The organism is Pseudomonas zhanjiangensis (genome assembly GCF_041027545.1).
Taxonomy (GTDB): Bacteria; Pseudomonadota; Gammaproteobacteria; order Pseudomonadales; family Pseudomonadaceae; genus Aquipseudomonas; species Aquipseudomonas zhanjiangensis.
This window is the reverse complement of sequence record NZ_JBFTEG010000017.1, coordinates 1-57,671: the sequence shown is the minus strand read 5'-3', so window position 1 is coordinate 57,671 and position 57,671 is coordinate 1. Positions and strand designations below refer to the sequence as shown.

Genomic DNA, 57,671 nt, shown 5'->3' with positions numbered 1-57,671 from the left:
GTTGAGCACGAAGGCGTCGTCGTCCACCTCCAGCACGCTGCTGGCATCCATGCCATAGGTCAGGCCGTGGTAGATCTCGTCGACCACCAGGTGCCCGCCCCGCTCCTTCAGGGCGCGGGACAGGGCGGCCAGCTCGTCGCGGTGCAGCACGGTGCCGGTGGGGTTGGCGGGCGAGGCGACCAGGGCGCCGACGCTGTCCTTGTCCCAGTGCCGGGCGACCAGCTCGGGGGTCAGCTGGTAGCGCGCCTCGGGCCCCACCGGCACCAGCTGGGCGGCGCCCTCGATCAGGCGCAGGAAGTGACGGTTGCAGGGGTAGCCGGGATCGGCCAGCAGCCAATGCTTGCCCGGGTCGACCAGCAGGCTGCTGGTCAGCAACAGGGCGCCGGAGCCTCCCGGGGTAATCAAAATCCGCTCAGGGTCTATGCTCAATCGATAGCGTTGCGCGTAGAAGCCGGCTATTGCCTCGCGCAGCGCCGGAATGCCGCGTGCCGCCGTGTAGCGGGTATGCCCGGCCGCCAGGGCGGCCTGGCCGGCGGCGACTATGGGCGCGGCGGTGGTGAAGTCCGGTTCGCCGATTTCCAGGTGGATCACGTCGAAGCCTTCGGCCTGCAACTGATTAGCCCGGGCCAGCAGCGCCATGACGTGGAAAGGTTCGATGGCGCGGCTGCGCGCACTGTAGGACTGGGCCATGGAGCTGCCTTGATAGAGGTTGAAGCGGGGATTCTAACCAAGGGCTCAGTGAAACGGCAGCAACCACGACAACCGGGAGTGGCGCGGGTTGAATTGATCTGGTAAGTTCGCCCGCTTGCAGACGCAGGGCCGTTTTTATAACCGGCAATGGATATCATCCTGCGCAGTGGATTAGAGAAAGTGAGAGGCGGTCATCCATGCCCACCAAAGCAAAAGCAAAGAGCAGCCAACTGATTCGTGGCTTCGAACCCTACAAAGAATCCAAGGGTGAGGAGTACATGGGTGAGCCGATGCGCGCTCACTTCACCGGCATCCTCAACAAATGGAAGCTGGAACTGATGCAGGAAGTCGACCGTACCGTGCATCACATGCAGGACGAGGCGGCCAACTTCCCCGATCCCGCCGACCGCGCCAGCCAGGAAGAAGAGTTCAGCCTGGAGCTGCGTGCCCGTGATCGCGAGCGCAAGCTGATCAAGAAGATCGACGAAACCCTGCAGCTGATCGAAGACAACGACTACGGCTGGTGCGACTCCTGCGGCGTCGAGATCGGTATCCGTCGTCTCGAAGCGCGCCCCACCGCGACCCTGTGCATCGACTGCAAGACTCTGGCGGAAATCAAGGAAAAGCAGATCGGTTCCTGATCTGACCACGGGGCGCGCAAGCGCCCCGTTCTGTTTCTGCCCTCGATCGAGGCCGCCCCCATGGGCGCGGATTCAGCCGCGATACGCCGTATATCCTCCCCCATGAACGCTCCCGCCTATATCGGTCGTTTCGCCCCCACCCCCAGCGGTTACCTGCACTTCGGCTCGCTGGTCGCGGCACTGGCCGCCTACCTGGACGCCCGCGCGGTGGGCGGCCACTGGCTGCTGCGCATGGAAGACCTCGACCCGCCACGCGAAGTACCCGGCGCCCAGGACGCCATCCTCAGGACCCTGGAGAGCTACGGCCTGCACTGGGACGGCCCACTGGTGCGCCAGAGCGAGCGCCACCCTGAGTACCAGGCGCTGGTCGAGCGCCTGCTGGAGCAGGGGCTGGCCTATGCCTGCACCTGCTCGCGCAAACAACTGGAAGGCTATGGGGGTGTCTACCCGGGATTCTGCCGCGACGCCGGTCACGCCCCGAGGGACGCCGCGATCCGCCTGCGCGTGCCGCAATTGAGCTACGGCTTCGTCGACCGGGTGCAGGGCGAGTACCACCAGCACCTGGGCCGCGAAGTTGGCGACTTCATCATCCGTCGCCGCGACGGGCTCTATGCCTACCAGCTGGCGGTAGTGCTCGACGATGCCTGGCAAGGCGTGACCGATGTGGTGCGCGGCGCCGACCTGCTCGACTCCACCCCGCGCCAGCTGTACCTGCAGCAGCTGCTCGGCTACCCCCAGCCGCGCTACCTGCACGTGCCGCTGATCATCCAGCCCGACGGCCACAAGCTGGGCAAATCCTACCGCTCGCCACCGCTGCCGGCCGACCAGGCCGCGCCGCTGCTGGTGCGCGCCCTGCACGCACTCGGCCAGCGGGTACCGGCCGAACTGGAACAGGCCCGCCCGAGCGAGCTGCTGGCCTGGGCGAGCCGGCACTGGGACGCCGCGCGCATCCCGCGCCGCCGCACCCTGGCCGAAGCCCAGCTGCGCTAGAGGCTCGGTTGCCGCCCAGGGCCGAAGAGCGCGGGCGCCTCGGCACGGGCACGTTCCGCCTCCTCCACCAGCCATGACCAGAAGGCCTCGGCCTGGGGCGACAGGTACTGATGGGCCGGGCAGGCCAGATAGAACGCCTCGCTGGTGGCGATGCGCTGCTCGAACGGGGCGAGCAGACGCCCGCTGGCGATCATGCCTGCCACCAGTGAGGTGCGCCCCAGCGCCAGGCCATGGCCGAGGGTGGCCATCTCCAGGGCGGTGATCAGGGTATCGAACTGCATGCCCTGAGACGGATCGACGTGGTGGAAGCCGGTCTGCTTGAGCCAGTAACCCCAGCCCTCCTCGTAGCCGATCACATGCAGCAGGGTGTGGTCGACCAGGGCCTCGGGTGACGCCGGCGGCGCCTCGCCGTTGTTGAGCAGCGGGCTGCACACCGGAAACAGCTCGTCCCAGGTCAACCGGCTGGACTTGTAGCCCTCCCAGACGCCCTGCCCGTAGCGGATCTCCATGTCCGCCTCCTTGCCGCGTTCATCGAGCCAGATATTGCTGGTGAAACGCAGACCGACATCCGGGTGGCGCTGGCGAAAACGCGCCAGGCGTGGGGCCAGCCAGGTGGTGAAGAACACCAGGTTGACGCGCACGGTGAGCAGGCGCTTGCGCCCCTGGCCGAACAGTTCGTCGGTGGCCGCAGCCAGACGTTCGACGGCCTCGTGCACCACCGGCATGTAGGCCTGGCCGGCCTCGGTCAGTTCCAGCCCGCGCGGCAGGCGCTTGAACAGGCTGACGCCGAGCTGCGACTCGAGGCCCTTGACCTGCTGGCTGATCGCCGCCTGGGTCAGGTTCAGCTCGGTGGCCGCCTGGGTGAAGTTCAGGTGGCGGGCCGAGGCCTCGAATGAGCGCAGCCAGTTCAGGGGGGGAAGTCGTTTCTTCATCGTTAGCGCCCGCTATCAGTCCCTGACGACCTCCGTGTCGGTGATCAGCCGCCCCAACTCCCCGGCCGCCTCGCGTAGCAGCGGAGTATATGCCAGCAGTTCGTCCAGGCTCTTGCCTATGAGCGGCGCATGGCTGAACAGACAGGCGAACAAGCGACCATCGCCGGCGCGGATCGGCACCGCGCAGGCCACCAGGCCGTCGACGAACTCCTCGTCGTCGATACCCAGCTCGTTTTCCCGGGTTCTCTGCAACGCTTCTTCCAGCGCGGCAGCGCTGGTCAGGGTATTGCGCGCAAAACGCTGCAACGGCAGGTTGTTGATGATGCGCTGGCGCCGCTCCCTGGGCAGCGACGCGAGGTAGAGCTTGCCGCTGGCGGTGCACCAAATCGGCGTATGGCTGCCGACCGGCAGGTGCACCTGCAAGGGCCGGTCGCTCTGCACCCGGTCGTAATAGATCATTTCGCTGCCATTGGGGATGGCAATGCCGCAGGTCTCGCCGATTCGCGCCACCAGACGTTTCAGGATGGCCTGGCGCGGCGCCTTGAAGCGGCCGCTGTAGAGCACGCCCAGGGCGATGTCGTGCATGCGGTCGCCCGGCACCAGCAAACCGCGCATATTGATCTGCAGGTAGCCGTCGCCTTCGAGCTGGCTCAACAGGCGATGAATGCTCGGCTTGGGGATATCCAGCTGGTAGGCGAGGTCGGCCGGCGACATCGGCCGCTCGGCCTTGGCCACGGCCTCGATGATCTCCAGCACCCGGCTGATCGAGGAGCCTTTCTCGCGGATGGTCGTCGTCATGGATGCAGTTCCCCCGGTCAAGCAAGCGGTTGCAGGGCATCAACGACGGCGGCCACGCCCCCTTGCGTGGGCGTGGTCTCCGGCCTGCGCAAGGCGCAGGCTGCCCGAGTGGGCGAGCGCTTACTTCATGGTCGGCATGGAGAAGGAAACACCCTCGCGCACCCCGGCCGACGGCCAGCGCTGGGTGATGGTCTTGCGCTTGGTGTAGAAGCGCACAGCGTCCGGGCCGTAGGCATGCAGGTCACCGAACAGCGAGCGCTTCCAGCCGCCGAAGCTGTGGTAGGCCACCGGCACCGGCAGCGGCACGTTGATGCCGACCATGCCGACCTTGATGTGGTCGGAGAAGTAGCGCGCCGCCTCGCCATCGCGGGTGAAGATGCAGGTGCCGTTGCCGTATTCGTGGGCATCGATCAGCTCCATGGCCTGCTGCATGCTGTCAACACGCACCACCTGCAGCACCGGGCCGAAGATCTCTTCCTTGTAGCTGAGCATCTCCGGGTGCACGTTGTCGATCAGGGTGCCACCGACGAAGAAGCCGTTCTCGTGTCCTTCGACCTGCGGGTGGCGGCCGTCGACCACCACCCTGGCGCCCTGCTCCTCGGCGCTGTCGATGTAGCCGACCACCTTCTGCTGATGGGCCCTGGTGATCACTGGGCCGAAGTCGTTGCTCTTGTCCGAGTAGGCGCCAACCTTCAGCGACTGCATGGCGGTCTGCATCTTCTCGATCAGCGCATCGGCGGCCGCGTCACCCACCGCCACCGCCACCGACAGCGCCATGCAGCGCTCGCCGGAGGAACCGAAGGCGGCGCCGAGCAGCTGGTTGACCGCGTTGTCCATGTCCGCGTCGGGCATCACGATCGCGTGGTTCTTCGCGCCGCCCAGGGCCTGGCAGCGCTTGCCGTTGGCGTTGGCCGTCCTGTAGATGTACTCGGCGATCGGCGTCGAGCCGACGAAGCTGACGGCCTGGATGCGCTCGTCGCCGAGCAGCACGTCGACCGCCTCCTTGTCGCCGTTGACCACGTTCATCACCCCGTCGGGAAGGCCGGCTTCCTGCAGCAGCTGGGCGATGTACAGGGTCGAGCTGGGGTCGCGCTCGGATGGCTTGAGCACGAAGCAGTTGCCGCAGACGATGGCCATGGGGAACATCCACAGCGGCACCATCGCCGGGAAGTTGAACGGGGTGATGCCGGCGACCACCCCCAGCGGCTGGAACTCGCTCCAGGAATCGATGTTCGGGCCGACGTTCTTGCTGTGCTCGCCCTTGAGCAGCTCGGGGGCGCCGCAGGCGTATTCGACGTTCTCGATGCCGCGCTGCAGCTCGCCGAGGGCGTCATGGGCGATCTTGCCGTGTTCCTCGCCGATCATCTGGGCGATGCGTTCGGCGTTCTGCTCGAGCAGCTCCTTGAAGCGGAACATCACCCGCGCACGCTTAATCGGCGGGGTATTGCGCCATTCCGGGAAGGCCGCCTCGGCGGCGGCGATGGCCTGCTCGACGGTGGCCCTGGACGCCAGGGCCACCTGCTTGCTGACCTCGCCGGTGGAGGGGTTGTACACGTCCTGCAGGCGCGCCGCATCGCTGATGACTCGGCCGTTGATCAGGTGTCCTACTGTATTCATCGCAACAGTTCCTCATTGATGCTGTTTCGGGCGGCGGGCTGGCCGCCGACGGGGAGAAAAACCGGACTACCAGAGCTGCCTGTACAGCTCGATGATCTCTGCGGCGCTCGGCACGCGGGGGTTGTTGTTCGGCGAGCCGGAGACCAGGGCCTGCTCGGCCATGACCGGCAACTGGTCGAAGAACTGCTGGCGATCGATGCCGAACTGCTCCGGGCTGGGCACCTGCAGTTCGTCGTTGAGCGCGCGCAACTCGGCGAGCAGCTTGGCGTTGGCCAGTTCGACGCTGTCGCCGAGGCTGGCCACGCCGATGGCCCGGGCGCAGTCGGCATAGCGTTCGGCGGCGGCCGGGATGGAAAACTCGGTGACAGCCGGCAGCAGCATGGCGTTGGACAGCCCATGGGGGACGTGGAAGTGCGCGCCGATCGGCCGGCTCATGCCGTGCACCAGGGCCACCGAAGCGTTGGAGAAGGCCACCCCGGCCAGGGTCGAGCCGAGCATCATGGCCTCGCGGGCGGCCTTGTCCGCACCGTCGTGGTAGGCGCGGCGCAGGTTCGGGCCGAGCAGGCGCATGGCCGCCAGGGCCTGGCAGTCGCTGTAGAGGCTGGCCTTCTTGCTGACGTAGGCCTCCATGGCATGGGTCAGGGCATCGATGCCGGTGTCGGCGGTGATGCGCGGCGGCAGGCTGAGGGTCAGGCTGAAGTCGATCAGCGCCGCCACCGGCATGAAGCCGATGCCCACGCAGAGCATTTTCTCGTCGGTCTTCTCGTCGGCGATGATGGTCACCCGGGTGACTTCCGAGCCGGTGCCGGCGGTGGTCGGCACGGCGATGATCGGCAGGCCGGATTCGACGACGATGCGCGGGAAACGGTAGTCGCGCATCTCGCCGCCATGCCTGGCGAGGATGGCGATGGCCTTGGCGCTGTCGATCGGGCTGCCGCCGCCGAGGGCGATGATGCAGTCGTAGTCGCCGCTACGGGCCTTCTCCACGCCGGCCTGGATCGAGGCGACGGTCGGTTCGGGCACCGTCTCGTCGAACACCTCGGCCGGGATGTCGTGGGCCGCCAGGCGCTGCTGGATGGCGGCGGCATAGCCCAGCTTGACCATCATCTTGTCGGTGATGATCAGCGGCCGCTGGCAGCCCAGGTTGGTCATGACGAACGGAATGTCCTGACTGGCGTTCTCGCCAATCTGCAGGATGCGGGGAAGTATCACTTGAGTAGACATGGCGACTCCAGATGTTCACGGGTGAAGCCACCCGGGGCATGCCATCGGCATCCCCGGGCGATTGGCTGATGGGATGGCCGCGAAGCGCTGTTCGCGGCCAAGGACTCAGATGCCGCCGGCGACTACCGGTGGCTCGATGGCGCTGACCTGAGCCCTGGCGGCGACGACCTTGTCCTTGAGATCGACCTCGGCCACTTCCTCGCGCAGGGCCTTGAGGAAGCCGTAGCTGGCGATCAGCGCCACCACCGAGAACGGCAGGGCCGCCACGATCGAGGCCGTCTGCAGGGCCTTGAGCCCGCCGGCGAACAGCAGCACCGCGGCCACGGCACCGATGGCCATGCCCCAGAACACCCGGTAGCGGGCCGGCGGGTGCTCATCGCCCATGCAGATCAGGGTGCAGATCACCAGGGTCGCCGAGTCGGCCGAGGTGACGAAGTAGGTCACCAGCAGAACGGTGCAGATCACCGACATCAGGATCGTCAGCCACTGGCCCACACCCATCAGCTCGATGGTCTTGAACAGCGCCATGGTGATGTCGTCGTTGACCGCGGCGGTGATGCCGCCGCCGCCGAACAGCTCAATGAAGATCGCGCTGTTGCCGAACACGGTGATCCAGAAGGCGGCCAGTACGGTAGGGGCGATCAACACACCGAGGACGAACTCACGGATGGTGCGGCCCTTGGAGATGCGCGCGATGAACATGCCGCAGAACGGCGCCCAGGCGATCCACCAGCCCCAGTAGAAGATGGTCCACCAACCCTGCCACTGGCCCTTGGGGTCGGGGTCGACCCAGAAGCCCAGCTGCACCGCATTGGCCAGGTAGTCGCCCATATTGGAGGCGAACGCGCCGAGCAGGTAGGCCGTCGGCCCGAACACCACGAACAGCGCCAGGATCACCATGGTCAGCTGCATGTTCAGCTCGCTGAGCAGGCGGATGCCCCTGTTCACGCCACTGAGTACCGAGGCGGTGGCGATCACCGAGATCACCGCGATCAGGATCACCTGGTTGCTGATCGAGACCTCGATGCCCATCAGGTACTGCAGCCCGGCGTTCATCTGCTGCGCGCCCAGCCCCAGGGAAGTGGCGATACCGAACACGGTGCCAAATACCGCCAGCAGGTCGGCGGCATGCCCCAGGGGGCCATAGATGCGCTCGCCCAGCAGCGGATAGAGGCTGGAGCGAATCGACAGTGGCAGGCCCTTGCGGTAGGCGAAGTACGCCAGCATCAGGCCGAATACGGCGAACAGGCCCCAGCCGTGCAGCCCCCAATGGAAGATGGCGATACGCATGGCGACCTGCGCGGCCTCGGCGGTCATCTTCTGTTCTTCGCCGAAGAACGGCGTGCCCTGAAAGTGATAGATGGGCTCGGCGATGCTCCAGAACAGAATGCCGATGCCGATGCCCGCGCCAAACAACATGGAAAACCAGGAGAAGTTGCTGAACTCCGGCCTGTCGTCGTCCTGGCCCAGGCGTATGCTGCCGAATCGGCTGAAACTCAACCACACCGCGAAGAACAGGAAGAAACTCATCAGCGCGATGTAATACCAGGCCAGATTCGACGCGATCAATCCTTTCGCGGCGCTGTAGAGTCCACCTGCATACTCAGGATCAACCACGGTAAACAATACAAAGACAATAACCAGCACCGCCGCACCTATCGACATAATAGGATTGGCGCCAGCCAACATCCCGGCAGCGGGCACAGTTTTTATTCTGCTAGTCATTGTCCAGCCCCCTGTACCAGCACACTCGAGCAATTCTTTCTTATATTTATTTTCATCTTGCACCTCTCAGCTGTTGGTTAACCCTATGACCAGCAAGGGCTAAGTTGACCCTGTGAGCAACACCGGCGCGACAGCCTGCTGCGACGCCGCACCGATAACCGAAACAGGCGATTCCCATCGACCGTTCCAGGCGTACCGCGCAGCGGCGAAAACCACCGATATCGATACGAAAGCTATTGTTATGAATAAAAAAAACCATGAGAAGCAATAAAATACCGGCCTTTGACCCGCTATTTTTTATGGCTCCCTCGCTCCGCTCGACAGTGAGATAGCGCCATGCTCACCCTCCCCTACAGCGCTTTGGATGCGCGCCAAGGACTTGCACAGCCATAAGAAAAAACCCGTCTAAGGTCCATTTTTTATTGCTGGCTGCAACAGGCGTTCATTTCTACTATCGGCTTCACCGAGACAGGCAAGTCGCCTGCCGAAAGTGCCCACTATTTCGAGTGCAAATTGATATATGCGAGGTCAAGCGGGCTTAACTATTCGGACCACTCTTCGAAGCCAGCCATTCTTTTACAAGCAGACGCTTGCCGCACCTGGCCATGTTTGCCCGAATAAATGGATAGAGGCCGCGAGACAAATCAAGCGCCCGCAATAGTGGTTGGTGAGTACCGGCAGCAATGCCCTGAACAAACACAGATCAGCGCCACCTTGGCTGTTGTCGATCAGCCAGTTGGATCGCTCCTAGAGGGATAGAGTGGAATGAACAACAACAATCAATTGCCGTTGGCCGGTGTTCGCGTAATCGACTTCGGCCAGCAGATCGCCGGCCCTGCCGTGGCCATGACCCTGGCCGACCTGGGCGCCAGCGTGGTGCACATCGACCCGCCCGAGGGGCCGCAGTGGGACCACCCGGCCAATGCGGTGCTCAATCGCAACAAGAGCTGCCTGCGCCTGGACCTCAAGTCCGAAGCCGGGCGCGACCAGGCCCTGGCCCTGATCGACAAGGCCGATATCGTCATCGAGAGCTTCCGCCCCGGCGTCATGCAGGCGCTGGGCATCGACTTCGCCGCGCTGCGTGAAGCACGCCCGGAGCTGATCACCCTGTCCATTCCCGGCTTCGCCAGCAACGACACGCTGCGCCGCGAGTGGAAGGCCACCGAGGCCGTGGTCGCCGCCACCGCCGGCGCCTTCACCGACATGGGCTTCAACCGCGTGCTGCTGGGCCTGAACCCGAGCTTCTCGCCGCTGCCGCTGGGCTCGGCCTACGCCACCACCCTGGCCGCCGCTTCCGTGGCCCTGGCCCTGCAGGCCCGCGAGCGCACCGGCCGTGGCGATGCCATCGAGGTGCCGGTGATCTCCGCGCTGATGGAAGGTCTGTCGTACAACTCCTACGTCATCGAGGGCCTGCCCGAGCGCTACAAGACCATGCGCGAGAAGGAGATCGAGTACCGCAAGGCCAACGACATTCCCATGGACCTGAGCTACGAGGACCTGCAGGAATACCTGGACCCCTTCTATCGCACCTATAAATGCGCGGACGGGCGCATGTTCTATTGCGTCTGCCCCTCGCACCGCAACCACGCCAAGCGTGCCCTGACCGTGCTGGGCATCTACGACGAACTGGTCGCCGAGGGCCTGCCTGAGGTCAACGACCTGCATGCGCCGATCAGCGAATGGGACGGCGAGACCTCCATCGGCGTCTACCCGCTGCCGAAGAAGTGGGCCGACCATATCTCCGCCAAGATGAAGCAGGCCTTCCTGACCAAGACCTCCGAGGAGTGGGGCAAGATCTTCGGCGAGGGCCAGATCCCCGGCGCGCCGCACCGCACCACCCAGGAGTGGGTCAACCACGAGCACACCAATGCCGCCGGCCTGATCGTCGAGGTCGACGACCCCGAATACGGCCTGATGAAGCAGCCCGGCCCCTTCGCCTGGCTGGAAGAGTGCGCCGCGCAGATGGTCGCACCGCGCCCGCGCCAGAACGTCAGCTTCGAGCAGGCCCTGGCCGAGCTGAGCGAAGTGGCCGCCGCCGAGGTCGTCACCCGTCCGGTCGGCGCCGCCATCGCGCCAGCCTCCAAGGCCGGCTGGCTCGACGGCCTGCGCATCCTCGACCTGACCAACGTGATCGCCGGCCCGCACTCCACCGCCTTCCTCGCCCGCTTCGGCGCCGAGGTGATCAAGCTCGATCCGGTCAAGCCGCTGTACGACCCGCTGATCGGCACCCTGTTCACCTTCCAGACCGGCATGGGCAAGCGCAGCGCCCTGGTCGACATCCTCAGCCCCGAAGGCCGCGAGGTGTTCAACCGCCTGGTGCGCTCGGTGGACATGGTGGTGATCAACGCCCCCGAGCGTCAGCTCAAGGCCCTGGGCCTGGACCACGACAGCCTGCAGGCGGTCAACCCGGGCGTGCTGTTCTGCCGCCTGGACTGCCTCGGTGGCCCGCTGCCGGGGCCGAAAACCAACTACATCGGCTACGACGACATCATCCAGGCGCACAGCGGCATCATGAGCCGCTTCGGCGGCCCGGACACGCCGGAAGAGCACGCCCACCTCGGCACCCTGGACGTCAACTGCGGCTTCGCCGCCGGCCTGGGCATGGCGGTGTCGATCTACCACAAGCTCAAGACCGGCCAGGCGACCCGCTCGCGCACCTCGCTGTCGGCCATCACCAACCTGGCGCAGATCTCCTTCGCCTTCGACTACCAGGGGCGCGCGCCCTTCGACGAGCCGTCCGGCCGCGAGGTGCTGGGCCACAATGCCCTGTCGCACTTCTACCAGACCGCCGACGGCTGGCTGTACCTCGACGCCAAGCCAGCCGAACTGGCGAAGCTGGAGCAGGTCGAAGGTCTGGCCGGCATCGCCACGGCGGCCGACGTCGGCGCCTTCCTCAAGCAGGCGCTGCAGGCCGCACCGGCCGCCTACTGGGCCGAGCAACTGCAGGCCGCCGACATCGCCGCCGCGGTGCCCCAGTCGATCGAGTCGCTGCGTGAGCAGTACAGCCGCGAAGGCGACGGCAGCGTCGGCATCGACAAGGGCAGCTTCGCCTTCTCGATCCACCGCGACCACCCGAGCGGCCACTGCCTGACCCAGATCGACCATCTGGCGATCCGCCCGGCCGAGGCGGCCATCAAGGCGGTCAGCCTGCCGGAGCGCTGGGGCCACTCGACCCGCGAGGTGCTGGCCGATGCCGGCTACAGCGCGAGCGAGATCGAGTCGATGCTCGCGCGCAACATCGCCAGCCTGGGCTGGGCCAAGGAGTTCCTGCCCAGCTAAGCTCCACCTGGCGCGGGCGGGACAAAAGTCCCGTCCGCGGCGACTTTACCCGGCTCTGCCGCGCACCTGCGCGGCGGAGCCGTTTGGCCCGACCTGGGTTGCATCCTGTGGGGAGTGTCCATGCTGCAGCAGACTGTCCGTTCCGTTTGGCCGCTGTTCTTCGGCCTGGGCATCATCGGCCTGTGCATCGGCGCCCAGGGTTCGCTGCTGGGCATCCGCGCCGAACTGGAAGGCTTCGACACCCGCGCCACCGGCCTGCTGATGTCCGGCTACTACCTGGGCTTTTTGCTCGGTTCCCTGCGCGCGCCGGCGATCATCCAGCGGGTCGGCCATGTGCGCGCCTTCGCCGCGCTGACCGCCCTGGCCTCGATGACCATCCTGGTCCATTCCGTGCTCGTCGACCCCTGGGTCTGGGGGCTGATGCGCCTGCTCACCGGTTTCTCCGTGTCGGCCATCTACGTGGTGGCCGAGAGCTGGCTGAACCAGGCCGCCGACAACCGCACCCGCGGCCAGCTGCTGTCGCTGTACATGATCACCATGCTCGCCGGCCTGTCCGCCGGCCAGTTCCTGCTCACCCTGTCCGACCCGGCCGGCTTCGAGCTGTTCACCCTGATCTCCATCCTGATCAGCCTGGCGGCCATCCCCATCCTGATCACCGCCACGCCGATGCCGGCCTTCGAGAGTGCCCGGCCGGTGAGCATCGCCACCCTCTACCGCATCGCGCCGACCGGCCTGGTCGGCTCCTTCCTGATCAACGCCTGCTACGCCATGGTGCTGGGCATGGGCTCGGTGTACGCCAGCCGACTGGGCATGCGGGTCGAACAGATCTCGCTGTTCATGGCCCTGCTGGTGCTCGGTGGCATGCTCCTGCAATGGCCCCTGGGGCGGCTGTCGGACGGCCGCGACCGACGCACGGTGATCGCCGCCGCGGCCGGCGCCGCCTTGCTGTTCGCCCTGGCCAGCGCCCAGGTTGGTTTCGCCAGCAACCACAGCCACCTGCTCCTGGCGTTGCTGTTCGGCGGCAGCTGCTTCCCCCTGCTGGCGCTGTACCTGGCGCTGACCAACGACCAGCTGGAGGCCGACCAGGCCACCGGCGCCAGCAGCGCCCTGTTGCTGGTGGGCGGTGTGGGCGCCAGCATCGGCCCCTTCCTCGTGTCCCTGAGCATGGACCGCTGGGGCCCCGCGAGCTTCTTCTACAGCCTGGCGGCGATCGCCGGCCTGATGACCGCCCATGCGATCTACAAGCGCCTGACCGACCCCTTCCCGGTTTCCAGCGACCCCCCCAGCCCCTTCCAGATGCAGGCCCCCCTGGCGGTGGGTTCGGTGCTGATGGAGTCGCTGCCGACGGGCAGCGAGCCCGGCGAGCGTGGCGATCAGGCCGACGCACAAGCCTCCTCGCCCAGCACCTGAACCATCGACCCGGCCAAGCGCAAGCGGCTATCCTTGACGCCCTTATCCACCAACCCAGGAACCTCGGCATGCGCACCCAACTCGAAGAACTGATCGGCAAGATAAGCTCGGGCTGCATGCTGCCGGAGGAAGTGGCACGGATCGCCGACGAGGCCGCCCAGGCCTATGCCGACCCTCAGGCCTTCCTCGCCGCCAACCCGGACATCAACTACGACGACAGCTTCCCCATCCCGCTCGGCGAATGGGTGGTGGTCGGCAGCCTGCCGGACACCGTGCTGTTCCAGGCCGACAGCTACGACGCGCTGTTCCAGCAGATCCTCGACTCCTTCGGCCCCGAGGTCAGCTTCGTGCTCAAGCCCAAGCAGCTGGTAAAGGTCGAGCCGCTCAAGGCGCTCAACCGCATTCAAGTGCAGCTCTCCAGCCTGTCGCCGGAAACCCAGGGCTATGTGTTGCTGGACTTCAGCGAGCCGCTGGACGACGAACTGCAGGCCGTGCTGGTGTACCGCAGCGACCTGGAACGGGTGCTGGAGCTGGCGGTGGAAGTGGGCATCTACGCCGCGCCGGCCTACGAGGCGATGAAAGCCGCCCAGGCCGAGTAGAGGCGCAGCCATGGCATACGACGAAGGCCTGGCCGAAAGGCTGCGGGACGCCCTGCAAGGCCAGGCGGATATCAGCGAGAGGAAGATGTTCGGCGGCCTGGCCTTTCTGTCGCGCGGCCATATGGTCGTCGGCATTCTGGGTGATGTACTGATGGCCCGCGTGGGGCCGCAAGGCTATGCCCAGGCGCTGACCCTGCCCCATGTGCGCGAGATGGACTTCACCGGCAAGCCGATGCGCGGCTATGTGTTCGTCGACCCGCCGAGCTTCGAGCAGGACGCCGACCTGATCGCCTGGGTCGAGCGCTGCCTGGGCTGGGTGCAATCGCTGCCGGCCAAGCGCAGCCGATGACCCGGCGCACCTTCGCCACCCGGACATGACGCGAGGCACTGGCCCATCACTGCTGCGTTTCGCCCGCCACTGCGGCACTATCCACTGCGGCAGCATCCACTGCGGCAGCCTCCACTGCGGCAGCATCCACACACAGCCCCGTTGGCATCTCAAGGAAGGAAAAACGCCATGCGCCAGCACGTCACCCTCGGTTTGATCGGCGAATACGACGCCGGCGTCACCGCCCATCAAGCCATCCCCCCCGCCCTGGCCCTCGCCGCCCAGGCGTTGCAGATCACGGTGAATTTTCACTGGCTGGCCACCGACCAGATCGGCTCGCCCCAGGCGCTGGCGCGCTTCGACGGCCTCTGGTGCGTGCCGGCTACGCCCTACCGCAGCATGGACGGCGCCTTGCTCGCCATCCAGCATGCGCGCGAGACCGGCCTGCCGTTTCTCGGCACCTGCGGCGGCTTTCAGCACGCCGTCGTCGAATACGCGCGCAACGTGCTCGGCTGGAGCGACGCTGAACACGCGGAAACCGCGCCGCAGGCGGCACGTGCCGTCATTTCCGCGCTGCACTGCGCATTGCTCGAGGTCAGCGAGCCGCTGCGGCTGCTACCCGGCAGCCGGCTCGCCAGCGCCTATGGCAGCGACGCGATCAGCGAAGGCTATCGTTGCCGCTTCGGCCTCAACCCGGCGTTCCAGGCGGCGCTGACCGCCGGCCCATTGCGGGCGGCGGCGACGGACGCCAATGGCGAGGTGCGGGCGGTGGAACTCGACGACCATCCGTTCTTCGTCGGCACCCTGTTCCAGCCGGAGCGGCGCGCACTCGGCGGCGCAGCCGCGCCACTGGTGCAGGCCTTCGTCAGCGCCTGCGCCGGCTGAGTCGGCCGCCGCTAGAGCTTGCCGCGCAAGGCGCGCTCGAACAGGGCGCTGTACTCGCCGGCACTGAAGGCGGTCGGGTTGGTCCCGGCCGAGGGATCGACCTCGGCCATCTGCCCGACCTGTTCGATACGACTGTCATCGATGCCGATATCGGCGAGGCTATGGGGGATGCCGACCTCGCTGCGCAGCTGCAGCACCCAGTCGAGCACCCCGGCGAAGCCCGGCTTGGCCAGGCCGAGGTAGCGCGCCAGGCGCTCCATCTGCGGGCCGATGCGCGCCTGGTTGGCCTGCAGCACATAGGGCATCAGCACCGCGTTGAGCAGGCCGTGGTGGGCGTCGTAGAGCGCGCCCAGCGGGTGGGCCAGGGCGTGCATGGCGCCGAGTCCGCGTTGGAAGGCGGTGGCGCCCATGGTCGAGGCCACCAGCATCTGCAGGCGTGCCTCGACATCCGCGCCATGGCTTACCGCCCGCGGCAGGTACTGCTGGACCAGGCGCATGCCTTCCAGGGCGATGCCCTCGGCCATGGGGTGAAACAGCGGCGAGCAGTAGGCCTCCAGGCTGTGCGAGAGGGCATCCATGCCGGTGGCGGCAGTGACCTTGGCCGGCAGGCCGAGGGTCAGCTGCGGGTCGAGGATGACCAGCGCCGGCAGCATCCGCGCGTGGAAGATGATGCGCTTGATGTGTTCGACCTCGTCGGTGATCACCGAGGCGCGACCGACTTCCGAGCCGGTGCCGGCGGTGGTCGGCACCGCCACCACCGGGGCCATGCCGGCGACATTGACCCGGTTGCAGTTGTCGCCGACGTCCTCGAAGTCCCACAGCGGGCGGCTCTGGCCGACCATCAGGGCGATGGCCTTACCGGCATCCAGCGCCGAGCCGCCGCCGAAGGCGATCACCCCGTCGTGGCCGCCGGCCTTGAACGCGGCGACGCCGTCCATCACGTTCTGCCCGGTGGGGTTGCCCTTGATCGCCGAGAACAACCCGGCCTTGAGGCCGTCGTCGCGGCACTGCAGCAGCGCCTGATCGATCATCGACAGGGCCGCCAGGCCGGGGTCGGTGACCAGCAAGGGCGCGCTCATGCCCAAGGCGCGACAGGCCTCGGGCAGCTCGGTGATGCGCCCGGGACCGACGCGCACCGAGGTCGGGTAGTTCCAGTTCATGCGGTATTGATTCGGGTCCATGGCGCGCCTCACAGCGTGGTCTTGAAGTGGAAGGATTTCGGCCGGGTCAGGTGCTCGTAGCCGATGCTCGACAGGCTGCAGCCGCGTCCGGAGTGCTTCACCCCGGTCCAGGCCAGGGCCGGATCCAGGTAGTCGCAGCGATTGAGGAACACCGTGCCGGCCTCGACCCGGTCGGCCAGGGCCAGGGCGCCCTCGACATCGCGACTGAAGATAGCCGCGGTGAGGCCGAACGCGCTGTCGTTCATCAGGGCCAGGGCCTCCTCGTCGTCCTTGACCTTCTGGATGCCGACCACCGGGCCAAAGGACTCCTCGGTCATCACCCGCATGCCGTGGTAGACGTTGGTCAACACCTGCGGTGCCAGGTAGGCGGAGCCGGGACGGTCGAGGGGGAAATCGGCCGGGTCGATGTGGGCGATCGCGCCCTGGGCCACGGCCTCGTTGATCTGCCGGCGGACGAAATCCGCCGCCTCGCTGCGCACCAGCGGGCCGAGAGTGGTTTGCGGGTCGTCGGAACGCCCCAGCCGGTATTGCCTGACCAGCGCCACCGCCTGCTCGACGAAGGCGTCATACAGCGACTCGTGCACGTAGATGCGCTCGATGCCGCAGCAGGACTGCCCGGAATTGAAAAACGCACCGTCGATGCTGGTTTCCACCGCGTGGGCCAGATCGGCATCGGCACGCACGTAGGCCGGGTCCTTGCCGCCCAGTTCCAGGCCGACGCTGATGAAACGCCCGGCGGCCGCCCGCTCGACCATGGCGCCACCCGGCACCGAGCCGGTGAACGCCACGTGCTGGATAGTCGGTGCCTTGATCAGCTGCTCGGTGTCGGCGTGGCTGAGGTGCAGGTACTGGAACACCCCCTCGGGCAGGCCGGCCTCGGCGAACACCTCGACCATGCGCTCGGCACACAGCGGAGTCTGCGCCGAATGCTTGAGCAGCACCGGATTGCCGGCCAGCAGCGCCGGCACCACCGCGTTCACCGCGGTCAGGTAGGGATAGTTCCAGGGGGCCACGACCAGGGCCACGCCCAGCGGCTCGCGGCGGATGAAACGGATGAACCCAGGCTTGTCCGGCAGCTCGATGTCGGCCAGGGCGCGCTCGGCGATATCGGCCATGTGGCTGGCGCGCTCGACGAAGCCGCGGATCTCGCCGGCGCAATAGCGGATCGGCCGGCCCATCATCCAGCACAACTCCTCGGCGAGCTGCTCCTCCTTGGCGGCAAAGGCGGCGATGGCCAGCCGCGTGATGGCCGCGCGCTCGGCCACCGGGGTCTGTTTCCAGCCCGACTGGGCCTCTTCGGCCTTGGCCAGGGCGGCCTGGATCTCGGAGTTGGACGCCAGATGACGCTCGACGTACAGCGAGCCGTCGATCGGCGAAATGCACTGCAACTTGCTCATTGCCACGCTCCAGAACGGATCACGCGGACGCGCCCTGACCGCCTCGCGGGACGGCCGGGATGCGCCGCGTGTCAGATGATTTCGAAGTAGCGATCCAGTTCCCAATCGCTGACATGCCGGCGGTACTCACGTTCCTCCCATTCGCGGCTCGCGGCGAAATGCTCGACGAACGGGTCGCCGAACAGCTCACGTGCCGCCGTGGAGGCCTTCAGCCGCTGCGCCGCATCCCACAGGGTGCGTGGCAGGGCCAGCTCGGGCGGATGCTTCTGCGCGTAGGCGTTGCCCGACACCGGCTCGCTCGGCTCCCACTGCTGCATCACCCCGTACAGGCCGGAGCCGATCGCCACCGACAGGGCCAGGAAGGGGTTGCCGTCCGCGGCGCCGAGGCGATACTCCTGGCGCTGCGACTTGTCGCTGCCGGGAATCACCCGCAGCGCCGCGGTTCGGTTCTCCACGCCCCAGGTGGCGTCGGTCGGCGCCCAGAAACCGGGGATCAGGCGCCGGTAGCTGTTCAGGGTCGGCGCCACCATGCACAGAAACTCTGGCATCAGGCGCTGCTGGCCGGCGAGGAACTGGCGCTGGATCTGGCTCATGTTGTGCGGCTGGCTGGGGTCGTGGAACGCCGACTTGCCGCTCGCCCGGTCCCGTAGCGAAACGTGGATATGCCCGCTCTGCCCCGGGTACTTGCCCGACCATTTGGCCATGAAGGTGGCCATCAGGCCGTTGCGCTGGGCCAGTACCTTCATGAAGGTCTTGAACAGCGCTCCCTTGTCCGCCGCAGCTTCGGCATGATCGTAGGCGATGGCCGCCTCGAGTACGCCGGGACCGGTCTCGGTATGCAGGCCCTCGATGGGAAAATCCATTTGCTCGGCCACCTCGAGGATCTCGTGATACAGCTCGGCGTGCACCGAATTGCGGATCATCGAGTAGCCGAACCAGTCCGGGGTGAACGGCTTGAGGTTGCGAAAGCCCTTCTCCCTTGCCGACTCGGGGGTTTCCTCGAACATGAAGAACTCGTACTCCAGCGCGGCGAAGGGATCGAAGCCCATTGCCTGACAGCGCTCGACCACCCGCCGCAGGGTGCCGCGCGGACAGACCGCCTCGGCCTGCTCGGCGAACTCGCAGATGAACAGCAGCATGCCGTTCTCGAAGGGAATGTCGCGACAGGTGTGCGGCAGCACCCGCACCGGCGCGTCCGGATAGCCGGTGTGCCAGCCGGTATAGCTGGCGTTGTCGTAGAGCTGGTCCTTGACGTCCCAGCCCAGCACCACGTCGCAGAAGGCGAAGCCCGATTCGAGGGCCGAGAAAAACTTGCTGCGGCTCAGGTACTTGCCGCGCATCACCCCATCGTTGTCGAACACCCCGACCTTGACGTGACTGAGCCCGCGCTCCTCAACGATGCGCTTGGCGTCGACGCTGGTCTTTACATCCCGCGGATTGAGCATATTCACCCCTTCATCTTGTTATTGCCGACATCCCCTGTCGGCTGCCTACGCCCGACGCCCCTGCCTTGCAGCACAAGCACCTGCCCCAATGAACGCGCCGCGCCCGCCACCGCGGCTCGGCAGCCGGGGCCGCGGGCGTACTGAGCACCGTTTCAATAGCGGTAGGGAGGGCCGGCCTTTTCCATCAGGGCGTTGTACTTCTTGAAGATCTCCACCACCTTGGCGCTGCGCGGGCTGGCCTTGGCGATCTCGTCCCAGAACTTGCGCGCCTCGTTCTCCACCGTCTTCCACTCCGCATCGGGAATGGTGGTCAGCTCGAGCTTGCCGCCCTCGACCCGCAGCTGCGCCTCACCGCCCCAGTACCAGTGCTGGCGGTAGTAGTGGGAGCTGTCCATGCACAGCTTGAACAGGGTCTTGAGATGTTCCGGCACCTCGGCCCACTTCTCGGAGTTGGCGAAGTAGGAGCCGATCCAGGCCCCGGAGATGTTGTTGGTGAGAAAGTACTTGGTGACGTTGGCCCAGCCGACGGTGTAGTCCTCGGTGATGCCCGACCAGGTGATGCCGTCCAGTTCGCCGGTCTGTACCGCCACCTCGACGTCTTCCCAGGGCAGGGTCACCGGGATCACGCCGAAGCGGGCGAGGAACTTGCCGGCGGTGGGAAAGGTGAAGATGCGCTTGCCCTTGAGGTCGGCCAGGCTGCGAATCGGCTCGACGGTGGCGAAGTGGCAGGGGTCCCAGGCACCGGCCCCGAGCCAGGTGACACCCTCGACCTCGCCGTAGGCCTCCTCCCAGATCTGCCGCAGGCCGTATTTCTCGAACAGCACCGGCACATCCAGGCTGTAGCGGGTGGCGAAGGGGAAGTAGCCGCCGAACACCGACACGTCCACCGGTGCGGCGATGGAATCGTCGTCACTCTGCACCGCGTCTATGGTGCCGCGCTGCATGGCGCGGAACAGCTCGCCCGTGGGCACCAGCTGGTCGGCGAAGTACAGCTGGATCTCCATCTGCCCCTGGGCCGCCTGGTTGAAGGCATCGATGGACGGCTTGATCACGTGCTCGGCCAGGGCCGGACCGGCATAGGTCTGCAGGCGCCAGGTGATCTTCTTCGGCTCGGCGGCGTAGATATGCGCCGAGCCCAGGGCCGAGGCCCCGGTCGCGACCGCGGCGGTCTGCAGGAATTTGCGTCTCGTACTCATGCTGTCATCTCCAATGATGTCGATTCAGATGTCATACCACCGCATAGCACTACTGCGACCCGGCAAGGTCGGTGCAGCGTTTTCAGGAGGGCAGATGGCCGCCGAGGGAGGTTATGCCTGGGGGCCTTTCCACTATCCAATCCTCATTGCCTGCCTAGCCTGAATTCTGTCGGTCAGCGCGCGTAGTGCCACTGCGGCAGCCACAGCGCCAACTGGGGGAAAACCATCACCAGCACCAGCGCCAGGATCATCACCAGGACGAAGGGCGTGACCGAGACGTAGATATCCCTGAGCGTGACCTCCGGCGGGGCCATGGCGCGCATCAGGAACAGGTTGTAACCGAACGGCGGGGTCATGTAGGCGATCTGGCAGGTGATGGTATAGAGCACGCCGTACCAGATCAGGTCGAAGCCCAGCGCTCCCACCAGCGGCACATAGAGCGGCGCGACTATCACCAGCATGGCCGTGTCATCGAGGAACATGCCCATGAGGATGAACGACAGCTGCATCATGATCAGCACCTGCCAGGGCCCCAGGCCCAGGCGGTCGATAAAGAAGCCCTCGATCGCCTTGACCGCGCCCAGGCCGTCGAACACCGCGCCGAAGCACAGGGCGGCGAGGATGATCCACATGAACATGCAGGTGATGCCCAGGGTCTTGCGCAGGGTTTCCTCCATCACCTGGGCGGTCAGCCGGCGCTTCACCAGGGCCGCCAGGGTAGCCGCCGCGGCGCCCACCGCCGAGCTTTCCACCAGGCTGGTGATGCCCATCAGGAACAGGCCGGTCATCGAGAAGAAGATGAACAGCGGCGCGATGCCGGCCTTGAGCAGACGCAGCTTCTCGCCCCAGCCGATCTGCTGGCGCTCCTCCTCCGGCAGCGCCGGGCCGAGGGACGGATTGAGGCGGCAGCGGATGACGATATAGAGCACGAACAGGGTCGCCATCATCAGCCCCGGAAAGACTCCGGCCAGCCACAGCTGGCCCACCGGCTGGCGGGCGATCATGCCGTAGAGCACCAGCACCACGCTGGGCGGGATGAGAATGCCCAGGGAGCTGCCGGCCTGGATCACCCCGGTGACCATGATCTTGTCGTAACCGCGGCGCAGCAGTTCCGGCAGGGCGATGCTGGCGCCGATGGCCATGCCGGCGACGCTAAGGCCGTTCATCGCCGAGATCGCCACCATCAGGCCGATGGTGCCGATGGCCAGGCCGCCGTGCAGCGGGCCCATCCAGACGTGGAACATGCGGTAGAGGTCTTCGGCCAGACCCGACTCGGAGAGCATGTAGCCCATGTACACGAACATCGGCAGGGTCAGCAGCGGGTACCACTTCATCAGCTTCATGGCCGCGCTGAAGGCGACTTCCGCGCCGCCGTCGCCCCACAGCAGCAGGGCAGCCGCCACCGCGACGAAGCCGATGGCGCCGAATACCCGCTTGCCGGTGAGCAACAGCAACATCATCGAGGAGAACATCAGCAGGGCGATGAGCTCATAACTCATTACAGCGTCTCCCCGCGGGCCGCAGCCAGGTCCTTGAAGAAGGTGGCGATCGACTGCAGCAGCATCAGCGCCACGCCGAGGGTCATGATGATCTTGATCGGCGCCATATAGGGCGACCAGGCCGAGTAGCTGGTTTCGCCGTACTGCAGCGCGTACTGGGTAGAGGAGATGCCGCCGTAGAGCAGGAACACCAGGTAGAAGATCAGGAAGCCGACGGTGATGGCGTCCATGATCGCCGCGGTGCGTGGCGACCAGCGGCTGTAGAACAGGTCCATGCGCACATGGGCGTCGAGCTGCATGGAGTAGCCGCCACCGAGCAGGAAGTAGGCGACCATCAGGAACTGCGCGGTCTCCAGGGTCCAGATCGCCGGATCGGCGAAGGTCTTGCTGACCGAGGAGTACAGCAGCACGGCGAGCATGACGAAGATCAGGTACATGGCGAAGCGGCCAACCACGCGATTGATCGCGTCCACCACCCTGACGAACCCCCGAATGGCCCTAGGCATGCAGCTCCCTCTGAATGAGTTGTTGTCTGGTCAGACTAGTCGAAGATTGGCCAATGCCAACCTGGCCGCCCTGACGCAACCGGGCGCCACTAGAGCCCGGCATCGCACAGGCGCCGGGCATGGGCGACAAACAGGCCGACCGGATCGGCGCCCTTGCCGACCAGGCCGAAGCTCTGGTTGATGATGTCGAAGTGATCCAGCGGGAAGTCATCGCCGATCACAGTGCCCAGGTGCGAGCTGTAGCGGCCGACCATGCCATCGCACTGACCGGCCTCGCGGCGAAAGGTGCGGGCGAACAGGCGGCAGAACCGGTTGGGGCCGTCCAGGCGATTAGCGCCGCGATCGGTCAGCCCGGGCTGCAGGGTGCCGGACCAGGAGTAATAGCGCACGCCATCGACCAGTTCCGCGCCCTGGCCACCCCAGGTCTCGGGCAGGCCCTGCGGATGGCAGGCATTGAAGGCGGCCACTCCGGCCGTGGTCAGCGACTGCTGCGCGGCCAGCGCGTCGATCGGCAGCCGCGGGCCGCGGTAGCCGCTTTCCAGCCAGCCCATGCAACGCGCCAGCGCCCCCATCAACGCCGCCAGCAGGCGCTCGCGCAGGCTGCCGGGCGGCGCCAGGCGCTGGATGAAGTCGGCCAACTCCGAGCCCTGGTTGGGCCCAGCCAGCGACGTCACCGAGGCCACCCACTCGGGCCTCAGGGCCGCCGCATAGCGGGCGGTCAGCGCCCCCTGGCTGTGGCCGATCAGGTGCACCCTCTGCGCGCCGGTTTCGCTCAGCACCCGCGCGATCTGGGCAAGCAGCTGCTCGCCGCGCACCTCGGTCGAATGCAGCGGCGACACCAGCACCGGAAACACCTGGGCTCCCAGCCGGCGCAATGCCGAGACGATACCGAACCAGTACGGATAGCCCAGCAGGCGGACGAAGCCAAACAGGCCCGGCACCAGCACCAGGGGATAACGCGGCGCCGCATGCTTGGACATGGCCAAGCCTCCCAGGTCGACCCGCTCGCGCCAGCCAGGCGAACGAGAGGATAAAAGTCGCGAAAATTCGGTAAATGACCGGCTCAGCGCGGCGAAGTCCAGGCTTGTCGCCTGCATCGAGCGCATCGATAGACACTATCGCGCCGTTCGACTTCTGCTGTTCGCCGCAATCCTTAGTATGGGCTCCGGTAGCCATCGATCCCCACCTGGAGGAGCCCATCATGAAAACTGCCCTCGCCCTGAGCCTGCTGCTGGGCCTGTTCGCCAGCAACGCCTTCGCCCTGCCGAGCGACGAGCCCATGCAATTGCTCGGCGAACTGACACCGAGCCAGGCAAGCCTGCTGCCTTGATTCGCCGGCGGCAGCGGTCGGCCGCCGCCGTAGCGGATGCACCATAACGAGACACGCAGTGGCGCAGCGCACCAAATAAAACCTGACCGATGCCCCAACTCCTGCCAGCGAGCCGGCGCCAGCCGCCTGCGGGCCCGAATCCGGCGGTTTGGCAAGGGCCTTGCTCTGTCATTGCCATCGACCCGCCGGAAACTGCCCCATGCTGGTGATCCACCAACGCACTGCCGCCCGGGAAACCTGGGATGCCGAACTCGAACTGACCTTCGAGGCCCGCAGCAAGAGCCGCCTGCGCTGCTTCACCACCCAGGGTGAAGAGGTCGGCCTGTTCCTCGAGCGCGGCCAGCCGCCGCTGCACGACGGCGAATGCCTGCAGGCCCAGGACGGTCGCATCGTTCGCGTGCGGGCCCGCCCCGAGCAGCTGCTGCACGTCACCTGCAGCAGCCCCTTCGAACTGATGCGCGCCGCCTATCACCTGGGCAACCGCCACGTCGCCCTGCAACTGGGCGAGGGCTGGCTGCGCCTGCCCGATGACTATGTGCTCAAGGCCATGCTCGAACAGCTCGGTGCCCGCGTCGAAACCGTCGAGGCGCCCTACCAGCCCGAGCATGGCGCCTACGGCGGCGGCCACCACCATTCCCACGCCGGCGACGCCGAGTTCAGCTACGCGCCGCGCCTGCACCAGTTCGGTGGGCGCACATGAGCCAGGGGCGCGACCGTGAATAGCGCCTGGGCACTCCTCAGACTGGCCAGCCCGCAGCTGCCGATCGGTGGCTACAGCTATTCACAGGGGCTGGAGCTGGCGGTCGAGCACGGCCCGGTCGACGGCCCGGACAGCGCCCGGCGCTGGATCGCCGACCAGCTGCTGTTCAACCTGGCGCGCTTCGAGGCGCCGCTGTTGCTGGCGCACTGCGCAGCGGCCGCCGCCGGCGACTGGGACGAACTGCAGGCGCTGGCCGAGCACCAGCGCGCCAGCCGCGAAACCCGCGAGCTGCGCCTGGAGAGCCGGCAGATGGGTTACTCGCTGGCCCAGTTGCTCGACGGCCTGCCCGAGCTGGACCTGGCCGGCCGGCAGATGCTCGCCCGGGTCCCGGAGCCCGGCCTGGCCCTGGCCTGGGCCCTGGCCGCACGCGCCTGGCGGATCGCCCCGCGCGATGCCCTGGCGGCCTGGCTGTGGGGCTGGCTGGAAAACCAGCTGGCGGTACTGATGAAGACCCTGCCGCTGGGCCAGCAGGCCGCCCAGCGTCTGACCTCGCAGCTGCTGCCCCTGCTCGACCAGGCCCAGCATCAGGCCAGCGCCCTCGACTCCGAACACTGGGGCAGCGCCGCCTTCGGCCTGGCCCTGGCCAGCATGGCGCACGAGCGCCAGTACAGCCGTCTATTCCGCTCTTGATAAGGAAGACCCGAAGATGAACAGCCAACCCCTGCGCGTCGGCATCGGCGGCCCGGTCGGTTCCGGCAAGACCGCCCTGACCCTGGCCCTGTGCCTGGCCCTGCGCGAGCGCTACAACCTGGCCGTGGTGACCAACGACATCTACACCCAGGAAGACGCCCAGTTCCTGGTGCGCAATCAGGCCCTGGCGCCGGAGCGGATCATCGGCGTGGAAACCGGCGGCTGCCCGCACACGGCGATCCGCGAGGACGCCTCGATCAACCTGGAGGCAGTCGACCAGCTCAACCGGCGCGTTCCCGGCCTCGAGCTGATCATCGTCGAGTCCGGCGGCGACAACCTGTCGGCCACCTTCAGCCCCGAGCTGTCCGACCTGACCCTCTACGTGATCGACGTGTCGGCCGGCGACAAGCTGCCGCGCAAGGGTGGCCCGGGCATCTGCAAGTCCGACCTGCTGGTGATCAACAAGATCGACCTGGCGCCCCTGGTCGGCGCCTCCCTCGAGGTGATGGAGCGCGACACCCGGAAGATGCGCGGCGACAAGCCCTTCGTCTTCAGCAACCAGAAGACCGGCCAGGGCCTCGACGAGATCATCGCCTTCATCGAACGCCACGGCATGCTCGCCGTCGCCTGAAGCCCCCACTACGTAAGGAGACACCCATGAAGCTGCGCGCCCCGCTGATCGCCCTCCCCCTGCTGCTCGGTCCGGCCCTGGCCCTGGCCCATCCTGGCCATGCAGCATCCGGACTGATGGCCGGTCTGGCCCACCCGCTGCTGGGCCTGGATCACCTGCTGGCGATGTTCGCCATCGGTCTCTGGGCCGCTCAGCAGCGCGACGCGGCGCGCTGGGCAGTGCCGCTGAGCTTCGTCGCCAGCCTGCTGCTCGGCGGCCAAATGGGCTTCGCCGGCCTGCAGCTGCCGCTGCTCGAGAGCGGCATCGCCGGCTCGCTGCTGGCCCTCGGCCTGCTGGTGGCGTTGGCCGCGCGCCTGCCGCTGGCGGTCGGTGCCGGCCTGGCCGCGCTGTTCGGCCTGGGCCACGGCGTCGCCCACGGCCTGGAGCTGCCGGCACAGGCCAGCCCCTGGCTGTATGCCAGCGGTTTCGTCGTCGCCAGCGCCGCCCTGCACACCTGCGGTTACGCTCTGGCCCTACGGCTACCGCGGGCGGCCGCGCCGATGGTGCGCCTGGCTGGCGCGGCGTCGGCGCTCGGCGGCGCCTGGCTGCTGGCCGGCTGACCATCTCGCCGTCGCCCGGATGCCCCGGGCGACGGCGGTGGCCGCAAAGGTGCCTCGGTTGTCGCCATCCACCCCTCGCCCCGCGCCGAGACCTTTGTCATAGTCCCACTGTAGGCTGCGCCTCGTCCCCGAACAGTTGGAAACCGCCCATGCTGCGCTTCGCCCGCTTTCTCCTCGCCCCGCTGCTGCTGATCGCCATCGCCCTGCTGCTGTCCCTGACCAGCCGGCCGGCAGAGCGACCCGCCGTACTCGCCGCGCTCGGCGACCGTCCGCTGGTGATCGCCCATCGCGGCGGCCGCGGCCTCTGGCCGGAAAACAGCCTGTTCGCCTTCGAGCGGGCCAGCGCCCTGGGCGCGGACATGCTGGAGATGGACCTGCACCTGTCCAGCGACGGCGAGCTGGTGGTGATCCACGACGCCACTCTGGAGCGCACCACCAACGGCCAGGGCCCGGTGGCGGCGCTCAGCCTGGAACAGCTGCAGGCGCTGGACGCCGGCTATCGCTGGAGCGCCGACGGTGGCGAGAGCTACCCCTACCGCGGCCAGGGCATCCGCATCCCGACCTTCGCCGAGGTCCTCCAGCACTTCCCCGACACGCCCAAGGTCGTCGAGATCAAGGTCGCCGATGCCGGCCTGGAAGAACGCCTGTGCGAGGCCCTGACCCGCAGCGGCCAGCGCGACCGGGTGATCGTCGGCAGCTTCCATGAACGCAGCCTGAAACTGTTTCGCCAGAGCTGCCCCGGCGTCGCCACCTCGGCCGGCCCGGCCTCGGTACGCCTGCTGGTAGCGCTCGACTGGCTCGGCCTGGGCAGCCTGCTGTCGCCGTCCTATCAGGCCCTGCAGATCCCCGAACGCCACAATGGCCTGGCGATCGCCAGCGCCAGCCTGCTGCGCACCGCCTCGGGCCGCGGCCTCAACGTGCAGCTGTGGACCATCAACGAGCAGCCGGCCATGCGCCGCGTGCTGGATCTGGGGGCCAACGCCTTGATCACCGATTACCCGGACCGCGCCCTGCAGCTGCTCGGCCGCTCGACCCAGATAGGCGCGCTGAGCAATTATCCGGCGCTCACCCCGTAACACTGAGCGAAAAACAGCCAGTTTTGCCCGCACCTAGTCCTGCGTGACCTGGCGACAGCGATGCGCAGCTTATCCACAGTTCGCTCCACAGCGTTTCTGGATAAGTGCCCATCGGCTTGCCAAGGCCGGCGTGCAATCCATTGAAAATTCACGATTAATTCTTGACGGCTGACTACCAGGCATGCCCTGCGGGCCCGCCGTTGGTGACTGAACAAAAAACGCACAGAGCGCGCAAAGCCGCAGCGTATCTGGCCTCCGGCAAGCCATGCCGACCTTATCCACAACTCTACGCACAGTAGTCGTGGACAACTTTGCAGAACGCTCCACAGCCGTTGGATAAGTCCTTGTTTCGAGTCGCTGTATCCGACTGATCAATAAACCACCAGCGCGGCGCAGGGGCCAAGCGACAAGGCCTGCAGGGCGCTACACCCACCTTGTCCACAGCTCGGCCCACAGAGATGCTGGATAACTGCGCAAGCTCACTCGACATGGTGGGGCCGCGCTTTGACGGAGAGGCCGCCGAGCGATTGCACAAAAAACCAGCAGGTAGCGCAAAGCCACTACCGACGAGGGCTGCAGCCAGTCATGCCAAGCTTATCCACAACTCTGCACACAGCAGCCGTGGACAACTCAGGCGATTCCCGACGCCCTCGATCGAATTTCCAAGTAGCTGTTTTATTAGAAGAAAAGCCGGGCTGGTCAAATAACAGCCAGGGTCGCCGGAGCGCCGGCCGACGCGGCCTGCAGGGCCTTACCCGCACCTTATCCACAGATCGCTGCACAGTCTTTGTGGGCAAATAACGCAGGAGCAGCAGGGCGTTGTAATCAAAGGCGCGCGCGCCGGGGCGGCACGCGCGCGTGGAGGGCGAAGGATCAGTGCCCGCCGAGGTAGGCCTTGCGCACTTCCTCGTTGCCCAGCAGCTCCTCGCCGCTGCCACTGAGGCGGATCTCGCCATTGACCATCACGTAGCCACGGTTGGACAGGCGCAGGGCATGGTTGGCGTTCTGCTCCACCAGGAAGATGGTCATGCCCCCCTGGGCCAGTTCGCGCAGGGTCTGGAAGATCTGCTTGACCACGATCGGCGCCAATCCCAGGCTCGGCTCGTCCAGCAGCAGCAGCTTGGGCCGGCTCATCAACGCCCGGGCGATGGCGAGCATCTGCTGCTCGCCACCGGACATGGTCATGGCGCGCTGGTTGCGCCGCTCCTTGAGCCGCGGGAACAGCTCGAACATCGCCTGCATGTCCTGGCCGGCGTGCTTGTCGCCGATCGGGATGGTGCCCATCATCAGGTTCTCCTCGACGCTCATGTCGGGGAACACCCGCCGGCCTTCCGGCGACTGGGCGATGCCGTTGGAGGCGACGTAGTGCGAGGACTTCAGGGTGATGTCGGTGCCGCGGTAGAGGATCTGCCCGGAGGCGGCACGTGGCTGGCCGAAGATCGACATCAGCAGGGTGGACTTGCCCGCCCCGTTGGCGCCGATCAGGCTGACCGTCTCGCCCTCGTCGATATGCAGGTCTACCTTCTTCAGGGCCTGGATCGGCCCATAGAACACATCCAGCTGTTTCAGTTCGAGGATCGGCTGACTCATACCAGTTCCTCCTCGTCGGCGCCCAGGTAGGCGGCGATCACTTTGGGGTCGTTACGGATCGCCTCGGGGCCGCCCTGGGCGATCACCAGGCCGTGGTCGAGGACGACGATATGGTCGGAGATGCTCATGACCATGCCCATGTCGTGCTCGATCAGCAGCACGGTCAGGTCGTGCTCGTCGCGCAGCAGGCGGATGATCCGGCTGAGCGCCTCGGTTTCCTGCGGGTTGAGGCCGGCCGCCGGCTCGTCCAGGCAGATGATCTGCGGCCGCGTACACATGGCCCGGGCGATTTCCAGGCGGCGCTGCTGACCGTAGGACAACTCGCCGGCCAGACGGTTGGCGCAGTCGACCAGGTCGACCACCTCCAGCCAGTAGAAGGCGTGGTCCAGCGCCTGGCTCTCGGCCTTGCGAAAACCCGGGGTATTGAACACGCCGGCCAGCAGGTTGCGGTTGATCCACATGTGCTGGGCCACCAGCAGGTTCTCCACCACCGACATCTCCTTGAACAGGCGGATGTTCTGGAAGGTGCGCGCCAGACCGGCACGGTTGACCAGGTGGGTACCGCCGAACATCTTGTAGTACAGGCGGCTGAAGAACTTCGGCGGGGAGACGAAGTCGCCCAGGGCGAAGGGTTCGCCGAGCACCTTGATCACGTCGGTGGTCTTGCCCCGGGCGTTGAGCTTGATGCTGCCACCGGTGGCGCTGTAGAAGCCGGTCAGGCAGTTGAATACCGTGGTCTTGCCCGCACCGTTGGGGCCGATCAGGGCCGAGATGGAATTGCGCTTGATGGTCAGGCTGACATCGTTCAGCGCCTTGATCCCGCCGAAGTGCATCGCCAGGCGGTCGACCGAGAGGACAATTTCTTCGCTCATGGCGCTACTCCTTGACGTGGTTGTACTCCGCTGCGGCTGACCCGGATCAGCCCGCGCGGGCGCCAGATCATCATCAGCACCATCAGCACGCCGAACAGCAGCACCCGGTATTCGGCGAAGCTGCGCAGCAGCTCCGGCGCAACGGTCAGGACGAACGCCGCGAGCACCACGCCGACGGTCGAACCCATGCCGCCGAGCACCACGATGGCGAGGATCAGCGCCGACTCGAAGAAGGTGAACGAGGCCGGGTTGACGAAGCCCTGGTAGCTGGCGAAGAACACCCCGGCCAGGCCGGCGGTGGAAGCGCCGATCATGAACGCCGAGAGCTTGACCAGCACGTGGTTCAGGCCCATGGCACGGCAGGCGATCTCGTCCTCGCGCAAGGCTTCCCAGGCGCGGCCGACCGGCATGCGGGTCAGGCGATGCTTGATGTAGAGCACCAGCATGACCACCAGGAACAGCACCAGGTAGATGAACATGAACTTCAGGTTGGAGTCGTAGGGAATACCGAAGAACTCGTGGAAGGGCACGCCACCGTCCTTGGCCCGGCGGGTGAATTCCAGGCCCATGAAGCTCGGCGAGGGCACCGACATGCCATTCGGCCCGCCGGTAAAGTCCAGCCAGTTGTTCAACACCAGGCGGATGATCTCGCCGAAGCCGAGGGTGACGATGGCCAGGTAGTCGCCGTGCATGCGCAGCACCGGGAAGCCGAGGATGCCCCCGGCCATGGCGGCTGCCACGGCCGCCAGCGGCAGCACCGACCAGAAGCCCAGACCGAGGTATTCATAGCCCAGCGCCAGGCCGTAGGCGCCGATGGCGTAGAAGGCCACGTAGCCCAGATCGAGCAGGCCGGCCAGGCCGACCACGATGTTAAGGCCGAGGCCGAGCAGCACGTAGATCAGGCCGAGGATGACCACGGTCAGCAGGTACTTGCCGGCGAAGAACGGAAACACCAGGGCGATCACCACCAGCAGCGGGACGACCCAGCGCAACTGACTCTTGTGGTCCGGCGCCAGCACATGCACGCCGGAGCCCGTGGTCTCGAAGCCGGCGAGGATTGCCAGGCCCTTGGGGGTCTGCAGGAACAGGCTGAGGAAGAAGCGACCGAGCATGACCACGCCGACGACCGCCGCCACCCGCTCCGTCTCCAGGTTGAAGGCATAGCCGTCGAGAACCACGCCGACGATCGGGCCGAACACGATCAGCGCGATCAGACCGGCGAGTACCGCGTCGACCAGGCTCTTTTTCACATCCAGACGTTTGCTTGCAAGGGTTGAGGACATTGGTTACACCTTCGCCACGTGGGGACGGCCCAACAGGCCCTGGGGACGGAAGATCAGGATCAACACCAGCAGCGAGAAGCTGAACACGTCCTTGTAGTCGGTGTTGACCATGCCGGAGAACTGCGCCTCGGCCACCCCGAGAATCAGGCCGCCGAGCATCGCCCCGGGCAGCGAGCCGATGCCGCCGAGCACCGCCGCGGTGAACGCCTTGATGCCGATGATGAAGCCGGCATAGAAGTCGAAGGTGCCGTAGTTCATGGTGATCAGCACGCCGGCCAGGGCCGCCATGGCCGCGCCGATGACGAACACGTAGGAGATCACCCGGTCGGTATTGATCCCGAGGATCGAGGCCATCTTGCGATCCTGCTGGGTCGCGCGGCACATGCGGCCGAGCTTGGTGTACTGGATCACGTAGGTCAGCAGCGCCATGCCGACGAAGGCGGCGATGAGGATGAACACCTTGGTGTAGGTCAGCTGCACGAAGCCTTCGCCGATGTGCAGCTTGAAGGCGCCCTCGAGCAGGGTCGGCACGCCTTGCTGGCGCGCGCCCTGGCTGATCTGCACATAGTTCTGCAACACCAGCGACATGCCGATGGCGCTGATCAGCGGCGCCAGGCGGGTGGAGTTGCGCAGCGGCTTGTAGGCCACCCGCTCGATCACCCAGCCGTACACGCCGGTGATGCAGATGGTGAACAGCAGCGTGCCGAGGATCAGCAGCGGAAAGGATTCGAGGCCGAAGTAGGCCAGCACGGCCAGGGTAATGGCCGAGAGGTAGGCGCTGATCATGTACACCTCGCCGTGGGCGAAGTTGATCATGCCGATGATGCCGTAGACCATGGTGTAGCCGATGGCGATCAGGCCATAGACCGCACCGAGCGTGAGCCCGTTGATCATTTGCTGCAGGAAGATACCGTCCATTGACTCAGTCTCGTCTGCTGGCGGGCCGGCCTTGTGGACCGGTCGCCTCAGGTGGTTTCAGACGGGTACTGCTGAGCGCCGCCGCACAGGATGCAGCGGCGGGCGGGGTCGACGACTCAGCAGTTCCCGGAAGGCTCTAACCGTCCAGGCGCACGGGCGCCTGAGCGGCTAGCCGAGCAAGACGCCAGCCGGGCCGGGCCATCCCAAGCGGGAAGGACCGGACCGGAGCGACGCCCTGAGCTTACTGCTGGTGGTATTTACCCTGATCGTCCCACTCGTAGACGACGTAGTCGGAGACCTTGAGGTCGCCCTTGGCGTCCCACTCCTTCTTGCCCATCACGGTCTCTACCGGATTGGCTTTCAGCCAGGCACTGGCCTTGGCGCTGTCGTTGCTGCCGGCGCCGTTGAAGGCTGCGGCCAGGGCCTGCACCGAAGCATAGGAGTAGAGGGTATAGCCTTCGGGCTCGAAGCCGTTGGCGCGGAACTTGTCGATCACCGCCTTGCCATCGGGGATCAGGCGCGGGTCGGCACCGAAGGTCATCAGCACGCCCTTGGTGTACTGCGGCCCGCCGGCGGTGGTGACCAGTTCGTCGGTGACGATACCGTCGCCGGAGAGGAAGGTCGCAGTCAGCCCCTGCTCACGCATCTGCCGCACCAATGGGCCGGCCTCGGCATGCAGACCGCCGAAATACACGACTTCGACGCCGGCGGCGCGCAGCTTGGTGACCAGCGCGTTGAAGTCTTTCTCGCCGCGGGTCAGGCCTTCGTAGATCACCTCGGTGACGCCGCGCTTGTTCAGCTGGGCCTTGGTCGCATCCGCCAGGCCCTGGCCATAGGTGTCCTTGTCGTGGATGATCGCGACCTTGCTGGCCTTGAGGGTATCGATGATGTAGTCGCCGGCGACGACGCCCTGCTGGTCGTCACGGCCACAGATACGGAACATGCCCGGCAGGCCGCGCTCGGTGACCTGCGGGTTGGTCGAGCCCGGGGTGATGGCGATGATCCCGGCCTCGTCATAGACCTCGGAGGCCGGAATGGTCGAAGAGGAGCAGAAGTGGCCAACCACACCATTGACGCCGTCCTGGTCGACCAGGCGGTTGGCCACGGACACTGCCTGCTTGGGCTCGCAGGCATCGTCGGCCTTGATCAGCTTGATCATCTCGCCGTTGACGCCGCCTGCTGCGTTGATGTCTTCGGCTGCCTGGGTCGCACCCCGCCAGTATTGTTCGCCGAAGGTGGCGTTGGCGCCGGTGTGCGGACCGGCAACGCCGATCACCAGATCAGCCTGAGCCAGGGAGGAAAGGCCCATGGCACTGGTGACGGCGAGCGCCAGAAAACCCTTTCTGAAAATCATCTGCGACATAGCTTTGTTACTCCATATGGTGGGTGTGAGTACTGCTACTTTTCTTTCTTGTTGATTGCTGCAAAGGGCAGGAGCAAATGACATGCCAGGGTTTTCTACAGGGAAAAACCCCGGCAGGAAAAGAGTTTTTTGCAAAAAAACCAGAGATTGCTGAAAGACATTTTTCACGACCGGTCGCTCCGGCCGGATATCCATGCCAGAGAGGAAAACGTCGGTTTACCTTCGGTAACGGCTGGTTTTTTTCTGCACCAGCCTGGCGCCCCGACTGCGTTGTTATGACACACGGCGCGCGAGCCTCGGCGGCTCGCCTGCCTGCCTCAGATCACTACCCGCAGGCATTGGCCGGCGTGATAAAGCGAAAAACCGGCTTCGTACAGGCCGCTGCGCAACCCGGCGACACTGACCCTGCGCATCGGCTGCAGCGGCATCGGCAGTGCCTGGGCATCGCCCCGGCACAGGTAGTCGGCGAAGGCCTTGCCGACCACGCTGCCGGTGGTGACCCCGCGGCCGTTGTAACCGGTGACCGCGAGCAGTCCCGGCGCCGGCTCGAACAGGCGCATCAGATGATCCGGGGTGAAGGCGATGCAGCCGGTCCAGGTGCTCTGCCAGCTCACCCGCCCCAGCCTGGGGAAGTAGTGCTGCTGGATCCTGTCGGCCCAGGCGCGCAGGAACCAGAGCGGCTTGGCCGCGCCATTGCCCAGGCTGCCGAGCAGCAGGCGCCCCTCGGCGTCGCGGCGAATGCTGCTGAGTACCTGGCGGGTATCCCAGGCGCCTTGTCCACCAGGCAGGATGCTGGCGGCCTGCTCGCCCTGCAGCGGTTCGGAGGCGACCTGGTAGTAGAAGCCGGAAAAGAAATTGCTGCGCAGTTCGCTCCACTCGCCCTCGGTGTAGGCATTGGAGGCCAGCACCACCTGCTCGGCGCTGACCGCGCCCTGCTCGCTGACCACGCACCAGCCGGCGCCCTGACGCTCCAGGCGGACCACCGGCGAACGATGGAAGAGCCGGCCGCCCAGATCGGTCACGGCCTTGGCCAGGCCGCTGGTGTAGGCCATCGGATTGAGGGTGCCGGCGCGCCGGTCGAGCAGGGCCGCGGCGATGCGTTCGGTACCGGTGGCCTGCCGGCAGGCCCCGCCGGTGAGCAGCTCGACCGGTGCGCCGCGGCGCTGCCACTGCTCGCAGCGGCGCTGCAGATCGGCCTGGCCGCGGGCGTTGTGCGCCATGTGCAGGGTGCCTTCGCGGCGGGCCTGGCAGTCGATGGCGTACTTGTCGATCAGCGAGAACACCAGCGACGGCGCCGCGCCCATGGCCGCCAGCAGCTTGCCGCCCACTGCACTGCCCAGCTTGGCCTCGACCTCGTCCGGGGCGATCCACATGCCGGCATTGACCAGGCCGACATTGCGCCCGGACCCACCGTGGCCGGTTTCATGGGCCTCCAGCACGCACACCGTCTTGCCCTGCTCGAGCAGGTGCAGCGCCGCGCTGAGCCCGGTAATCCCGGCACCGACCACACAGACATCGACCCGCAACTCACCGATCAGCCGCTCGGCGCTCGGTCGCTGCGGCGTCAGTTTCTCCCACAAACACTCTTGGCGTAGGCTCATCCAGCAATCCTTAGAGGGGCATTCAGGACGAGTGGACAGGGCGCGGACTCTCCCCCACGGCTCGGACCACCCGCATAACCAAGCCGCTCGGGCACGGTTCGGCAGGACTGAAGTAATAGCCGGCTCGGCGCGACACAACAAACGACCTTTATTCGCCATGTCATTCCATTTGGTGATGCAGTGCGCAGCGCAGCCGCTATTGCCGCCATCGACACAATCAACCGGCCCGCCGTGCCGCCAACGTCTACCCTGTAGATACCAACCCTCCGGAGAGCCATCATGCCCCTCGCCAGCCTGCTGCACAGCCTGCTCGCCGCCTACGCCTGCGCCACCAGTGGCGCCTGCAGCGAGGCGCATCCGCCGCGCTGAAGCCTTGGTCGCAGAGGCTGCAACCGCTACCCTGTGGACCCGGAATCCAGCCTCAGGAGTGGTCATGTCCCTGCAATCCATCTGCGTGTTCTGCGGCGCCAGCCCCGGCGCCCAGCCGATCTACCGGCAGAGCGCCGAGAGCCTCGGCCGTCATCTCGCCGAGCAGGGCCTGCGCCTGATCTATGGCGGCGGCGCGGTGGGCCTGATGGGCGTAGTCGCGGACGCCGCCATGGCTGCCGGCGGCGAAGTCATCGGCATCATCCCGCAGAGCCTGGAGCGCGCGGAAATCGGCCACCAGGGCCTCACCCGCCTGGAAGTGGTCGACGGCATGCACGCGCGCAAGGCGCGCATGGCCGAACTCAGCGACGCCTTCATCGCCCTGCCCGGCGGCCTCGGTACCCTGGAAGAGCTGTTCGAGGTCTGGACCTGGGGCCAGCTCGGCTACCACGGCAAGCCGCTCGGCCTGCTCGACGTCGATGGCTTCTACGGCAAGCTCGGCGACTTCCTCGACCACCTGGTCGCCGAGCGTTTCGTTCGCCCCCAGCACCGCGCCATGCTCCAGCTCGCCGAATCGCCGGCCGAGCTGCTGCAGGCGCTGCGCCAGTGGCAGCCGAGCGTGGCGCCCAAGTGGGTCGAGCGCCAGCCCGACTGAGCCGGCCACCGCGCCAGCGACCCACGACCCAGCCAGCCCCAACACAAGGAACCCCAGCATGGCCGGCGCCAGCCTCCTGACCCTGATCGATGACATCGCCACCCTGCTCGACGATGTGGCGCTGATGAGCAAAGTCGCCGCGAAGAAGACCGCCGGGGTGCTCGGCGACGACCTGGCCCTGAACGCCCAGCAGGTCACCGGGGTGCGTGCCGAACGCGAGCTGCCGGTGGTCTGGGCGGTGGCCAAGGGCTCGCTGAAGAACAAGCTGATCCTGGTGCCCGCGGCGCTGCTGATCAGCGCCCTGACGCCCTGGGCGGTGACCCCGCTGCTGATGCTCGGCGGCGCCTTTCTCTGCTACGAGGGCTTCGAGAAGCTGGCGCACCGCGCGCTCCACGGGCCGGCCGAAGAGCAGGTTGAGCATCGGCAACTGGTCCAGGCCGTGAGCGATCCGCAGGTGGACCTGCAGGCCTTCGAGCAGGGCAAGATCCGCGGGGCGATCCGTACCGACTTCATTCTCTCGGCCGAGATCATCGCCATCACCCTGGGCACGGTGGCAACGGCGCCCTTGCTTCAGCAGCTGCTGGTCCTGGCCGGCATTTCCCTGCTGATCACGGCCGGGGTCTACGGCCTGGTGGCCGGCATCGTCAAACTCGACGACGCCGGCCTCTACCTCAACCAGCGCGGCGGGGCTGGTCGGGCCGCCCAACTGCAGCGCCAGCTCGGCCAGGCCATCCTGATCGCCGCGCCCTACCTGATGAAGGGCCTGTCGCTGCTGGGCACCGCGGCGATGTTTCTGGTCGGCGGTGGCATCCTCAGCCACGGCGTGCCGGTCCTTCACCATGGCATCGAGCAGCTGGCCGGCGGCATCGACAACGGCCTGCTGGCAACCGCCCTGCCGGTGCTGCTCAACGCCCTGCTCGGCATTCTCGCCGGGGCCCTGAGCCTGGCCGCGATCACCCTGGTTACACGCACCTGGCGCGCGCTGAGGGCGCCCGGCGCCTAGGGCGCCGCCAGCGGCAGTACGGTAACTCGCACCTCGGGGTCGTGGCGGCCGCCGCCGAGGATCACCCCGCGCAGCGGCGAGACATCGGCGAAGTCGCGACCCCAGGCCAGGGTGATGTGTTCCAAGGCCGGCAGCACGTTGTTGGTCGGGTCGAAATCCACCCAGCCCTGGCGCGGGCAATACACCGAGATCCAGGCGTGCGACGCGTCGGCACCGATCAACCGCGGCTGACCGGGCGGCGGCTGGGTCAACAGGTAGCCGCTGACATAGCGCGCCGCCAGCCCCCGCGAGCGCAGGCAGGCGAGCATCAGGTGGGCGAAGTCCTGGCATACCCCGCGGCGCTCCTCGAGCACCTGCAGCAGCGGCGTGGCCACCTGGGTGGCCGCCGCATCGAAGCTGAACTCGTCGAAGATCTTCTGCATCAGGGCCTGGACGGCCAACAGCAGCGGTCGCTCCGCCGGAAAACAGTCGGCGGCATAGTCGCTGAAGGCGTGCTTGAGGCGCACATAGGGCGACTCGAAACGATAGCGGGCGGCCTGCAGCAATTCGCGACCGAGTGGCTTGCCGCTATAGCTGAGCGCGGCGCTGGCCTGCTCCCAGGGCGGCGAGTCACCCAGCTCCAGGCGCGGCCGGGCCAGCACCTCGACGCGCAGCTTGGCGGCCACCGTCAGCTCATGGTGCGGGCGCTCGAACACCAGCCGGGTCAGCGGATTACCGAACACGTCCAGGCCGTCGCGGCGCTGACAGGGCAGCGGGCTCACCTGCAGCTGACGGGTCTGCCAGCGCTGCCAGGGACAGTCACGCGGCCACAGGTGCGCCAGCTGCTGGGCCAGCGAGACCGGCGCCGAATAGCGGTAATGGGTGTCGTGGAGAACCTGATAGAAGGCGCTGCTCATGTCGACTGGGTCCCCTGGCTGGGATCAACGTGGACGAAGAAACGCAAGCCCAGGCGGTCGGATACGTCGCCCGCGGCCCGGGCGACCGCCTCGAGCAGCTCGGCCAGACCATCGAGCACCGCCTTGACACTGCTCGGACCGAACAGCGGATTTTCCAGGCTGCCCAGGCCGACGCCGCTCAGGCGGCGCTCCAGGTTCAGCAGCGGCAGGTCGGCGGGCAGCTCGAAGCGCTCGCCCAGACGCTTCAGCGAACGCAGCAGGGTGCGCAGCTGGAACAGCACCGCGTGAGGGTTCTGCTCGTCGAGCAGGAGCAGATCGAGTACCGGCAGCAGCTGCGCCGAAGCCAGGTAACGGGTGCGGTAGGTGATGCTGCTATTACCCAGTTCGAGCAGCCACTCCAGGGCCGACTGATCGTCGGCGGCATCGCTGCGCAGGAACTCGGCGACGCTACGCGCGAGGAACTGCAGGCGCTCGATGCAGCGGCCGATCATCAGGAAACGCCAGCTGTCGTCGCGGGTCATGTCGTCCAGGGCGAAGCCGGACAGCGAGGCCAGGGAAATCAGCAGGCCGTCGAGGAAATCCAGCAGCTCGCCGAAGTCGTCGGGGTCGCCCGGCAGGCCCTGCGTCTCGCGCTGCAGCTCCAGCAGCAGCTGCCAATTGGCCTGGGACAGCTTGCCGCGCACGCTGCCGGCGGTCCATTGCAGACGCTCCAGGTTGGCGCGCAGGCTGGCCGGCCAGTCGCCGTCGAGCAGGGCCTGGAGCAGGCGCTGTTCCAGCGGGCCGCTGTGGGCCTCGGCCAGCAGGCCGAGGTTCTCGCCCAGGGCCAGCGCCGTCTGCAGCGCCTGCGGATCGTCGTCATCGTCGACATAGCGGCCCAGCATGATCCGCAGCAGGCGCGCGCTATCCTCGCAGCGCGAGCTGTAGCGGCCGAACCAGTAGAGGTTCTCCACCACCCGCGAGGGCAGGTAGGGATCGCTACGCACCAGGTCGGCCACCCCCAGCTGACGCAGCCATTGCCAGGGCTCGCCGCCGGCACCGCGTTCGCCGAGCACCCAGGTGTCCTTGCTCGCCCCACCGCGCTGCATCGACACCACCTCGGCATGCGCCTCGGTGGCCACCCGGGTCAGGCCGCCGGGCAGCACCCGGTAGCCCTCGGCACTGGCCACGGCGAACACCCGCATGCCGATCGCGCGCGGCTGCAGGCCGCCCTCCTCGCCCAGCCACACCGGCGCCTGGGACAGCTGCGCCTGCGCCTGGGCCACGTAGGCATAGGGCCGCGCGCGCAGGCGCTCGACCAGGCTCGCGCGCTGTTCGGCATCGAGGTCGCGACCGTATACCGGGGCGAAGTTCTGCGACGGAAAGCTGGGCCGCACCAGCAGTCTGTCGAGTTTTTTCAGGGCCACTTCCAGCACCGGCGGCTCGCCACACCACCAGCTGGCGATACTCGGCAGCAACAGCTTCTGGCCCAGCAGGCACTCGCTGATCGCCGGCAGGAAGCCCGGCAGGCCTGGGGACTCGAGTACGCCGCTGCCCAGGGCATTGGCCACCAGCACCCGCCCTTGGCGCACCGCTTCGAGCAGGCCGGGCACGCCGAGCGCCGAGTCGGTGCGCAGCTCCAGCGGGTCGCAGAAGTCGTCGTCCAGGCGGCGCAGCACCGCATGCACCCGGCGCAAGCCGGACAGGGTCTTGAGGTAGAGGGTGGCGTTGCGCACCGTCAGGTCACTGCCCTCGACCAACGGGTAGCCGAGCTGGCGAGCCAGGTACAGGTGCTCGAAATAGCTCTCGTTGAAACGCCCCGAGGTCAGCAGCACCACCAGCGGCGTCTCGCCGTCGGCCGGCGCCTGGCGTGCCAGGGTGTCCTGCAGGGTGCGAAAGAATCCCCCCAGGTGCTGCACCCGCAGGTCGCGATACAGCTCGGGCAGGGCGCGGGCGACGATCTGGCGATTCTCCAGCGCATAGCCGGCCCCCGAAGGTGCCTGGGTGCGGTCGGCGGTGACCCACCAGCGACCGTCGGGAGCGCGCGCCAGGTCCACCGCATAGATGTGCAGGAAGGTGCCACCCGGCGGCTGCACGCCCTGGCAGGGCCAGAGGAAGTTGTTGTGGCCGAACACCAGCTCGGCCGGCAGCAGGCCATCGGCGATCAACTGCTGCGGCCCATAGATATCGGCTAGCACGGCGTTGAGCAGACTGGCGCGCTGGGCCACGCCGGCGGCGACCTGCCGCCATTCCTCGGCCGGAATCAGGTTGGGCAGCAGGTCCAGCTCCCAGGGGCGGTCGGCACCGTCCGGCTCGGCATAGACGTTGTAGGTCACGCCGTTTTCCTGGATCTGCCGGGCCAGCAGCGCCTGGCGCTGCTGCAACTGGGTCGCGTTGCTGCGCTGCAGGCGCTCGACCAGCCGCTGCCAGTGCGGCCGCACCCGGCCCCGGGCGTCGAGCAGTTCGTGGTAGGCACCATCGTTGAGCGGATAGTCGGCAAACAGGTCGGGCATGGGTAACTCTGCAACAGGAAATTGGGCAGCAACCGCCAGTGTACTCGCGGCCGCCAGTAGCGGCGCCGACCGCGAGTCCGATCATGCCTGCAGAGGCGGCCTAGCTGAGCCGCAAATCCAGGGTCATCGGCAGTTCAGGGTTGTCGATCGGTGCCACTGGCGCACGCGTGCCCGGGCTATGGCCGAGGCGGAAGAAGCGCGCCAGGCGCCGGCTTTCCGCCTCGTAGGCGTTGACCGGCAGGGTTTCGTAGTTGCGTCCGCCGGGATGGGCGACATGATACTGGCAACCGCCCAGGGAGCGGCTCATCCAGCTGTCGAAAAGGTCGAATACCAGGGGCGCATGCACACCGATGGTCGGCTGCAGGCAGTTGGCCGGCTGCCAGGCGCGAAAACGCACGCCGCCGACGAACTCGCCGACCGTGCCGGTCGGCCGCAGCGGCACCGGTACCCCGTTGCAGGTCAGCACGTAGCGATCCGGGGCCAGGCCGGCGAGCTTGACCTGCAGGCGCTCCAGCGACGAGTCGACATAACGCACGGTGCCGCCGACGGCCCCCTCCTCGCCCAGCACATGCCAGGGCTCGAGGGCCTGACGCAGCTCCAGGTCGATGCCCTTGACGGCGAAATCGCCGGCCTTGGGAAAGCGGAACTCGAAATGCGGGGCGAACCATTCCGCGCGCAGGCCGTAACCGAACGTCTCCAGCTCGAGCAAGACGTCGGCGAAGTCCTGTTCGACGAAATGCGGCAACAGGAAGCGGTCGTGCAGTTCAGTGCCCCAGCGCACCAGCTTGGCCGGGCGATAGGGCTGCTGCCAGAAACGCGCGACCAGCGCACGCAAGAGCAGCTGCTGGGCCAGGCTCATCTGTGCATGGGGCGGCATCTCGAAGGCGCGCAGCTCGAGCAGGCCGAGGCGGCCGCTGGCGGAATCCGGGGAGTACAGCTTGTCGATGCAGAATTCGGCGCGATGGGTGTTGCCGGTAACGTCCACCAGCAGGTTGCGCAACAGCCGGTCGACCAGCCAGGGCGGACTGTCGCGACCCGGCTCGGGGATCTGGGCGAAGGCGATCTCCAGCTCGTAGAGGGCATCGTTGCGCGCCTCGTCGACCCGTGGCGCCTGGGACGTGGGGCCGATGAACAGACCGGAGAACAGGTAGGACAGTGACGGGTGGTTGTGCCAGTAGCCGATCAGGCTGCGCAGCAGATCGGGGCGACGCAGGAAGGGCGAGTCGGCCGGGGTGGCGCCGCCGAGGACGAAATGGTTGCCACCGCCGGTGCCGGTATGGCGGCCGTCGATCATGAACTTCTCGCTGGACAGGCGCGACTGGCGCGCGGCCTCGTAGAGGAACTGGCTGCACTCGGCCAGCTCCTCCCAGCTGCTGGCCGGGTGGATATTGACCTCGATCACGCCCGGGTCGGGGGTGACGCGAAACGACTGCAGGCGCGGGTCCTGCGGCGGCTCATAGCCCTCGAGCAGCACCGGGCAATCGAGCTCGGCGGCCGTGGCCTCGATGGCCGCGACCAGCTCCAGATAGTCCTCCAGCCTCTCCAGCGGCGGCATGAACAGGTACAGGCGCCCGCCCCGGGGTTCGGCGCAGAGCGCAGTACGCACCACGTCGGCGGCCGACTGCCCCGGCGTCGGCGCCGGCCGGCTGGGCGCGGCGCCGGCCTGGGGCGGGCGAGCGCCCTGCGCCTGGCGACGGATCTGCGCGGCGCTCGGCAGCGGCGGGAATGCCTGGGACGGGTCGAGCGGATTGACGTAGGGGTAGTCGCTCTTCTTTACCCAGGGCTGGGAGTCCAGCGGCAGGCGGTAGCCCAGCGGCGAGTCGCCCGGCAACAGCCGGCAATGTTCCTCGCGCAGGAACCAGGGGCCGCTCTGCCAGCCGTCTTCCTCGACCCGCCGGGCGAGCGGCAGGACATGCCCGACCACCTTGTCCAGGCCCTGCTCGAACACCTTGCGCAAGCGCGCGCGCTCCAGCGCATCGTCCAGGCGCGAGTCCTCCGGGGTGACGTTGCTCGGCAGCTTGCGTTCGCGCCACAGGTAGTAGAGGTAGTCCTCGTAGGCGGGAAAACTGTGCTCACCGGCGACCCCGAGGCGCGCCGCCAGGTCGGCGAGAAATCGACCGGCGGTATCGGCCCCGACGCCGTAGTCGCGCTGTTCGTCGGCGTACAGGGCGGGGTCCAGCCACAGCGGCTGGCCATCCTTGCGCCAGTAGCAGTTGAGCGACCAGCGCGGCAGCTGCTCGCCGGGGTACCACTTGCCCTGGCCGAAGTGCACCAGCGCCTGGGGCGCATAGTGTTCGCGCAGGCGGTGGAACAGCTCGGCGGCCAGGCGGCGCTTGTTCGGGCCGAGGGCGGCGGTGTTCCACTCCTCGTCATCCGGGTAGTCGAGGGCGACGAAGGTCGGCTCGCCGCCCATGGTCAGGCGTACGTCATGACGCTGCAGGTCCTGGTCGATCTGCCGGCCGAGCGCGTCGATCGCCCGCCACTGGGCCTCGCTGTAGGGTTTGGTCACTCGCGGCGCCTCCCAGATGCGCTCGATGCGCATCTCGTGGGAAAGCTCGCACTCGCATTCGTCGACCCCGCCGCTGATCGGCGCGGCCGAGGACGGCTCGGGGCTGCAGGCCAGCGGAATATGCCCCTCGCCGGCGAACAGGCCGCTGGTCGCGTCCAGGCCGATCCAGCCGGCACCCGGCAGGTACACCTCGCACCAGGCGTGCAGGTCGGTGAAGTCCACCTCGGTGCCGGAGGGACCGTCCAGCGCCTTGACGTCGGCGGTGAGCTGGATCAGGTAGCCGGAAACGAATCGCGCGGCCAGGCCCAGATGACGCAGCAGCTGCACCAGCAGCCAGGCCGAGTCGCGGCAGGAGCCGGAGCCCTTCTCCAGGGTTTCATCGGGCGTCTGCACCCCCGGCTCCATGCGGATCAGGTAATTGATGTCGGTGGACAGGCGCTGGTTCAGCGCCACCAGGAAATCGACACTGGCGGTCGGTGTGCGCGAGATACCGGCCAGGTAATCGGCAAAGCGCTGGCTCGCCGGCAGCTTGACCAGGTAGGGCGCCAGCTCGCGCTGCTCGCCCTCGGTGTAGGCGAAGGGAATCTTCTCCGCATAGGGCTCGAGGAAGAAGTCGAAGGGGTTGAACACCGCCATCTCGGCGACCAGGTCGACCTCCACCTTGAGCTCGCGGGTCTTGTCAGGAAACACCAGGCGCGCCAGGTAGTTGCCTTGCGGGTCCTGCTGCCAGTTGATGAAGTGCTCGCCGGGCTCGACCTTCAGCGCATAGGACAGCACCCGGGTGCGGCTGTGCGGTGCCGGGCGCAGGCGCACGATCTGCGGACCGAGCCGGACTGCACGGTCGTAGTGGTAGTGGGTCACATGGTGCAAGGCGACATGGATCGACATAGCAGTGCTCCTGCAAGTCCGGAAAATGAGGATTGCGCAAGAGTTATGCCAGCGTCCCGTTACAGGGCCGAGGCACTGACTCTCCAGCAGCACGCCCCAAAACGGCGCCTTGCGCTGCCTCGCGCCGGGACGCATGCCCAACGACGCAGCAGCGCCGCGCTGCGCCGAGACATGCTTGAGTAGACGCAGGATAAAGCCTAGCTCACGCAGGTTCGGCCCGCGTCCGCCGCTGCCGTGCAGGCCCGCTGGCCACCGCGCGGCGCGGCATCCGCCCCGTCCCCGCTACGCAGAGGCGCACGCATCCGTTACCATCGCGACACTCCCTTAGCGAGAAGCGGCATGTATATCTATCGATTGGTCCTGATCCTGGTGGTGGGGATTTACCTGTTCTCACCGGCGATCATGGACTGGTGGATCGACCCCAACGGCGCCTGGTACCGGCCCTATCTACTCTGGCTGATCCTGATCGTGGTGACCTTTATCCTGCAGAGCCAACGTGATGCTGACGAGCTTTAGCCTTAGCCAGCTGATGCTGATCAGCGCCGCCTACCTGCTGGTGCTGTTCGGCGTCGCCTGGAGCAGCGAACACGGCCTGATTCCGCGTGCGATCATCCGCCACCCGCTGACCTACACCCTGTCGCTCGGTGTCTACGCCAGCGCCTGGGCCTTCTACGGCACGGTCGGCCTGGCCTACCAGTATGGCTACGGCTTCCTCGCCAGCTACCTGGGGGTGTCCGGCGCCTTCCTGCTGGCCCCGGTGCTGCTCTACCCGATCCTGCGCATCACCCGCACCTACCAGCTGTCGTCGCTGGCCGACCTGTTTGCCTTCCGCTTTCGCAGCACCTGGGCCGGGGCCCTGACCACCATCTTCATGCTGATCGGCGTGCTGCCCTTGCTGGCCCTGCAGATCCAGGCGGTGGCCGACTCCATCGGCATCCTCACCCGCGAGCCGGTGCAGCAACGGGTGGCCCTGGCCTTCTGCGGCCTGATCATCCTGTTCACCATTCTGTTCGGGGCGCGGCATATCGCCACCCGCGAGAAGCATGAAGGGCTGGTGTTCGCCATCGCCTTCGAATCGGTGGTCAAGCTGAGCGCCGTGGCGATCATCGGCCTGTACGCGCTCTACGGGGTGTTCGACGGTCCCCAGGACCTGGAGCGCTGGCTGGTACAGAACCAGGAAGCCCTGGCCAACCTGCGCACGCCACTGCAGGAAGGCCCATGGCGCACCCTGCTGCTGGTGTTCTTCGCCTCGGCCATCGTCATGCCGCACATGTACCACATGACCTTCACCGAGAACATCAACCCGCGGGCAATGGTCAGCGCCAGCTGGGGGCTGCCGCTGTTCCTGCTGCTGATGAGCCTGGCGGTGCCCCTGATCCTCTGGGCCGGCCTGCGCACCGGGGTCAGCACCAACCCCGAGTACTTCACCCTCGGCCTGGGCATCGCCGAAAACAGCCAGGCCCTGGCGCTGATCGCCTACGTCGGCGGCCTGTCGGCCTCCAGCGGGCTGATCATCGTCACCACCCTGGCGCTGTCGGGCATGGTCCTCAACCACCTGGTACTGCCGCTGTACCAGCCGCCCACCGAGGGCAACATCTACCGCTGGCTGAAGTGGACGCGGCGCGCCCTGATCTTCGCCATCATCATGGCCGGCTACGGCTTCTACCTGCTGCTGGGCGCCGAGCAGGACCTGGCCAACCTGGGCATCGTCGCCTTCGTCGCCACCCTGCAGTTTCTCCCCGGCGTGCTCTCGGTGCTGTACTGGCCGACCGCCAACCGCCGCGGCTTCATCGCCGGCCTGCTGGCCGGCATCGGGGTCTGGCTGGTGGGCATGCTGCTGCCGCTGCTGGGTAACCTGGAAGGCATCTATATCCGCCTGTTCAACCTGGTCTACGTGCTCGACGACAGCAGCTGGCACCTGGCGGCCATCGCCTCGCTGGCGGCCAACGTGCTGATGTTCACCCTGGTCTCGCTGTTCAGCGAGGCCAGCGACGAGGAAAAGAGTGCCGCCGAGGCCTGCGCGGTGGACAACGTGCGCCGCCCCCAGCGCCGTGAACTGCTGGCCCTGTCGCCACAGGAGTTCGCCGCCCAGCTGGCCAAGCCGCTGGGGGCCAAGACTGCCCAGCGCGAGGTCGAGCAGGCCTTGCGCGACCTGCACCTGCCGTTCGACGAGGGCCGTCCCTATGCCCTGCGCCGCCTGCGCGATCGCATCGAGGCCAACCTCTCCGGCCTGATGGGGCCGAGCGTGGCCCAGGACATCGTCGAGACCTTCCTGCCCTACAAGGCCGGCAGCGAAACCTACGTCACCGAGGATATCCACTTCATCGAGAGCCGCCTGGAGGACTACCACTCGCGCCTCACCGGCCTGGCCGCCGAACTCGATGCGCTGCGCCGCTACCACCGCCAGACCCTGCAGGAGCTGCCCATGGGCGTCTGCTCGCTGGCCAAGGACCAGGAAATCCTGATGTGGAACCGCGCCATGGAAGAGCTCACCGAGATTCCCGCCCAGCGCATCGTCGGCTCGCGCCTGACCACCCTCGGCGAGCCCTGGCGCGGCCTGCTGCAACATTTCATCGAGCTGCCTGACCAGCACCTGCACAAGCAGCGCCTGGCCCTGGACGGCCAGATCCGCTGGCTCAACCTGCACAAGGCGGCGATCGACGAGCCACTGGCGCCGGGCAACAGCGGCCTGGTGCTGCTGGTCGAGGACCTGACCGAGACGCAGATGCTGGAAGACAAGCTGGTGCACTCCGAACGCCTGGCCAGCATCGGCCGCCTGGCCGCCGGGGTCGCCCACGAGATCGGCAACCCGATCACCGGCATCGCCTGCCTGGCGCAGAACCTGCGCGAGGAGCGCGAGGGCGACGGCGAGCTGACCGAGATCAGCCAGCAGATCATCGAGCAGACCAAGCGGGTCTCGCGCATCGTCCAGTCGCTGATGAGCTTCGCCCACTCCGGCGCTCATCAGCAGGCCGACGAGCCGGTCTGCCTGGCCCAGGTGGCACAGGATGCCATCGGCCTGCTGGCGCTCAATCGCCTCGGCGTCGAGGTGCAGTTCTTCAACCTGTGCGACCCGGAGCACTGGGCCGAGGGCGATCCGCAGCGACTCGCCCAGGTGCTGATCAACCTGCTGTCCAATGCCCGCGACGCCTCGCCACCCGGCGCGGCTATCCGGGTCAGGAGCGAAGCCAGCGAACACACCGTCGACCTGATCGTCGAGGACGAAGGCAGCGGTATTCCCAAACCGATCATGGACCGTTTGTTCGAGCCCTTCTTCACCACCAAGGACCCGGGCAAAGGCACGGGGCTCGGCCTCGCGCTGGTCTATTCAATCGTGGAAGAGCATTATGGACAGATAACAATCGACAGCCCGGCCGATCCCGAGCAGCAGCGTGGCACCCGCATCCGGGTGACCCTGCCGCGGCATGTCGAGGCGACGTCCGTAGCGACTTAAATCAGCGACCTGAGACCGTCGAGAGACTTAATTTAATGCCTCACATTCTGATCGTCGAAGACGAAACCATCATCCGCTCCGCCCTGCGCCGCCTGCTCGAACGCAACCAGTACCAGGTCAGCGAAGCCGGCTCGGTGCAGGAAGCCCAGGAACGCTTCAGCATCCCCGGCTTCGACCTGATCGTCAGCGACCTGCGCCTGCCCGGAGCACCGGGCACCGAGTTGATCAAGCTCGGCGAAGGCACTCCGGTGCTGATCATGACCAGCTATGCCAGCCTGCGCTCGGCAGTCGACTCGATGAAGATGGGCGCGGTCGACTACATCGCCAAACCCTTCGATCACGACGAAATGCTGCAGACCGTGGCGCGCATCCTGCGCGATCGGCAGGCGGCCAAGCAGGCCCCCGCCGCCGTCGAAGGCAACAATCGCGGCGCCGACAAGGGCCCCGACAACAGCAATGGCGAGATCGGCATCATCGGCTCATGCCCGGCCATGCAGGAGCTCTACAGCAAGATCCGCAAGGTCGCTCCAACCGATTCCAACGTGCTGGTCCAGGGCGAATCCGGCACCGGCAAGGAACTGGTCGCTCGCGCCCTGCACAACCTGTCCAAGCGCGCCAAGGCGCCGCTGATCTCGGTCAACTGCGCGGCCATTCCGGAAACCCTGATCGAGTCGGAGCTGTTCGGCCACGAAAAGGGGGCTTTCACCGGCGCCAGCGCCGGTCGCGCCGGCCTGGTCGAGGCCGCCGATGGCGGCACCCTGTTTCTCGACGAGATCGGCGAGCTGCCCTTGGAGGCCCAGGCCCGGCTGCTGCGGGTGCTGCAGGAAGGCGAGATTCGCCGGGTTGGTTCGGTGCAGTCGCAGAAGGTCGACGTGCGCCTGATCGCGGCCACCCACCGCGACCTCAAGAGCCTGGCCAAGATCGGCCAGTTCCGCGAGGACCTGTATTACCGCCTGCACGTCATCGCCCTGAAACTGCCGGCCCTGCGCGAGCGCGGCAGCGACGTGATCGAAATCGCCCGCGCCTTCCTTACACGCCAGAGTGCACGCATGGGTCGCGAGGGCCTGCATTTCGCCGCCGACGCCGAACAAGCGATCCGCCACTACTCCTGGCCGGGCAACGTGCGCGAACTGGAGAACGCCATCGAGCGAGCGGTGATCCTCTGTGAGAACAGCGCCATCTCGGCCGAGCTGCTCGGCATCGACATCGAACTGAGCGACCTGGACGACGACGATTTTTCCGAACAGCCGACCCAGGCCAGCAACGGCAGCCTGGAGCCGACCGAGGACCTGTCGCTGGAAGACTATTTCCAGCACTTCGTGCTCGAGCACCAAGACCACATGACCGAGACCGAACTGGCGCGCAAGCTCGGCATCAGCCGCAAATGCCTGTGGGAACGCCGTCAACGCCTGGGCATTCCGCGGCGCAAGTCGGGGGCGGCTACCGAGTAGTCGCCGGCAGACAAGCGGGCGCTTGCAAGGTTCCCTAAGCTGTTACCGCTTCAACACTTAGTAACAAAGGCCGGGGCTTACGGTAACGAAACCCCGGCTTTTTTTCGCCTTTCGAACGCCGGCTAAAATCATAAGCTATTGATTTTATTGAGATTTAAAAAACTGGCACGGCATCTGCTTTATTACTGGGACAACAACAATAACAAGCCGCACCCCGATAATAAAAATAAGACGTACCGACTCCAGCACAATAAGAACAACAAGACGGAGGCGCAGCTAACTGATTCTTTTGGAAAGGAAGTGCCGTTGGGGCTTGCCCCACAACCAGACCGAGAACAACAAAACTGCCCCGAGGCAGCTCCAGTACTGGTTGGATCACAGGATGACCATGGCAGCATCAGCATCCAAAGCAATCCGTTTGCTATTGACTCCCGACCTGGGAGGTTTACCAAGAGTCCCTGACTCGATGGAACGGGTAACCGAACAACAACAAAAAGCCCGCCATAACAATAAAAACAAAGCACGCACCTACTTGGGGGGGAGCTTAGGCTCCCCCAGTAGCTTCCAGCCTGCCCGCCTCGAACCACCCCCGCCTCGTCCTACACCAACTTCCGACATAATGCTAGAATCCGCGCCATTCCTGCGGCCTTCCCTTATCCTGGCCGATCATTTCGTCATACAGTGCATCCCATGCTGAAAAAGCTGTTCAAGTCTTTACGTTCGCCGTTGCGCCGCGCCAAACACCCCCGCAGTACCCCCGAGGTGCTGAGCAACAGCCAGCACCCCATTCACCGTGGGGAGATCAGCCGCTACGCGATCAGCGTGGTCGAGCGCCTGCAAAAAGCCGGCTACCAGGCCTATCTGGTCGGCGGGTGCGTGCGCGACCTGCTGCTGGACATCGACCCCAAGGATTTCGACGTCGCCACCAGCGCCACCCCCGAACAGGTGCGCGCCGAGTTTCGCAACGCACGGGTGATCGGTCGGCGCTTCAAGCTGGTGCATGTGCACTTCGGCCGAGAAATCATCGAAGTTGCGACCTTCCGCGCCAACCATCCGGAGGGCGACGAGGAAGAGCACAGCCAACTGTCCTCGCGCAACGAGAGCGGGCGTATTCTGCGTGACAACGTCTACGGCAGCCTGGAGGACGACGCCCAGCGCCGCGACTTCACCATCAATGCGCTCTACTACGACCCGAGCACCGAGCGCATCCTCGACTACGCCCACGGCGTGCACGACATCCGCAATCACCTGGTCCGGCTGATCGGCGACCCGACCCAGCGTTACCAGGAAGACCCGGTACGCATGCTGCGCGCGGTACGCTTCGCCGCCAAGCTGGATTTCGATATCGAAAAGCACAGCGCCATGCCGATTTACAAGCTGGCTCCCATGCTCGGCGAGATTCCGGCGGCGCGCCTGTTCGACGAGGTGCTCAAGCTGTTCCTCGCCGGCTATGCCGTATACACCTATGAGCTGCTGGTCGACTACGGCCTGTTCGGCCAGCTGTTCCCGGCTAGCGCCGCGGCCCTCAAGCACAACCCGGACTATACCGACAGGCTGATCCGCAACGCCCTGACCAACACCGACCAGCGCATCCAGCAAGGCAAGACCGTCACCCCCGCGTTCCTCTTCGCCGCCCTGCTCTGGCCGGCGCTACCGGCCCGGGTACTCAAGCTGCAGGATCGCGGCATGCCGCCGATTCCGGCGATGCAGGAAGCGGCCCACGAGCTGATCAGCGAGCAGTGCCAGCGCATCGCCGTGCCCAAGCGCTTCACCCTGCCGATCCGCGAGATCTGGGACATGCAGGAGCGCCTGCCGCGACGCAGCGGCAAGCGCTCGGACCTGCTGCTGGAGAATCCGCGCTTCCGCGCCGGCTACGACTTCCTCCTGCTGCGCGAAAGCGCGGGCGAACAGACCAACGGCCTGGGCGACTGGTGGACAGCCTACCAGGACGCCAGCGACAGCGAGCGGCGCAACATGATCCGCGACCTCAGCAGCCAGGACGACGGGCCCGGCGCACCGCGCAAGCGGCGCCGTAGCGGCAGCAAGCGCAAGCGCCCCGCCGGCGAGACTTCGAAGCCGACCGGCGAATGATGATGGAGCGTGTCTATATCGGCCTGGGCAGCAACCTTGCCGAACCGCTTGAGCAACTGCGCGGCGCCCTCGCGGCGCTGGCCAGGCTGCCGGACTCGCGCCTGCTGGCCAGCTCCTCCTTCTATGGCAGCGACCCCCTGGGGCCGGCCGATCAGCCGCGCTATGTCAATGCGGTCGCCGCCCTGGACACCCGACTCGAGCCGCTGGCACTGCTCGATGCCCTGCAAGCCATCGAGCTCAGCCAGGGCCGCGTGCGCAAGGCCGAACGCTGGGGCCCGCGCACCCTCGACCTGGACATCCTGCTGTTCGGTGAGCGGCTATTGGACGAACCGCGTCTGCGCGTGCCGCACTACCACATGCACATGCGCCCCTTCGTGCTCTATCCGCTGGCCGAGCTGGCCCCCGACCTGCACCTGCCGGATGGCCGCACGCTACGCGAGCTGCTGGCTGCCTGCCCGTTCGCCGGCCTCGAGCGCCTGAGCCTGGCCGACGATTCTGCGCCGGCGTGAGCGGTAACGCCCGTAACAAGTCGGTAACACCCACAATTGACTTCAAGCGCGCCCATCAGGACTATAGGCGTCCCGCTGCCCCGCACCGGTGCAATCGGAGGCCAATGCAGGCCACATTGAAGCAATGACAGCTGCTTGCTGGACGCCTGAGTGAGGATGTTTTCATGCGTGACGTTACCCTGACCACCCTGCAGAGCCTCAAGCAGAGCGGCGAGAAGATCGCCATGCTGACCTGTTACGACGCCACCTTCGCCCAGGCCGCCAGCCGGGCCGGGGTGGATGTGCTGTTGGTCGGCGACTCTCTCGGCATGGTGCTGCAGGGGCACGACAGCACCCTGCCGGTGAGCATTGCCGACATGGCCTACCACACCGCCTGCGTCAAACGTGGCAACCAGGGCGCGCTGATCCTCGTCGACCTGCCGTTCATGGCCTACGCCACTCCCGAGCTGGCCCTGCAGAATTGCGCCACCCTGATGCAGGCCGGCGCCCACATGGTCAAACTGGAGGGCGCGGCCTGGCTGGCCGAGCCGATTCGCCTGCTGGCCGAACGCGGCGTGCCGGTCTGCGCCCACCTCGGGCTGACCCCGCAGGCGGTGAACCTGCTCGGTGGCTACAAGGTCCAGGGCCGCCAGGAGGCCCAGGCGCGGCAGATGCGCGCCGACGCCATGGCTTTGGAGCAAGCCGGCGCCGCCATGCTGCTGCTCGAGTGCGTACCCAGCGAGCTGGCCGCCGAGATCAGCCAGGCGGTGAAGATCCCGGTGATCGGCATCGGCGCCGGCGACGCCACCGACGGCCAGGTGCTGGTGCTGCACGACATGCTCGGGCTGTCCCTGAGCGGACACACGCCCAAGTTCGTGAAGAACTTCATGGAGGGCCAGCGCAGCGTGCAGGCGGCACTCAGTGCCTACGTCAACGCTGTCAAAGAGCGCAGCTTCCCCGCCGCCGAACACGGATTCTCTGCATGAACACGGTAAAAACCATTCGCGAGCTGCGCGCGGCCATCGCTCAGGCCCGCGCCGAAGGCAAACAGATCGGCTTCGTGCCGACCATGGGCAACCTGCATGCCGGCCACGCCGCCCTGGTGGAAAAGGCCGTCCAGCGCGCCGACTTCGTGGTCGCCAGCATCTTCGTCAATCCGCTGCAGTTCGGTCCCAGCGAAGACCTCGACAAGTACCCGCGCACTCTGGCGGCCGACCAGCAGAAGCTGTTCGATGCCGGCTGCCACCTGCTGTTCACCCCGGATGTCGAGGAGATGTACCCCAACGGCATGGACGGCCAGACCCGCATCAGCGTGCCCGGCGTCTCCGAGGGGCTGTGCGGCGCCAGCCGTCCCGGCCACTTCGAGGGGGTCGCCACCGTGGTGACCAAGCTGTTCAACATGGTCCAGCCGGACCTGGCGATCTTCGGCCAGAAGGACTACCAGCAGCTGGCGGTGATTCGCGCCCTGGTACGCGACCTGAACATGCCGATCCAGATCATCGGCGAGCCGACCGTGCGCGCCCAGGACGGCCTGGCCCTGTCCTCGCGCAACGGCTACCTGACCGAACCACAACGCGCCGCGGCCCCGGCCCTGTATCACAGCCTGGAGCACATGGCCGAGGCGATCCGTGGCGGCGAGCGGGATTTCCCCCAGCTGGTCGCCATCGCCCAGCAACAGCAGATCGCCGCCGGCTTCCGCCCGGACTACCTGGAAGTTCGCGAGGCCAACAGCCTGCGTCCGGCCACAGGCGCAGACCACCAGCTGGTGATCCTGGTCGCCGCCTTTATCGGCAGCACCCGCCTGATCGACAACCTGACGCTCGACCTCGGCGCCGCCCGCTAAACGGCAGCGGCTGCGCCACCGGCAGGTCGACCACCCAAGACGCCGGACGCCGGCGCACCCGCCTGCGGCTCGCCCCGGTTAAACTGAAAGCCCGGCTCGCTTCCGGGCTTTTTCCAGTCACCCACGTTAAGGAAGCCAACGTACATGGCGTACTACCAGCACCCGCACGACGTGACCGCGCTGCCCGCCTGGCAGGCCCTGCAGGCCCATCGGGCAGAGCTGAACGATTTCAGCATGCGCGAGGCGTTCGACAGCGACGCCGAACGCTTCGACCGACTGTCCCTGAGCAGCTGCGGCCTGTTTCTCGACTACTCGAAGAACCTGATCACCCAGCAGACCCGCGAGCTGCTGGTCCAGCTGGCCGAGCAATGCGGCCTGGCCCAGTCTATTCGCGCCCTGTTCGACGGCGAGCCGATCAACGCCTCCGAAGCACGGCCGGCCCTGCATACGGCCCTGCGCCGGCCGATCGGCGACAGGGTGATGGTCGACGGCATCGACGTGATGCCCGAGGTGCAGCGCGTGCTGCACCAGATGACCGAGCTGGTCGGACGGGTGCATGACGGTCTGTGGCGCGGCTACAGCGAGAAGCCGATCACCGATGTGGTCAATATCGGCATCGGCGGCTCCTTCCTCGGCCCGCAGCTGGTCTCCGAGGCCCTGCTGCCCTTCGCCCAGCGCGGCGTACGCTGCCACTACCTGGCCAATATCGACGGCAGCTCGTTCCACGAACTGGCGGCCAAGCTGCGCGCCGAAACCACCCTGTTCATCGTCTCGTCGAAGTCCTTCAGCACCCTGGAGACCCTGAAGAACGCCCAGGCCGCGCGCCGCTGGTACCTGGCCCAGGGCGGCACCGAGGCCGAGCTGTACCGCCACTTCATCGCGGTATCCAGCAACCGCGAGGCGGCAGTGGCCTTCGGCATCCACGAAGAGAACATCTTCCCGATGTGGGACTGGGTCGGCGGCCGCTACTCGCTGTGGTCGGCCATCGGCCTGCCGATCGCCATGTCCATCGGCATGTCCAACTTCAAGGAACTGCTGGCCGGCGCCTACAGCATGGACGAGCATTTCCAGAATGCGCCCTTCGAGCAGAACATGCCGGTGCTGCTGGCGTTGCTGGGCATCTGGTACGGCAATTTCTGGGGCGCCCAGAGCCAGGCGATCCTGCCGTACGACCATTACCTGCGCAACATCACCAAGCACCTGCAGCAGCTGGACATGGAGTCCAACGGCAAGCGCGTGCTGCAGGACGGCCAGCCGGTGGCCTGCGCCACCGGCCCGGTGATCTGGGGTGGGGTCGGCTGCAACGGCCAGCATGCCTACCACCAGCTGCTGCACCAGGGCACCCAGCTGATTCCGGCCGACTTCATCGTGCCGGTGGTCAGCTACAACCCGGTGGACGATCATCACCAGTGGCTGTACGCCAACTGCCTGTCGCAGAGCCAGGCGCTGATGCTCGGCAAGACCCTGGCCGAGGCCGAGGCGGAACTGCGCCGCCAGGGCCTGGACGAGGCCCGGGTGCAGGACCTGGCACCGCACAAGGTGATCCCCGGCAACCGGCCGAGCAATACCCTGGTGCTCGAGCGCATCAGCCCGCGCCGCCTCGGTGCCCTGGTGGCCATGTACGAGCACAAGGTTTTCACCCAGAGCGCGATCTGGGGCATCAACGCCTTCGACCAGTGGGGTGTGGAGCTGGGCAAGGAACTCGGCAAGGGCGTCTACCAACGCCTCACCGGCGACCTCGAGCGCAGCGCCGAGGACGCCTCGACCCAGGGCCTGATCGACTACTTCCGCGGCCGTCACCGCGGCTGATCCCCCAAACCAACCCGGCGCCGGCCGGGTTGCTGCCTGCCACGGTCCATTTGCGCCGACTCGCCAGCGCCCTCGGCGCAGGCGGCCGCGTGCCGGGCGAAGCGCTGCAACAGCCGGCAATCGGGTGCTAACCTTAGGCAGTTCGCGGACAGACAACAACAAAGGACCCGCCATGTTTGAGATTACCCGCCACCCGGTCACCGACGCCGTGCGCCAACGCGCCCACCTCGATGACGCCGACTACCAACGCCTGTATCGCCAGTCCGTCGAGCAGCCGGACAGCTTCTGGGCCGAGCAGGCCAGCACCTTTCTCGACTGGGCCAAGCCCTGGCAGCAGGTGTACGCGGGCGATATGCACAAGGGCCAGGCCAGCTGGTTCCAGGGCGGCCAGCTGAATGTCAGCTACAACTGCATCGACCGTCACCTGGAACAGCGCGGCGAACAGACCGCGCTGATCTGGGAGGGCGACGATCCCGCCGACTCCGCCCGCATCAGCTACCGTCAACTGCACCAGCAGGTCTGCCGCCTGGCCAATGTGCTGAAGAGCCGCGGCGTGCGCAAGGGCGACCGGGTATGCATCTATATGCCGATGATTCCGGAGGCGGCGTACGCCATGCTCGCCTGCACCCGGATCGGCGCCGTGCATTCGGTGGTGTTCGGCGGTTTTTCCCCCGACGCCCTGCGCGACCGCATCCTCGACGCCGACTGCCGCACCCTGATCACCGCCGACGAAGGCGTCCGCGGCGGCAAGCGCGTGCCGCTCAAGGCCAATGTCGACAAGGCCCTGGCGGACTGCCCGAACGTTTCCAGCGTGCTGGTGGTCGAGCGCACCAAGGGCAGCATCGACTGGACCCCCGGTCGCGACCTCTGGTTCCACGAAGCGCTGCAGGCAGCCGACGACGACTGCCTGGCGGAACCGATGGACGCCGAAGATCCGCTGTTCATCCTCTATACCTCGGGCTCCACCGGCAAGCCCAAGGGCGTGCTGCACACCACCGCGGGCTATCTGCTGCAGGCAGCGATGACCCACAAGTACGTGTTCGACTACCACGACGGCGACATCTACTGGTGCACCGCCGATGTCGGCTGGGTCACCGGCCACAGCTATATCGTCTACGGCCCGCTGGCCAACGGCGCCACCAGCCTGATCTTCGAGGGCGTGCCCAGCTACCCGGACAGCTCGCGCTTCTGGCAGGTGATCGACAAGCACCAGGTGAACATCTTCTACACCGCGCCGACCGCCATCCGTGCCCTGATGCGCGAGGGCGAAGGCCCGGTCAAGCGCACCTCGCGCAGCAGCCTGCGCCTGCTCGGCAGCGTCGGCGAGCCAATCAACCCGGAAGCCTGGGAGTGGTACTACCACGTGGTCGGCGAGATGCGCTGCCCGATCGTTGATACCTGGTGGCAGACCGAGACCGGCGCCATCATGATCACCCCCCTGCCCGGCGCCACCGACCTCAAGCCGGGTTCGGCGACCCGGCCGTTCTTCGGCGTACAGCCGGTGCTGCTGGACGAACAGGGCAAGGAAATCGACGGTCCCGGCGCGGGCGTGCTGGCGATCAAGGCCAGCTGGCCGAGCCAGATCCGCAGCATCTACGGCGACCACCAGCGCCTGGTCGACACCTACTTCAAGCCCTACCCCGGCTACTACTTCAGTGGCGACGGTGCGCGCCGCGACGAGGACGGCTACTACTGGATCACCGGCCGAGTCGACGACGTGATCAACGTCTCCGGCCACCGCATTGGCACCGCCGAAGTGGAAAGCGCCCTGGTCCTGCACGACACGGTCGCCGAAGCGGCGGTGGTCGGCTATCCCCATGACCTTAAGGGCCAGGGCATCTACGCCTTCGTCACCCTGATGAACGGCGCGGAGCCCTCCGACGAGCTGCAGCGGGAGCTGCTGGCGCTGGTCGGCAAGGAAATCGGCAGCTTCGCCAAACCGGAGCTGCTGCAGTGGGCGCCGGGCCTGCCGAAGACCCGCTCGGGCAAGATCATGCGGCGCATCCTGCGCAAGATCGCCTGCAACGAGCTGGACACCCTGGGCGACACCTCGACCCTGGCCGACCCGACGGTGGTCGACGATCTGATCGACAAGCGCCTGAACCGCTAGGCCCGCCGCCAATCCAGCAGGCGCCGGCCTGGCCCCTGCTGGACGCTGTATTCCCCCCGAGGCCCGCGCGACTTCGATGGGCACCTCGCTGGTGCACACGCCGTGCCCACCGGCGGCGGCACCTGCGCTGCGCGAGCCGTTTGATCGACTGGCCCAGGCATAACGGCGCCCCCAATCCCTTCCCCGCCAGTGGCCGCGCGGCCTGCCGGCGCAGGGCTGACCGGCCGGTTCGCGGACTGGCCGGCGGCCGAGCCGCTGTGCCACCATAGATGCCCTTCGCGGCTTGCCGCACCCGCCATTCGTGAGGATCGAGTCATGCAAGACGTCGTCATCGTCGCCGCCACCCGCACCGCCATCGGCAGTTTCCAGGGCTCCCTGGCCAGCATCCCCGCCCCGGAACTGGGCGCCGCGGTGATCCGCCAGTTGCTGGCTCAGACCGGCCTGGACGGCGCCCAGGTCGACGAGGTGATCCTCGGCCAGGTGCTCACCGCAGGCTCCGGACAGAACCCGGCGCGCCAGGCGGCGATCCAGGCCGGCCTGCCCCATGCGGTGCCGGCCCTGACCCTGAACAAGGTCTGCGGATCGGGCCTCAAGGCCCTGCACCTGGGCGCCCAGGCGATCCGC

47 protein-coding genes (1 of these 47 running past the window's edge) are annotated in these 57,671 nt (G+C 66.7%); 25 read left to right on the top strand and 22 right to left on the bottom strand.

Annotated features, from left to right (window positions below):
• Positions 1-690, bottom strand: partial view of a pyridoxal phosphate-dependent aminotransferase gene (locus tag AB5S05_RS18045; RefSeq protein WP_369288906.1) — the 5' portion only. It extends 492 nt beyond the left edge of the window; 690 of the gene's 1,182 nt are visible here — the first part of the coding sequence; it begins with the start codon at positions 688-690; the stop codon falls past the left edge of the window.
• A gap of 197 nt (positions 691-887) precedes the next feature.
• Between AB5S05_RS18045 and dksA the strand changes: the two genes are divergently transcribed.
• On the top strand, positions 888-1,331 hold the full coding sequence (gene dksA / locus AB5S05_RS18040; protein WP_369288905.1) for an RNA polymerase-binding protein DksA: 444 nt from the start codon (positions 888-890) through the stop codon (positions 1,329-1,331).
• 102 nt (positions 1,332-1,433) lie between these two features.
• A complete protein-coding gene (gluQRS, locus tag AB5S05_RS18035) occupies positions 1,434-2,321 on the top strand; it encodes a tRNA glutamyl-Q(34) synthetase GluQRS (protein ID WP_369288904.1) in 888 nt (295 codons plus the stop codon).
• On the opposite strand, the gene gcvA is transcribed toward gluQRS, so the two are convergent.
• The 5 genes from gcvA to AB5S05_RS18010 all read right to left on the bottom strand — a co-directional run bounded on the left by gcvA (position 2,318) and on the right by AB5S05_RS18010 (position 8,557).
• The gene (gcvA, locus tag AB5S05_RS18030; protein ID WP_369288903.1) at positions 2,318-3,253 is read right to left on the bottom strand and encodes a transcriptional regulator GcvA; all 936 of its coding nucleotides are present in this window, start codon (positions 3,251-3,253) and stop codon (positions 2,318-2,320) included. The two genes, gluQRS and gcvA, sit on opposite strands and share 4 nt — an antisense overlap.
• Positions 3,254-3,268: 15 nt before the next feature.
• Positions 3,269-4,051, bottom strand: a complete 783-nt coding sequence (locus AB5S05_RS18025) for an IclR family transcriptional regulator (protein WP_369288902.1) — start codon at positions 4,049-4,051, stop codon at positions 3,269-3,271.
• Positions 4,052-4,171: 120 nt separating this feature from the next.
• Positions 4,172-5,668, bottom strand: a complete 1,497-nt coding sequence (locus AB5S05_RS18020; protein WP_369288901.1) for a CoA-acylating methylmalonate-semialdehyde dehydrogenase — start codon at positions 5,666-5,668, stop codon at positions 4,172-4,174.
• A 66-nt stretch (positions 5,669-5,734) separates the two neighbouring features.
• Positions 5,735-6,892: an iron-containing alcohol dehydrogenase gene (locus AB5S05_RS18015; RefSeq protein ID WP_369288900.1), complete on the bottom strand. Its 1,158-nt coding sequence runs from the start codon at positions 6,890-6,892 to the stop codon at positions 5,735-5,737.
• A gap of 105 nt (positions 6,893-6,997) precedes the next feature.
• Entirely contained in the window at positions 6,998-8,557 is a 1,560-nt protein-coding gene (locus AB5S05_RS18010) for a BCCT family transporter (RefSeq protein ID WP_369288899.1), read from the bottom strand.
• 825 nt (positions 8,558-9,382) lie between these two features.
• On the opposite strand from AB5S05_RS18010, the gene AB5S05_RS18005 reads away from it, so the two are divergent.
• The 5 genes from AB5S05_RS18005 to AB5S05_RS17985 all read left to right on the top strand — a co-directional run bounded on the left by AB5S05_RS18005 (position 9,383) and on the right by AB5S05_RS17985 (position 15,118).
• Positions 9,383-11,896 (top strand): CoA transferase, encoded by a 2,514-nt coding sequence (locus tag AB5S05_RS18005; RefSeq protein ID WP_369288898.1) that lies wholly within the window; start codon positions 9,383-9,385, stop codon positions 11,894-11,896.
• A gap of 120 nt (positions 11,897-12,016) precedes the next feature.
• Positions 12,017-13,306 (top strand): MFS transporter, encoded by a 1,290-nt coding sequence (locus AB5S05_RS18000; RefSeq protein ID WP_369288897.1) that lies wholly within the window; start codon positions 12,017-12,019, stop codon positions 13,304-13,306.
• Between the two features lie 68 nt (positions 13,307-13,374).
• Complete coding sequence (locus AB5S05_RS17995; protein WP_369288896.1) at positions 13,375-13,905, top strand: hypothetical protein; 531 nt, start codon at positions 13,375-13,377, stop codon at positions 13,903-13,905.
• Positions 13,906-13,915: 10 nt separating this feature from the next.
• Positions 13,916-14,254 (top strand): TfoX/Sxy family protein, encoded by a 339-nt coding sequence (locus tag AB5S05_RS17990; RefSeq protein ID WP_369288895.1) that lies wholly within the window; start codon positions 13,916-13,918, stop codon positions 14,252-14,254.
• Between the two features lie 168 nt (positions 14,255-14,422).
• The gene (locus AB5S05_RS17985) at positions 14,423-15,118 is read left to right on the top strand and encodes a CTP synthase C-terminal region-related (seleno)protein (protein ID WP_369288894.1); all 696 of its coding nucleotides are present in this window, start codon (positions 14,423-14,425) and stop codon (positions 15,116-15,118) included.
• An 11-nt stretch (positions 15,119-15,129) separates the two neighbouring features.
• Here the strand turns inward: AB5S05_RS17985 and AB5S05_RS17980 are convergent, their stop codons facing one another.
• The 7 genes from AB5S05_RS17980 to AB5S05_RS17950 form a co-directional block, all read right to left on the bottom strand.
• A complete protein-coding gene (locus AB5S05_RS17980) occupies positions 15,130-16,299 on the bottom strand; it encodes an iron-containing alcohol dehydrogenase (RefSeq protein WP_369288893.1) in 1,170 nt (389 codons plus the stop codon).
• An 8-nt stretch (positions 16,300-16,307) separates the two neighbouring features.
• Positions 16,308-17,696, bottom strand: a complete 1,389-nt coding sequence (locus AB5S05_RS17975) for an aldehyde dehydrogenase family protein (RefSeq protein ID WP_369288892.1) — start codon at positions 17,694-17,696, stop codon at positions 16,308-16,310.
• A 71-nt stretch (positions 17,697-17,767) separates the two neighbouring features.
• Positions 17,768-19,141 carry a glutamine synthetase family protein gene (locus AB5S05_RS17970; RefSeq protein WP_369288891.1) on the bottom strand — a complete coding sequence of 458 codons (1,374 nt, stop codon included), beginning with the start codon at positions 19,139-19,141 and terminating at the stop codon, positions 17,768-17,770.
• Between the two features lie 152 nt (positions 19,142-19,293).
• A complete protein-coding gene (locus AB5S05_RS17965) occupies positions 19,294-20,337 on the bottom strand; it encodes a TRAP transporter substrate-binding protein (protein WP_369288890.1) in 1,044 nt (347 codons plus the stop codon).
• A 173-nt stretch (positions 20,338-20,510) separates the two neighbouring features.
• Positions 20,511-21,836, bottom strand: a complete 1,326-nt coding sequence (locus AB5S05_RS17960; protein WP_369288889.1) for a TRAP transporter large permease — start codon at positions 21,834-21,836, stop codon at positions 20,511-20,513.
• Entirely contained in the window at positions 21,836-22,342 is a 507-nt protein-coding gene (locus AB5S05_RS17955) for a TRAP transporter small permease subunit (RefSeq protein ID WP_369288888.1), read from the bottom strand. The genes AB5S05_RS17960 and AB5S05_RS17955 overlap by 1 nt, the downstream gene beginning before the upstream one ends.
• 89 nt (positions 22,343-22,431) lie before the next feature.
• Complete coding sequence (locus AB5S05_RS17950; protein ID WP_369288887.1) at positions 22,432-23,322, bottom strand: esterase/lipase family protein; 891 nt, start codon at positions 23,320-23,322, stop codon at positions 22,432-22,434.
• 221 nt (positions 23,323-23,543) lie between these two features.
• On the opposite strand from AB5S05_RS17950, the gene AB5S05_RS17945 reads away from it, so the two are divergent.
• From AB5S05_RS17945 to AB5S05_RS17920, 6 genes are all read left to right on the top strand, one after another.
• Positions 23,544-23,672, top strand: a complete 129-nt coding sequence (locus AB5S05_RS17945) for a hypothetical protein (RefSeq protein ID WP_369288886.1) — start codon at positions 23,544-23,546, stop codon at positions 23,670-23,672.
• 199 nt (positions 23,673-23,871) lie between these two features.
• On the top strand, positions 23,872-24,372 hold the full coding sequence (gene ureE, locus AB5S05_RS17940; protein WP_369288885.1) for an urease accessory protein UreE: 501 nt from the start codon (positions 23,872-23,874) through the stop codon (positions 24,370-24,372).
• 15 nt (positions 24,373-24,387) lie between these two features.
• Positions 24,388-25,062, top strand: coding sequence for an urease accessory protein UreF (locus AB5S05_RS17935; RefSeq protein WP_369288884.1), 675 nt, complete (start codon positions 24,388-24,390; stop codon positions 25,060-25,062).
• Between the two features lie 16 nt (positions 25,063-25,078).
• Positions 25,079-25,693, top strand: a complete 615-nt coding sequence (ureG, locus tag AB5S05_RS17930; protein ID WP_369288883.1) for an urease accessory protein UreG — start codon at positions 25,079-25,081, stop codon at positions 25,691-25,693.
• 26 nt (positions 25,694-25,719) lie between these two features.
• Positions 25,720-26,292 carry a HupE/UreJ family protein gene (locus AB5S05_RS17925; protein ID WP_369288882.1) on the top strand — a complete coding sequence of 191 codons (573 nt, stop codon included), beginning with the start codon at positions 25,720-25,722 and terminating at the stop codon, positions 26,290-26,292.
• A gap of 149 nt (positions 26,293-26,441) precedes the next feature.
• Positions 26,442-27,368, top strand: coding sequence for a glycerophosphodiester phosphodiesterase family protein (locus AB5S05_RS17920; RefSeq protein WP_369288881.1), 927 nt, complete (start codon positions 26,442-26,444; stop codon positions 27,366-27,368).
• Between the two features lie 873 nt (positions 27,369-28,241).
• Here AB5S05_RS17920 and AB5S05_RS17915 read toward each other — a convergent pair.
• From AB5S05_RS17915 to amaA, 6 genes are all read right to left on the bottom strand, one after another.
• Complete coding sequence (locus AB5S05_RS17915) at positions 28,242-28,958, bottom strand: ABC transporter ATP-binding protein (protein WP_369288880.1); 717 nt, start codon at positions 28,956-28,958, stop codon at positions 28,242-28,244.
• The gene (locus AB5S05_RS17910) at positions 28,955-29,830 is read right to left on the bottom strand and encodes an ATP-binding cassette domain-containing protein (RefSeq protein WP_369288879.1); all 876 of its coding nucleotides are present in this window, start codon (positions 29,828-29,830) and stop codon (positions 28,955-28,957) included. Before AB5S05_RS17910 ends, AB5S05_RS17915 begins: the two co-directional genes overlap by 4 nt.
• Positions 29,827-31,113 carry a high-affinity branched-chain amino acid ABC transporter permease LivM gene (livM, locus tag AB5S05_RS17905; protein ID WP_369288878.1) on the bottom strand — a complete coding sequence of 429 codons (1,287 nt, stop codon included), beginning with the start codon at positions 31,111-31,113 and terminating at the stop codon, positions 29,827-29,829. The genes AB5S05_RS17910 and livM overlap by 4 nt, the downstream gene beginning before the upstream one ends.
• A gap of 3 nt (positions 31,114-31,116) precedes the next feature.
• Positions 31,117-32,031, bottom strand: a complete 915-nt coding sequence (locus AB5S05_RS17900; RefSeq protein ID WP_369288877.1) for an ABC transporter permease subunit — start codon at positions 32,029-32,031, stop codon at positions 31,117-31,119.
• 241 nt (positions 32,032-32,272) lie between these two features.
• Positions 32,273-33,394, bottom strand: a complete 1,122-nt coding sequence (locus tag AB5S05_RS17895) for a branched-chain amino acid ABC transporter substrate-binding protein (RefSeq protein WP_369288876.1) — start codon at positions 33,392-33,394, stop codon at positions 32,273-32,275.
• Between the two features lie 317 nt (positions 33,395-33,711).
• Positions 33,712-34,995 carry an L-pipecolate oxidase gene (amaA, locus tag AB5S05_RS17890; RefSeq protein ID WP_369288875.1) on the bottom strand — a complete coding sequence of 428 codons (1,284 nt, stop codon included), beginning with the start codon at positions 34,993-34,995 and terminating at the stop codon, positions 33,712-33,714.
• Positions 34,996-35,428: 433 nt separating this feature from the next.
• On the opposite strand from amaA, the gene AB5S05_RS17885 reads away from it, so the two are divergent.
• Both AB5S05_RS17885 and AB5S05_RS17880 read left to right on the top strand, forming a co-directional pair.
• On the top strand, positions 35,429-36,016 hold the full coding sequence (locus AB5S05_RS17885; RefSeq protein WP_369288874.1) for a cytokinin riboside 5'-monophosphate phosphoribohydrolase: 588 nt from the start codon (positions 35,429-35,431) through the stop codon (positions 36,014-36,016).
• 58 nt (positions 36,017-36,074) lie between these two features.
• Positions 36,075-37,019, top strand: a complete 945-nt coding sequence (locus AB5S05_RS17880; RefSeq protein WP_369288873.1) for a DUF808 domain-containing protein — start codon at positions 36,075-36,077, stop codon at positions 37,017-37,019.
• Here the strand turns inward: AB5S05_RS17880 and AB5S05_RS17875 are convergent.
• From AB5S05_RS17875 to AB5S05_RS17865, 3 genes are all read right to left on the bottom strand, one after another.
• Positions 37,016-37,915 (bottom strand): transglutaminase family protein, encoded by a 900-nt coding sequence (locus tag AB5S05_RS17875; RefSeq protein WP_369288872.1) that lies wholly within the window; start codon positions 37,913-37,915, stop codon positions 37,016-37,018. The two genes, AB5S05_RS17880 and AB5S05_RS17875, sit on opposite strands and share 4 nt — an antisense overlap.
• Positions 37,912-40,404 (bottom strand): circularly permuted type 2 ATP-grasp protein, encoded by a 2,493-nt coding sequence (locus AB5S05_RS17870; RefSeq protein ID WP_369288871.1) that lies wholly within the window; start codon positions 40,402-40,404, stop codon positions 37,912-37,914. The genes AB5S05_RS17875 and AB5S05_RS17870 overlap by 4 nt, the downstream gene beginning before the upstream one ends.
• Before the next feature lie 100 nt (positions 40,405-40,504).
• Complete coding sequence (locus AB5S05_RS17865) at positions 40,505-43,801, bottom strand: transglutaminase family protein (RefSeq protein ID WP_369288870.1); 3,297 nt, start codon at positions 43,799-43,801, stop codon at positions 40,505-40,507.
• Positions 43,802-44,140: 339 nt separating this feature from the next.
• Here AB5S05_RS17865 and AB5S05_RS17860 point away from each other — a divergent pair, with 339 nt between their 5' ends.
• The 10 genes from AB5S05_RS17860 to AB5S05_RS17815 form a co-directional block, all read left to right on the top strand.
• A complete protein-coding gene (locus AB5S05_RS17860; RefSeq protein ID WP_003244646.1) occupies positions 44,141-44,317 on the top strand; it encodes a hypothetical protein in 177 nt (58 codons plus the stop codon).
• Positions 44,301-47,255 carry a sensor histidine kinase gene (locus tag AB5S05_RS17855; RefSeq protein WP_369288869.1) on the top strand — a complete coding sequence of 985 codons (2,955 nt, stop codon included), beginning with the start codon at positions 44,301-44,303 and terminating at the stop codon, positions 47,253-47,255. Before AB5S05_RS17860 ends, AB5S05_RS17855 begins: the two co-directional genes overlap by 17 nt.
• Positions 47,256-47,290: 35 nt before the next feature.
• Positions 47,291-48,706 carry a sigma-54-dependent transcriptional regulator gene (locus AB5S05_RS17850; RefSeq protein WP_369288868.1) on the top strand — a complete coding sequence of 472 codons (1,416 nt, stop codon included), beginning with the start codon at positions 47,291-47,293 and terminating at the stop codon, positions 48,704-48,706.
• Positions 48,707-49,396: 690 nt separating this feature from the next.
• Positions 49,397-50,797: a polynucleotide adenylyltransferase PcnB gene (locus tag AB5S05_RS17845; RefSeq protein WP_369288867.1), complete on the top strand. Its 1,401-nt coding sequence runs from the start codon at positions 49,397-49,399 to the stop codon at positions 50,795-50,797.
• The gene (gene folK / locus AB5S05_RS17840) at positions 50,797-51,306 is read left to right on the top strand and encodes a 2-amino-4-hydroxy-6-hydroxymethyldihydropteridine diphosphokinase (protein ID WP_369288930.1); all 510 of its coding nucleotides are present in this window, start codon (positions 50,797-50,799) and stop codon (positions 51,304-51,306) included. The genes AB5S05_RS17845 and folK overlap by 1 nt, the downstream gene beginning before the upstream one ends.
• A 164-nt stretch (positions 51,307-51,470) precedes the next feature.
• The gene (panB, locus tag AB5S05_RS17835; RefSeq protein WP_369288866.1) at positions 51,471-52,271 is read left to right on the top strand and encodes a 3-methyl-2-oxobutanoate hydroxymethyltransferase; all 801 of its coding nucleotides are present in this window, start codon (positions 51,471-51,473) and stop codon (positions 52,269-52,271) included.
• Positions 52,268-53,128: a pantoate--beta-alanine ligase gene (gene panC, locus AB5S05_RS17830; protein WP_369288865.1), complete on the top strand. Its 861-nt coding sequence runs from the start codon at positions 52,268-52,270 to the stop codon at positions 53,126-53,128. Before panB ends, panC begins: the two co-directional genes overlap by 4 nt.
• A gap of 144 nt (positions 53,129-53,272) precedes the next feature.
• On the top strand, positions 53,273-54,937 hold the full coding sequence (gene pgi, locus AB5S05_RS17825) for a glucose-6-phosphate isomerase (RefSeq protein ID WP_369288864.1): 1,665 nt from the start codon (positions 53,273-53,275) through the stop codon (positions 54,935-54,937).
• Between the two features lie 172 nt (positions 54,938-55,109).
• Positions 55,110-57,047, top strand: a complete 1,938-nt coding sequence (gene acs / locus AB5S05_RS17820) for an acetate--CoA ligase (protein WP_369288863.1) — start codon at positions 55,110-55,112, stop codon at positions 57,045-57,047.
• 315 nt (positions 57,048-57,362) lie between these two features.
• On the top strand, positions 57,363-57,671 hold a 309-nt coding region (locus tag AB5S05_RS17815), incomplete at its 3' end, for a thiolase family protein (protein ID WP_500181020.1).

Excerpts from the sequence above, each read along its gene's own strand:
- dksA (WP_369288905.1), top strand. The coding sequence starts at position 888 with ATGCCCACCAAAGCAAAAGCAAAGAGCAGCCAACTGATTCGTGGCTTC.
- AB5S05_RS17885 (WP_369288874.1), top strand. The coding sequence starts at position 35,429 with ATGTCCCTGCAATCCATCTGCGTGTTCTGCGGCGCCAGCCCCGGCGCC.
- AB5S05_RS17960 (WP_369288889.1), bottom strand. The coding sequence starts at position 21,836 with ATGAGTTATGAGCTCATCGCCCTGCTGATGTTCTCCTCGATGATGTTG.
- AB5S05_RS17880 (WP_369288873.1), top strand. The coding sequence starts at position 36,075 with ATGGCCGGCGCCAGCCTCCTGACCCTGATCGATGACATCGCCACCCTG.
- AB5S05_RS17900 (WP_369288877.1), bottom strand. The coding sequence starts at position 32,031 with ATGGACGGTATCTTCCTGCAGCAAATGATCAACGGGCTCACGCTCGGT.
- gcvA (WP_369288903.1), bottom strand. The coding sequence starts at position 3,253 with ATGAAGAAACGACTTCCCCCCCTGAACTGGCTGCGCTCATTCGAGGCC.
- AB5S05_RS17895 (WP_369288876.1), bottom strand. The coding sequence starts at position 33,394 with ATGTCGCAGATGATTTTCAGAAAGGGTTTTCTGGCGCTCGCCGTCACC.
- AB5S05_RS17860 (WP_003244646.1), top strand. The coding sequence starts at position 44,141 with ATGTATATCTATCGATTGGTCCTGATCCTGGTGGTGGGGATTTACCTG.
- AB5S05_RS17955 (WP_369288888.1), bottom strand. The coding sequence starts at position 22,342 with ATGCCTAGGGCCATTCGGGGGTTCGTCAGGGTGGTGGACGCGATCAAT.
- AB5S05_RS17985 (WP_369288894.1), top strand. The coding sequence starts at position 14,423 with ATGCGCCAGCACGTCACCCTCGGTTTGATCGGCGAATACGACGCCGGC.
- ureG (WP_369288883.1), top strand. The coding sequence starts at position 25,079 with ATGAACAGCCAACCCCTGCGCGTCGGCATCGGCGGCCCGGTCGGTTCC.
- amaA (WP_369288875.1), bottom strand. The coding sequence starts at position 34,995 with ATGAGCCTACGCCAAGAGTGTTTGTGGGAGAAACTGACGCCGCAGCGA.
- AB5S05_RS17920 (WP_369288881.1), top strand. The coding sequence starts at position 26,442 with ATGCTGCGCTTCGCCCGCTTTCTCCTCGCCCCGCTGCTGCTGATCGCC.
- AB5S05_RS18005 (WP_369288898.1), top strand. The coding sequence starts at position 9,383 with ATGAACAACAACAATCAATTGCCGTTGGCCGGTGTTCGCGTAATCGAC.
- AB5S05_RS17910 (WP_369288879.1), bottom strand. The coding sequence starts at position 29,830 with ATGAGCGAAGAAATTGTCCTCTCGGTCGACCGCCTGGCGATGCACTTC.
- AB5S05_RS17845 (WP_369288867.1), top strand. The coding sequence starts at position 49,397 with ATGCTGAAAAAGCTGTTCAAGTCTTTACGTTCGCCGTTGCGCCGCGCC.
- AB5S05_RS17975 (WP_369288892.1), bottom strand. The coding sequence starts at position 17,696 with ATGAGCAAGTTGCAGTGCATTTCGCCGATCGACGGCTCGCTGTACGTC.
- ureE (WP_369288885.1), top strand. The coding sequence starts at position 23,872 with ATGCTGGTGATCCACCAACGCACTGCCGCCCGGGAAACCTGGGATGCC.
- AB5S05_RS18000 (WP_369288897.1), top strand. The coding sequence starts at position 12,017 with ATGCTGCAGCAGACTGTCCGTTCCGTTTGGCCGCTGTTCTTCGGCCTG.
- AB5S05_RS17980 (WP_369288893.1), bottom strand. The coding sequence starts at position 16,299 with ATGGACCCGAATCAATACCGCATGAACTGGAACTACCCGACCTCGGTG.
- AB5S05_RS17915 (WP_369288880.1), bottom strand. The coding sequence starts at position 28,958 with ATGAGTCAGCCGATCCTCGAACTGAAACAGCTGGATGTGTTCTATGGG.
- AB5S05_RS17855 (WP_369288869.1), top strand. The coding sequence starts at position 44,301 with ATGCTGACGAGCTTTAGCCTTAGCCAGCTGATGCTGATCAGCGCCGCC.
- acs (WP_369288863.1), top strand. The coding sequence starts at position 55,110 with ATGTTTGAGATTACCCGCCACCCGGTCACCGACGCCGTGCGCCAACGC.
- AB5S05_RS17850 (WP_369288868.1), top strand. The coding sequence starts at position 47,291 with ATGCCTCACATTCTGATCGTCGAAGACGAAACCATCATCCGCTCCGCC.
- AB5S05_RS18015 (WP_369288900.1), bottom strand. The coding sequence starts at position 6,892 with ATGTCTACTCAAGTGATACTTCCCCGCATCCTGCAGATTGGCGAGAAC.
- AB5S05_RS17995 (WP_369288896.1), top strand. The coding sequence starts at position 13,375 with ATGCGCACCCAACTCGAAGAACTGATCGGCAAGATAAGCTCGGGCTGC.
- AB5S05_RS17965 (WP_369288890.1), bottom strand. The coding sequence starts at position 20,337 with ATGAGTACGAGACGCAAATTCCTGCAGACCGCCGCGGTCGCGACCGGG.
- panB (WP_369288866.1), top strand. The coding sequence starts at position 51,471 with ATGCGTGACGTTACCCTGACCACCCTGCAGAGCCTCAAGCAGAGCGGC.
- AB5S05_RS17950 (WP_369288887.1), bottom strand. The coding sequence starts at position 23,322 with ATGTCCAAGCATGCGGCGCCGCGTTATCCCCTGGTGCTGGTGCCGGGC.
- AB5S05_RS17990 (WP_369288895.1), top strand. The coding sequence starts at position 13,916 with ATGGCATACGACGAAGGCCTGGCCGAAAGGCTGCGGGACGCCCTGCAA.
- panC (WP_369288865.1), top strand. The coding sequence starts at position 52,268 with ATGAACACGGTAAAAACCATTCGCGAGCTGCGCGCGGCCATCGCTCAG.
- AB5S05_RS17925 (WP_369288882.1), top strand. The coding sequence starts at position 25,720 with ATGAAGCTGCGCGCCCCGCTGATCGCCCTCCCCCTGCTGCTCGGTCCG.
- AB5S05_RS18010 (WP_369288899.1), bottom strand. The coding sequence starts at position 8,557 with ATGTCGATAGGTGCGGCGGTGCTGGTTATTGTCTTTGTATTGTTTACC.
- livM (WP_369288878.1), bottom strand. The coding sequence starts at position 31,113 with ATGTCCTCAACCCTTGCAAGCAAACGTCTGGATGTGAAAAAGAGCCTG.
- gluQRS (WP_369288904.1), top strand. The coding sequence starts at position 1,434 with ATGAACGCTCCCGCCTATATCGGTCGTTTCGCCCCCACCCCCAGCGGT.
- AB5S05_RS18025 (WP_369288902.1), bottom strand. The coding sequence starts at position 4,051 with ATGACGACGACCATCCGCGAGAAAGGCTCCTCGATCAGCCGGGTGCTG.
- AB5S05_RS17865 (WP_369288870.1), bottom strand. The coding sequence starts at position 43,801 with ATGTCGATCCATGTCGCCTTGCACCATGTGACCCACTACCACTACGAC.
- AB5S05_RS17870 (WP_369288871.1), bottom strand. The coding sequence starts at position 40,404 with ATGCCCGACCTGTTTGCCGACTATCCGCTCAACGATGGTGCCTACCAC.
- AB5S05_RS18020 (WP_369288901.1), bottom strand. The coding sequence starts at position 5,668 with ATGAATACAGTAGGACACCTGATCAACGGCCGAGTCATCAGCGATGCG.
- folK (WP_369288930.1), top strand. The coding sequence starts at position 50,797 with ATGATGGAGCGTGTCTATATCGGCCTGGGCAGCAACCTTGCCGAACCG.
- AB5S05_RS17970 (WP_369288891.1), bottom strand. The coding sequence starts at position 19,141 with ATGCTCAATCCGCGGGATGTAAAGACCAGCGTCGACGCCAAGCGCATC.
- pgi (WP_369288864.1), top strand. The coding sequence starts at position 53,273 with ATGGCGTACTACCAGCACCCGCACGACGTGACCGCGCTGCCCGCCTGG.
- AB5S05_RS17945 (WP_369288886.1), top strand. The coding sequence starts at position 23,544 with ATGAAAACTGCCCTCGCCCTGAGCCTGCTGCTGGGCCTGTTCGCCAGC.
- AB5S05_RS17875 (WP_369288872.1), bottom strand. The coding sequence starts at position 37,915 with ATGAGCAGCGCCTTCTATCAGGTTCTCCACGACACCCATTACCGCTAT.